The 40,486-nt window shown below is 63.9% G+C and carries 34 protein-coding genes; 9 read left to right on the top strand and 25 right to left on the bottom strand.

The window, feature by feature from the left end; all coding sequences use genetic code 11:
- Positions 1-229 precede the first annotated feature (229 nt).
- The 15 genes from NUV89_RS05055 to NUV89_RS04985 all read right to left on the bottom strand — a co-directional run bounded on the left by NUV89_RS05055 (position 230) and on the right by NUV89_RS04985 (position 20,065).
- Positions 230-1,285 carry an acyltransferase family protein gene (locus NUV89_RS05055; RefSeq protein WP_374684458.1) on the bottom strand — a complete coding sequence of 352 codons (1,056 nt, stop codon included), beginning with the start codon at positions 1,283-1,285 and terminating at the stop codon, positions 230-232.
- A 14-nt stretch (positions 1,286-1,299) separates the two neighbouring features.
- A complete protein-coding gene (locus NUV89_RS05050) occupies positions 1,300-2,709 on the bottom strand; it encodes a lipid II flippase MurJ (protein ID WP_257780521.1) in 1,410 nt (469 codons plus the stop codon).
- Positions 2,709-4,142 carry an O-antigen ligase gene (locus tag NUV89_RS05045; protein ID WP_257780520.1) on the bottom strand — a complete coding sequence of 478 codons (1,434 nt, stop codon included), beginning with the start codon at positions 4,140-4,142 and terminating at the stop codon, positions 2,709-2,711. The genes NUV89_RS05050 and NUV89_RS05045 overlap by 1 nt, the downstream gene beginning before the upstream one ends.
- Positions 4,139-5,242, bottom strand: coding sequence for a glycosyltransferase family 1 protein (locus tag NUV89_RS05040; RefSeq protein WP_257780519.1), 1,104 nt, complete (start codon positions 5,240-5,242; stop codon positions 4,139-4,141). The genes NUV89_RS05045 and NUV89_RS05040 overlap by 4 nt, the downstream gene beginning before the upstream one ends.
- Positions 5,233-6,450 (bottom strand): glycosyltransferase family 4 protein, encoded by a 1,218-nt coding sequence (locus tag NUV89_RS05035; protein WP_257780518.1) that lies wholly within the window; start codon positions 6,448-6,450, stop codon positions 5,233-5,235. The genes NUV89_RS05040 and NUV89_RS05035 overlap by 10 nt, the downstream gene beginning before the upstream one ends.
- A 7-nt stretch (positions 6,451-6,457) precedes the next feature.
- The gene (locus NUV89_RS05030; protein WP_257780517.1) at positions 6,458-7,786 is read right to left on the bottom strand and encodes a cellulase family glycosylhydrolase; all 1,329 of its coding nucleotides are present in this window, start codon (positions 7,784-7,786) and stop codon (positions 6,458-6,460) included.
- Complete coding sequence (locus tag NUV89_RS05025; protein ID WP_257780516.1) at positions 7,776-8,966, bottom strand: glycosyltransferase; 1,191 nt, start codon at positions 8,964-8,966, stop codon at positions 7,776-7,778. The genes NUV89_RS05030 and NUV89_RS05025 overlap by 11 nt, the downstream gene beginning before the upstream one ends.
- Positions 8,966-10,957: an exopolysaccharide transport family protein gene (locus tag NUV89_RS05020; RefSeq protein ID WP_257780515.1), complete on the bottom strand. Its 1,992-nt coding sequence runs from the start codon at positions 10,955-10,957 to the stop codon at positions 8,966-8,968. The genes NUV89_RS05025 and NUV89_RS05020 overlap by 1 nt, the downstream gene beginning before the upstream one ends.
- Before the next feature lie 14 nt (positions 10,958-10,971).
- Positions 10,972-11,748, bottom strand: a complete 777-nt coding sequence (locus NUV89_RS05015; RefSeq protein WP_257780514.1) for a polysaccharide biosynthesis/export family protein — start codon at positions 11,746-11,748, stop codon at positions 10,972-10,974.
- A 29-nt stretch (positions 11,749-11,777) separates the two neighbouring features.
- A complete protein-coding gene (locus NUV89_RS05010; protein WP_257780513.1) occupies positions 11,778-12,689 on the bottom strand; it encodes a glycosyltransferase family 2 protein in 912 nt (303 codons plus the stop codon).
- A 1-nt stretch (position 12,690) separates the two neighbouring features.
- Complete coding sequence (locus tag NUV89_RS05005; RefSeq protein WP_257780512.1) at positions 12,691-14,151, bottom strand: mannose-1-phosphate guanylyltransferase/mannose-6-phosphate isomerase; 1,461 nt, start codon at positions 14,149-14,151, stop codon at positions 12,691-12,693.
- Entirely contained in the window at positions 14,151-15,590 is a 1,440-nt protein-coding gene (locus tag NUV89_RS05000) for an undecaprenyl-phosphate glucose phosphotransferase (RefSeq protein ID WP_257780511.1), read from the bottom strand. Before NUV89_RS05000 ends, NUV89_RS05005 begins: the two co-directional genes overlap by 1 nt.
- Positions 15,591-16,018: 428 nt before the next feature.
- Entirely contained in the window at positions 16,019-18,505 is a 2,487-nt protein-coding gene (locus NUV89_RS04995) for a TonB-dependent receptor (RefSeq protein ID WP_257780510.1), read from the bottom strand.
- A 107-nt stretch (positions 18,506-18,612) separates the two neighbouring features.
- Entirely contained in the window at positions 18,613-19,563 is a 951-nt protein-coding gene (locus NUV89_RS04990) for a FecR domain-containing protein (RefSeq protein WP_257780509.1), read from the bottom strand.
- Positions 19,550-20,065 (bottom strand): sigma-70 family RNA polymerase sigma factor, encoded by a 516-nt coding sequence (locus NUV89_RS04985; protein WP_257780508.1) that lies wholly within the window; start codon positions 20,063-20,065, stop codon positions 19,550-19,552. The genes NUV89_RS04990 and NUV89_RS04985 overlap by 14 nt, the downstream gene beginning before the upstream one ends.
- A gap of 159 nt (positions 20,066-20,224) precedes the next feature.
- Here NUV89_RS04985 and NUV89_RS04980 point away from each other — a divergent pair, with 159 nt between their 5' ends.
- Positions 20,225-20,854 carry a LysE family translocator gene (locus NUV89_RS04980; protein WP_257780507.1) on the top strand — a complete coding sequence of 210 codons (630 nt, stop codon included), beginning with the start codon at positions 20,225-20,227 and terminating at the stop codon, positions 20,852-20,854.
- Between the two features lie 137 nt (positions 20,855-20,991).
- Here the strand turns inward: NUV89_RS04980 and inhA are convergent, their stop codons facing one another.
- On the bottom strand, positions 20,992-21,672 hold the full coding sequence (gene inhA, locus NUV89_RS04975) for an isonitrile hydratase (RefSeq protein WP_257780506.1): 681 nt from the start codon (positions 21,670-21,672) through the stop codon (positions 20,992-20,994).
- 90 nt (positions 21,673-21,762) lie between these two features.
- Here inhA and NUV89_RS04970 point away from each other — a divergent pair, with 90 nt between their 5' ends.
- On the top strand, positions 21,763-22,767 hold the full coding sequence (locus tag NUV89_RS04970) for a GlxA family transcriptional regulator (protein WP_257780505.1): 1,005 nt from the start codon (positions 21,763-21,765) through the stop codon (positions 22,765-22,767).
- On the opposite strand, the gene NUV89_RS04965 is transcribed toward NUV89_RS04970, so the two are convergent.
- The 4 genes from NUV89_RS04965 to NUV89_RS04950 all read right to left on the bottom strand — a co-directional run bounded on the left by NUV89_RS04965 (position 22,701) and on the right by NUV89_RS04950 (position 27,286).
- Entirely contained in the window at positions 22,701-23,615 is a 915-nt protein-coding gene (locus NUV89_RS04965) for an alpha/beta fold hydrolase (RefSeq protein ID WP_257780504.1), read from the bottom strand. The two genes, NUV89_RS04970 and NUV89_RS04965, sit on opposite strands and share 67 nt — an antisense overlap.
- A 71-nt stretch (positions 23,616-23,686) precedes the next feature.
- Positions 23,687-24,628, bottom strand: a complete 942-nt coding sequence (locus NUV89_RS04960) for a GNAT family N-acetyltransferase (protein WP_257780503.1) — start codon at positions 24,626-24,628, stop codon at positions 23,687-23,689.
- 38 nt (positions 24,629-24,666) lie between these two features.
- On the bottom strand, positions 24,667-26,493 hold the full coding sequence (locus NUV89_RS04955) for a glycoside hydrolase family 15 protein (RefSeq protein WP_257780502.1): 1,827 nt from the start codon (positions 26,491-26,493) through the stop codon (positions 24,667-24,669).
- Positions 26,486-27,286 (bottom strand): glucose 1-dehydrogenase, encoded by an 801-nt coding sequence (locus tag NUV89_RS04950; RefSeq protein ID WP_257780501.1) that lies wholly within the window; start codon positions 27,284-27,286, stop codon positions 26,486-26,488. The genes NUV89_RS04955 and NUV89_RS04950 overlap by 8 nt, the downstream gene beginning before the upstream one ends.
- A gap of 182 nt (positions 27,287-27,468) precedes the next feature.
- Here NUV89_RS04950 and NUV89_RS04945 point away from each other — a divergent pair, with 182 nt between their 5' ends.
- The 6 genes from NUV89_RS04945 to NUV89_RS04920 all read left to right on the top strand — a co-directional run bounded on the left by NUV89_RS04945 (position 27,469) and on the right by NUV89_RS04920 (position 34,153).
- The gene (locus NUV89_RS04945; RefSeq protein WP_257780500.1) at positions 27,469-27,969 is read left to right on the top strand and encodes a sigma-70 family RNA polymerase sigma factor; all 501 of its coding nucleotides are present in this window, start codon (positions 27,469-27,471) and stop codon (positions 27,967-27,969) included.
- A 14-nt stretch (positions 27,970-27,983) separates the two neighbouring features.
- Complete coding sequence (locus NUV89_RS04940) at positions 27,984-28,931, top strand: FecR family protein (RefSeq protein ID WP_257780499.1); 948 nt, start codon at positions 27,984-27,986, stop codon at positions 28,929-28,931.
- Positions 28,932-29,028: 97 nt separating this feature from the next.
- A complete protein-coding gene (locus NUV89_RS04935) occupies positions 29,029-31,425 on the top strand; it encodes a TonB-dependent receptor (RefSeq protein ID WP_257780498.1) in 2,397 nt (798 codons plus the stop codon).
- 197 nt (positions 31,426-31,622) lie between these two features.
- Positions 31,623-32,576, top strand: coding sequence for a type III secretion effector protein (locus tag NUV89_RS04930; protein ID WP_257780497.1), 954 nt, complete (start codon positions 31,623-31,625; stop codon positions 32,574-32,576).
- A gap of 309 nt (positions 32,577-32,885) precedes the next feature.
- Positions 32,886-33,065, top strand: coding sequence for a type III secretion effector protein (locus NUV89_RS04925; protein ID WP_257780496.1), 180 nt, complete (start codon positions 32,886-32,888; stop codon positions 33,063-33,065).
- Positions 33,066-33,202: 137 nt separating this feature from the next.
- Entirely contained in the window at positions 33,203-34,153 is a 951-nt protein-coding gene (locus tag NUV89_RS04920; protein WP_257780495.1) for a type III secretion protein, read from the top strand.
- A 22-nt stretch (positions 34,154-34,175) separates the two neighbouring features.
- On the opposite strand, the gene NUV89_RS04915 is transcribed toward NUV89_RS04920, so the two are convergent.
- The gene (locus NUV89_RS04915; RefSeq protein WP_257780494.1) at positions 34,176-35,327 is read right to left on the bottom strand and encodes an MFS transporter; all 1,152 of its coding nucleotides are present in this window, start codon (positions 35,325-35,327) and stop codon (positions 34,176-34,178) included.
- Between the two features lie 346 nt (positions 35,328-35,673).
- On the opposite strand from NUV89_RS04915, the gene NUV89_RS04910 reads away from it, so the two are divergent.
- A complete protein-coding gene (locus NUV89_RS04910) occupies positions 35,674-36,654 on the top strand; it encodes a diaminopimelate epimerase (protein ID WP_257780493.1) in 981 nt (326 codons plus the stop codon).
- Here the strand turns inward: NUV89_RS04910 and codA are convergent.
- From codA to NUV89_RS04890, 4 genes are all read right to left on the bottom strand, one after another.
- Complete coding sequence (gene codA / locus NUV89_RS04905; protein WP_257780492.1) at positions 36,641-37,882, bottom strand: cytosine deaminase; 1,242 nt, start codon at positions 37,880-37,882, stop codon at positions 36,641-36,643. The genes NUV89_RS04910 and codA overlap by 14 nt on opposite strands.
- A gap of 39 nt (positions 37,883-37,921) precedes the next feature.
- Entirely contained in the window at positions 37,922-39,190 is a 1,269-nt protein-coding gene (gene codB, locus NUV89_RS04900; protein ID WP_257780491.1) for a cytosine permease, read from the bottom strand.
- A 139-nt stretch (positions 39,191-39,329) separates the two neighbouring features.
- Complete coding sequence (locus NUV89_RS04895; protein WP_257780490.1) at positions 39,330-39,953, bottom strand: NUDIX hydrolase; 624 nt, start codon at positions 39,951-39,953, stop codon at positions 39,330-39,332.
- Positions 39,954-39,961: 8 nt separating this feature from the next.
- Positions 39,962-40,402, bottom strand: a complete 441-nt coding sequence (locus NUV89_RS04890) for a GNAT family N-acetyltransferase (RefSeq protein ID WP_257780489.1) — start codon at positions 40,400-40,402, stop codon at positions 39,962-39,964.
- Positions 40,403-40,486 lie beyond the last annotated feature (84 nt).

The following is a 40,486-nucleotide window of genomic DNA, read 5'->3' as shown; positions in this document are numbered from 1 at the left end:
GTGGGAGCGGGCTTGCCCGCGAATGCGGTGGCTCAGTTAGAACATCTTTGACTGGCCCACCGCTATCGCAGGCAAGCCAGCCCCCACATCTGGATTTGCGCCAGACTGGGAATCTGGCCACACCGCCGCCCTCCTGTGGGAGCGGGCTTGCCCGCGAATGCGGTGGCTCAGTTAGAACATCTTTGACTGGCCCACCGCTATCGCGAGCAAGCCCGCTCCCACATTTGCTTCAGTTGCGTGCTGGCGCTTGCGTTTCATTTTTCTTGCGCACCGGAAACGGAAAGTAGAAAAACCGCAAGAACGCCACCCGCTTGATCACTTCCCCAATCAGCAACGGTGCCACCACCGCCACCACCAAGCCAACGCACGCCGCCACAAACGGATGCAGTCCCAGGCGCTCCATCAAATCGAAGGTCTTGTGCTGGATCTCGCCATGGAAGATCAACAGGATCAACGTCGACTGGCCAATGTAGGTCATCGCCCGCGTCAGCAGCGCCGAGACCATCAGCACCCGCGCCAAGGCCCAGCACAGGTACACGCCAATCACCGCCAGCAGGCTGGTCCACAACCAGTGGTCATAGCGCCGTTGCGCCAAATCCATGGTGTCCCCCCGCCAGAGAAACACCGCCGCGAACAGCACCGCCGATATCACCAGCGTCAGCAGTGAACCCTCATGCCGGCGCAGCCAGTCCCGCAGCAGGTAGCCGAGGATGAACCACGCGCCGCTGATCAGCGTGACGTCCAGGCTGAACGGCAACCCGGGCAGCACCCAGGTGCGTTCGCCGACGGTCACCGGCAGTTGCCAGAACCACGGCAGGATCCAGGTGCCCACCACCAGAATCAGTGCGGTCAGCCCACAACTCAGCGCCAGCGGTAGGCGTTGGATCAAACGCAGCACGCACCAACTGAACAGGATCGCCACCCAGAAGTGCGGCAGAAACCACAGCGCCTGCCACGGGATGGTGTCCACCGAGGCATACAGCACGCCGCCGATATCCGGCAGCAGCGGTTGCCCGCGCAGCACATCGCGCACGACCACGTAGACCAGCAGGGTGAAGAAAAACGGCTTGAGCAGGCCGTCGGCCTTGCGCACGGCCATCTCGCCGAAGGGCTGTTCCGGCTTGAACAGCACGCCAGACAAAAAGAAGAACAACGGCAGAATGAACGACGCCAGGATCGGGTACATCAAGTCCAGGGACGTGGCCACAAACCAGCTGTGGGCATACACGATCACCAGGATGCCGATGCCTTTGGCGATATCCATTTGAATCCAGCGATGTTTCACTCGACCTTCCTCCTTTATGCCTTGCGCCATGGCTTGAGCCACAGCCCCATGCCCAGCAACACCACGGCGCCGGCCAGGGTGCTCAGACCCAGTTGCAGCCACACGCCGTCAATTCGAAACAGCAGCAACGCCGCCAGGCCCAGCAACAGCGTGCTCAGCAGCCATTGCCGTGCCCAGGGCAGGGCGCTGAGCAAGGACTGGCGCTGCATCAACAGCAGCGCGGTGCACAGCACGCCGGCCAGCGCCGCCAGCGGAATGCCGGCGAGGCCGAAGATAAACGGCAGCGCGCCAAGCAACAGCACATTGACCAGGCTGCCGAGCAATTCGCAGCGCAACGGCTGCCGTGTGTCGCCCGCGGCGTAGGCATAGCGCGCCAGCAATGCGTTCCAGGCGCCGAACACCAGCGGCACGGCAAACCACGCCAGCAGCAGCGGCAGCGGCGAATCCGTCGATTGCTTGGGCAGCAGCAGCGCCACCAGGCTCGGGGCCGCCGCCACCAGGCCGACACCGGCGGGCAGGGTCAGCACGCTGGCGGTTTCCAGGCCGCGCTTGAGCAGGGCCAGGCGCGCGTCGCCCTGGCGGCGGCTCATCATGCCCAACAGCACCTGGTTGAGGCTCATCAGCGCAATCAGCGGCAGGTTCATCAGCTTGCGCGCGAGGTTGACCCAGGTCACCGCGCCTTCCCCCAGCAGCGAGGCCACCAGCCGTTCGATCAGCGCCAAGCCCTGGCTGGCGCCGTTGCTCAACAGCAGCGGGCCGATGCGTTGGCCCAGCTCCCGCAGCGGCGCCAGCGACAGTTGCCAGCGCCACGGCCGCCAACCCTGGCGCCAGACCGACGGCAGCAGCGCCAGCGGCATCAACAGGCTGCCGGCGAGGCAAGCCAGGGCCAGCGTGTGCGGTTGCGTGGCAGTGCCGGCGAGGGCGAGGTACGTCACCGGCGGCAGGTTGAACAGTAACGAGCCCAGCCCCGCCAGCACAAACCGCTCGCTGGCCTGCAACGGAATACTGAACAGCGCATGCAGCATCAAGCCCGGCACGCACCACGCGACGATTTGCAGATTGCTGCCCGCCAACGCCGTGGCACTCGCCGCCAGACCGGGGCCGAGCAGTTGCACCAGCCACGGTGCCAACAGCGTCAGCAACAGGCTGGTCACCAGCGCGATCAGCAGCAACGCCGGGAACAACACCGCCAGCCAATTCAGGCGCTCGCCCTCCTGGCGTTGCAGGTACAGCGGCAGCGCGGCGGCGCTGAGCACGCCACCGGCCAGGGACATGCGCAAGGCTTCGGGCAAAAACAGTGCGATGAGGAACGCATCACTGCGCTCGCCCGCGCCCCACGCCGCCACCAGCAACCATTCGCGCGCAAAGCCCAGGCACAAGCCGAGCAAGGTCGCCACGGTCAGCCAGACGGCAGAGCCGAGCATCAGGGGTGCACGCCATCAAGCAACGGCTCAGGCGCCGCGACACGTTTGACTTGCGGCAACCGCGCCGGAAACAGCCGCCGTGCCTCCAGCACATTGATCCCCACCATCAGCCAGAACAGCGCCACCATCACCACCGCAAAGCTGAAATAGTGGTCAAACAAGCCACTGACCAACGCCGCCAGAATGCCCGCCGTGGTCCCCAGCCACAGGGCGTTGTCCTTGGTCAGGCGGATCGGGCCTTTGTCCGGCCGCGCCTCACGCCACCAGCGCACGGTCACCGCGACAAACAGCAGCATGCCGAGAATGCCGATCTTGTAGATGTAGTTCAGCCACAGGTTGGAAATCCCCAGCAAGTGCGTGCCCGGCACCGGTGGATCGACCTTGAAGCCAATGCCCAGCGGATACGCGGCCACTGCCTGCGGGAACATGCGGTATTCGTCGAAACGCACTTCGGTACTGGCGTTGCTCGACGAGAAAATCGTCGCCAGACGGTCCTGCAACGGCGGATACGCGAGCACCAGCGCCACGGTCAGCGCCGCGCCGATCATCAGCAGGCGCCCGGTGTAGGGCACGCGGCGCGTGGCCATCCACAGCAGCACCAGCGCCAGGCTGACCATCGCGCCACGGCTACTGGCCAACAGCAGCGCCGCCGCGCCCAGGCACGCCACGCCGAGGCCGAGGCCGCGCTTCCAGCCTTGCTCGGTCATGCCGTAGCAGAACGCCAACGGCAGCAGCAACGCCATGATCCCGCCGATGGCATTCGGGTGCGTCCAGGGTGAGCCCATGCGCGAGGACATGGCTTCCAGGCCGAATTTCAAAGTGTCGAAGTTGGCGTAGTTGAACAGCCCCAGGATCGGCGCAATCCCGGCCCCCGAACGGGTGCGCACAAACACCGCTATCGACAGCAGCAGCATCGCCAGCGTGCCCAGCAGCAGGGCGATCACCAGGGCTTCGCGGTGCTTGCGTTCCACCAGCAACTTGGCCGCGAGGAACACCCCCGACAGGTTCAGCAACCAGCGCAGCCAGTTGGCCAGGCCGCTGCTGTCGGCGTGGGTGATGACCTGGCCGACGATAAACGGGAACACACTGAACAGCATCAGCCACATCAGCATCTGGTCAGTGGGGCGTTGCGTGAAGCGTGGCGATTCGGGCACGCGCGACAAAAACCGCTGCCACACCACCGCGCCCCAGGTCAGGGCGAGGATCGCTTCGCTGACGGTGGTGCGGATGCCCAGATTGATCGTGGAGTACGGCATGAACGTCGCCACCAGGGCAAACAGCAGCAGGCCCCACAGCGGAAAGCGCAGGATGGTCAGCGCGCCCGCGAGGCCGATCACGGCGACAAACGCCTTGGCCGGTGACAGCAACAAGGCCAGCGCGCCGAACAGCACGCCGAAGAGGATGGGGACGAGGCTTGCCAGGTTTAGTCTCACTTGAGCTCCTCGATCAGGTCGGCCAGGCGCCGACGATAGGCGCCAGGGTTATAGCGTTCGGCCCATTGGCGGCGTTGCTCCGGCGAATCTTCGGCGGGGTGCTGCGCCAGGTCCAGCATCAGCTGCACCAGCGCCGGGCCATCGGTGGGCGAAAATCGCGGCGCCGTCGGCGGGGTGATTTCATCCAGGGAAGTGCCGCTGGCCACCGCCACCGGGGTGCCGACGCTCAGGGCTTCGATCACCGGCAAGCCGAAACCTTCGGCGTACGAGGGTTGCCACAGGCGCGAGGCCTGGCGGTACAGCGCGTGCAGTTCGGCATCCGACACACCGCTCAAGGCGCGAATCCCCGGCAGCGTGCGCTGGGCCTCGGGCAGATGGTCGAGGCTGCCCACCAGCACCAGCTCCGGCACCTCAGGGGATTGGCGCCGCGCGTGCTGCCAGGCGTCCACTAGGAACGGTACGTTCTTGCGCAATTCGCGGGTGCCCACCAGCAGCCAGTAACCCTCGGGCAACTGGCGTGCGCTGAGGTCGGCGGGCAGCCCGGCAAAGCCATCGACCTGATTGGGCAGCACGCGGATCTTGTCCTTGGCGCCGGGAAACAGCCGCGCGGTTTCATCGGCGCTGTATTGCGACGGCGTCCACACGCGGTCGGCGCTGCGCACCGCATAGGCAATCGACAGGCGATCGCTGGTCTTGTAGATCAGCGCCTTCAGGCGGTTGGCATGGTAGTTGTCCAGGGTGATCTGGAACAGGTCATGCAACAGCACCACGCTGCGCAAGCCCTTGGGTTTGGGCGGCAGCGGCAGGCCCATATTGAAGGTGCTGATGTACAGGTCGATGTGTTGCGCGCGCAACGCACGGGGCAGAAAACCGGCCTCGAAACGCAGGCGATTCTGCGGTTGGTGCATCGCGGTTTTTGCGCAGCCCCAACTCGGGCAATGCGCTTGCAAGCGGGTTTCATCGCCCAGGGGCGCCACGGTGAAGCGCTCCAGCTCAAGGTCCGGCAGCGTGCGCAGGGCGCTTTCCAGGGCGTACACCTGGCGGCTGATCCCCGATTGCGGCGAGGTGCCGACGGTGCGGTAATCCAGGCCTACACGCATGCGGGCTCCTTGTGTTTGAGCGGCGCGAGGCTGGCGTACACCTGCTCCAACTGGCTGGCGGCGACGCTCCAGTCATGGGCGCGGCGCACGTACGCGCGGCCGGCTTCGCCCATGGGCGCGGCGGCTTCGGGAAATTGCAGCAGGCGCACCACGGCATCGGCCAGGGCGGTGGCGGATTGGCCGCCGAGGTAGTCCAGGCCTTCCACCAAGTCCAGGCCCGACACGCCTTGCGCGGTGCTTGCCAGCGGCAGGCCGGCGGCCAGGGCTTCGAGGACCTTGAGCTTGGAGCCACCGCCATGGCGCAACGGGGCGAGGAACACCGCACTGCTCGATTGCAGTTGCAGCAGGTCCGGTACAAAGCCCTGCCATTCGATGCGCGGGTCTGGCCAGCGCGTGCGCCAACTGGCGGGCATGCCGAAGCCGCACACACTCATGCGCGCCTCGGGGCAGCGCGCCCAGACCTTGGGCAGGATCTCATCCAGGGCCCACTCGATGGCGTCCACATTCGGTGCGTATTCGTAGTTGCCGAGGAACAGCACGCGACGGCTCGCCGGGTCGGGACGGGCCTTGGCGAAGTGGTCGCAATCCACCCCGTTGACCACCACCGGCACCCGTTTGCCGGCAATCTTTTCCAGCACTTCGGCGTCGCTTTCGGTCACTGCCACCACCTGGGTGGCCTGGCGCATCACGCGGCGTTCCCAGCGTGCATAGCGCCATTGATCGTAGCGAATGAACGGCAGCGCCCAGCGCGGCAAACGGTCATAGGTGGCGGCGCCGAGGGCCGACTCGACGTTGTGTTCGGTCAGCACAAACGGCTGGGCGTTGCGCGCCAGGGCATCTTCGTAAGGCTGGAAGGTGTAGGTGTGCTCGATCTGCACCACGTCCCATTGTTCACCCAACAGCCACTCGAACGTGTCCTGCAATTCCCCCGACAAACCATTCACGCTGGCCAGCAGCGGGTAGGGCGCGAACAGCCCGGCCAGCAACGTCTTGACGCTGCGCAGCGGGCGGCGCGGCAGCACGATCAATTGTTCGAGAAACGCCTCCAGCACCTGGCGGTCGGCCGGCGTCACCGGGTGTTTGTCATGCAGCAGCAAGGTGATCTGATGCCCGCGCGCCGCGAGGCTGCGCAGCAAATGAAACTGGCGCGTCTTGCCGCCGCTGGTGGCGGGCCAGGGTGAGTAGGGCAGGATCCATAAAATGCGCATGGCCGCGTCAATCCCATAACAGAATTTGCAGGGTCGGCTTGACCGGCACGGTCAGGCCGCTGGTGCCGGTCAGCGGGGTTTGCGTGCCGAGCAGCGGGTCGTACAGGGTGGCGTTGGCCAGGCCTGGCAAGTGTGCGTTGCCACCCGCGGCCGACCAGAAGAACCACAGCTTGTGGCCATCGGCGCGGGCCCAGCCGATGCTGAACAGGCCATCGGGCAATTGGTCGGCGAGCGGCGGGTCGCCGGGGCTCAGGCTGGGCCCGCTGATGTCGAGAAAGTTTTTCAGCGCGGTGTACACCGGCTTGGGGTTGGCGTCGATATCGAGCAAACCGTAGAACTGGTCACGCACGCTGGCGCGTTGGTCGAGATCGCTGAGGGTGAACAGGAAGATCTTGTCGAAATCCATCGCGCTCATCAGCGCCAGGCGCCGCAGCACGTAGTCGGCCTGGCCTTGCAGGGTGATGAGGTCTTGCGCGTCCTTGGGCCCGGGGTAGGTGGACCAGCCCCATTCGGTGCTCCACAGGGTCTGCACGCCGCCGTTGCGCAGGGCCGTGTTAAGTGCGCTGGTCTTGGCGATGAAATCCAGGTTGGCCGGGTCGTTGCCTTCCGGCAGCTGGGTGTAGGGGTGATAGGAAATCACCGTGTTGAGGCTGGCGACGCCGAGGGCGCCAAGGGCGTCGAACATGGTCTGGCCGTTGGGCATTTCGCTAAAGAATGCCATCCCGGCGGCCACCACCGGCTTGCTCGGATTGACCCCGCGCAAGGCGCCCGCCGTGGCGGTCAACAGCGCGGCAAAGCCTGCGGGATCGGCCGCCGGGCGCCAGAAGCCGAGCAGGTTGGGCTCGTTCCACACCTGCCAGGCATCCACGCTGGGGTAACGCTGGGACAGCAGCGCCATGCGCGTGGCGAACACATTCGGGTCTTTGGGCGGGTACTGGTCCTGATACGGCGCACCGGCCGGCGCGGTGGTGGCGAACGGCGCCGAGCCCACCAGGTAGAACACCGATTTGAGCTGGTTGTCCTGCAGCTTGCCAACCAACTGATCGAGGGTCGCGATCTGGTACTGGTTCTCCACCGGCTCCAGCTGGTCCCAGTGCAGATCCAGGCGCACCCATTGCAGGCCCAGGGCCTTGAGACGGTCGATCTGCAGTTGATAACGCGCGGGGGCGAACCACAGGAACTGCGCGTTCACCCCGAGGAAATCCTTCCACACCACGACCTTGTTGCTCTTGAGTACATGGTTCTCGGCGTCGGCCTGGCGCCCCCACATAAAGGCCGTGAGGCCCAAGGCCGCGACCACGGCCAGGGTCGCGAGGTACGTGCGTTTACGCGCCATAGGGGGCTCCGGCAATCGCCTGTTCAAAGAGCTGCTTGAATTTTTGCGCGGTCAACGGCCACAGGCGTTCACGGCCGATTTCCCCGGCGCGTTCGGCCCAGTCCCGCGCCAGCGCCGGCGTGCGCGCCAGGCGCAGCAGTTGCGCCGCCAGCGCCGGCACATCGCCTTGGGGATAGATCGCACCGTTGCCGCTGGCGACTTCTTCGGCAAACGCCCGCGCATCCGAGGTGATCGCCCCGCGCCCGCACGCGGCGGCCCAGGACAGCGCGCCACTGGTGCCGCGTTGGCGGCCGAGCAGGCCGAGTTTTTTCGATTCGCGGTACGGCAGCACCATCACATGGTGGGCCTGGATGGTCTGGGCAATCTCGCTGGCGGGCAGGTTCAGCCGCCAGTCGATGGCTTCGGTCAGGCCGAGCGAGGCGATCTGGCTGTTCAGCTGTTCCAGGTAGTTGCCGCCCGCGCCAAACGCCATCTCGGCGGCGGTGCCACCGGCCAGGGTCAGGCGCACGCGGTCCCGCAATTCGGGGGCTTGCTTGAACACGTCGGCCAGGGCTTGCAACAGGTCTTCGATGCCTTTGCCGCGGTAGATAAAACCGAAGTACAGCAGGTGCAGGGTGTCCAGCGCCGGCAACGGCGCGGGCGCGATGGCCAGGTTGGCGTGGTTGATGACCGCGACTTTGCCGGCCGGCAGTTGCATGCGCTGGCCCAGGCAGTCAGCGCCGAGGCGGGTGAGGGTAATCAGCCGCGTCAGGCCCTGGGCGACGTGACGTTCCTCGCGCAAGGTCAAGGGGTCGGCCAGCACCACCGCCGCTTGCGGCAACGGGCTGGGCAGATGCGCCAACAGGTTCAGCGGGAAGGGCAGGTGCTCACGGCGCCAGACCATGCGCTCCGGGTCGTGCACGGTGGCGGTCAGCGCCAGGCCGGGGTGGGCCTTGCGCAATTCACCCAGGGCGAGGAACTCGCCGAGGCGCCCGCCGCCCAGCTCGGCGTGGACCAGGTCCACACCCTGCCAGTCGAACCGGGCGATGGCCTGCTGGATCGCGGCGCTGTTGCCGTCCACGCCGGTCAACGGTGTCGCCACCGTCACGCCCAGTTGCTCCAATGCCGTCTTGAAATGGTTCGCGTAGTCGGCGATGCCGTTTTTTTCCGGCGGCAAGGGCGCGAGCAGGGCGATGCGCATCAGAACGCCCCCCGGTACTTGGCGATGGTGCGCAACACCTTGGCTGGTACTTCGAATTTGCGCCGGTTGATAATGATGCCGTCCACCTTGCCGAACGCGGTGTTGAGGATCGACAGCGCATGTTCCACCACCGGCACCGTGCTTTTATGCGCTTCCACCACCAGCGCAATCAGGTCGGCGCGGCGCAGGGTGACAAACGCGTCGCGGTTGTCCAGCAGGCCCGAGGCATCCAGCAGCACCACTTCGCCAGGCTCCGCCGGGACGAGGCCGCCGACCCGCACGTTGACGCCGTTTTCCAGCAGCAGATGGCGCAGCTGTTCGACGACAAAGGTCACGCCTTCGCCGTGTCGCGCCGAGGTCAGCCCCAGGGTCAGGCCGTCCTGTGCAATGCGGTCGGGTTTGAGCTGGCTGTACAGCCGGTAGATGCTGGCGTGGAACGCGTTGGTGCTTTGCACGGTGCTGGTGTCCAGCTCCGGCAAGGTGGTCCACAGGCGCAGGCCGAACTTGCGTTCCACCAGGCCGCCGTCGTGAATGCGCTGGTCCAGCAGGTAGCACAGGTAGATCACCAGCAAGCCGACGACGATGGCGAACGGAATCGCCAGGAACAGCATCACCAGGGTTTTCGGGAAGATACGCCCAGGGTTCAGGGTGGCTTCTTCGATCACGGCGATGTTGCTGATCTGGCTGTTGTCGAGCTCGCGGTCGATGCGCGATTTTTCCAGGTTGTCCACGTACAGCGCGTAGTTGCGCTCGGTGGTGTTCAACTCGCGGGCCAGGCGCGCCAGTTCCGGTTCGATCTCCAGGGCTTGCTTGCGCTGGTCTTCGAGGTTGAGCAGTTGTTTTTGCTGTTGCACCAGCTGCGTGCGCAGGGCCTGGTTGTTGCTCGACTCATCCAGCAGCACCCGCTGCAAGTGGATTTCCAGGGTGTTCGGCGCACGGTTTTCCGAGGCTTGCACGGTGTTGCTTTCGCTGGAAACCTCGGCGCGCATCGCACGGATCGACGCGTCGAGGGCTTTCACCGGCGGCGCGTTGTCGGTGTAGGTGCGCATCATGTCGGCCTTTTCCAGCAGCTTCTGGTTGAGCAGGCGACGCAAGTCCTGTTGCTGCGGGTTCAGTGCGATCTGGCGCACTGTGGTGACTTCCTTGGGCTGGGTCTTGAGCTGGGTGCGCGTGCTGGCGATGGCGCTGTCCGACGAGGCGATCAAGCGCGTGGTATTGAAGGTTTCGCCGCGCAGCACGTTGATGCGCTCGGACAGGTCTTCGAGGCGGTCGGTGATGCTCGCCGCGCCGATCTCGTTGAGGTGCTTGAGGATCTGTTGCTTGTAGCTCTGGATCTCGGTGGCGCTGGTGGCCACCTGGCCTTCGTAGAACACGTAGAGGCTCTTGCGCCCCAAAGCCTGGGTGCGTTCGTTGATATAGGTCTCGACCCAATCCTTGACCACCGCCTGGGCGATTTCCGGGTCGCCCCAGGTAAAGCTGATGTCCATCACCGTGGAACCGGCGGCGTGGCTCACTTCAAAGCTCTTTTCCAGGCTGGCGGCGAGGCGTTCCACCGGGGTGGTTTTTTCGACGATGCCCACGGTTTCCAGGACCACGCGTACGCCGCCGAAAATCGCGCCGATGCCTTCCTTGACGTAGTGCTTGGTGCGCTTCCAGAACCCTTCGGGTGGCGGCGCATTTTCGATCACTTCCAGGTAGTGCTCGGCCACCGCCCGCACGATCGGGCGCCCGGTGAGCAGGCGTTCTTCATCGACAATCGGGTCGCGCTGGGTGCTGGGCATCACCAGCGCCTGGCGGTTGCTGATCTCGATCGGCAAGGTCGAATCGCGCCCCGGCTTGACCAGCAGGCGCGCGGTGGATTCGTACTTGGCCGGCAGCAGGAACGCGCCGAGCAGGATGATTACCAGCGCGGCAATCGCCGCCAGTTTGAACTCGCGGCGGAAGATGAAGAACAGGCGCAGAAGATCACGAAAAGAACGGATCTCGATCATGGGATGTCGCTCCTTTAGTTATTGCCGCCGCTGGTCCGGGTGTAGTTGTAGCCAACCCCAATGGACTTGGTGAACGGGATCAGTTGGTTCATGTAGGTATCCACCCCCTGGATGCGCTCGCCCACGTTGGATTTGGGCACGAACACCACGTCGCCGCGTTGCAGGTGCACCGGTTTGCGCCCGTTGGGGCCGGTCTTGAGCAACTGGCTGAAGTCGAGGAAGTACGCGCGGTAGGCACCCTGGGCGTCTTCGCGCAGCAGGGCGACCATGCTCGCGTTGCCCGCCGGGCTGACCCCGCCCGCGCCGAGAATCGCCTGTTCCAGGGTGTTGGCCGTGGCGATCTGCACCGCCGTCGGGTTGTTCACCGCGCCGCCGACGATCACCGAGTTGCCCGGCGCCTGGTTGATGTTCACCGTCACCCGTGGCTCGCGGTAGGTCTGCGCGAGCTTGCCGGTCAGCTCGGTGGCGAGTTCCGAAGGCTGGCGCCCGGCGACCTGGATCGGCCCGAGGAACGGGTAGTTGATCTTGCCGTCGGTCTGCACCGTGTACAGCGTCAGCTCATAGATGGTGCTGACGTTGAACGCCGACAGCGTCGGCATCTCGCCGGCATCCCGGACGATGCGCAACTGGTCGCCGACGCGGATGCGCTCCACGGCGGGCGGCAATTGCGCCAACTGTTCGAGGGCGCGCTTGCCGTCCTCGACGGCCTTGCCGTCTGGCGCGACGATGCGTGCGGGAGTATTGCAGGCGGCCAGGGCCAGCATGGCCAGGACGAGCACGGTGCGTTTCATCAAGGGGGACTTCCTGTGGGTCATGCTGCTCACCTCCAATAACCGGGAAACATGCTGATGCGCCGCTTGAGGGCGAGGGGGAGGCGGCGTTCCTGATGGCCCAGCCGATAGCCGAACAACTTGAACGCGCTGCGCACCAGGACTTCGGGGACGCGGTGCAACGCACCGGCTGCGCGCAGTGCCGCCAGCTCAGCCAGTACATAGCGTTTACCTTCACCGCCGGCATCGCCGAACGCTTCACGGATCCACGGCTCGCGGCCGTAGAACACGCCAATGTCGAAGTAGCGGTGAAACTCATCCATGAGCGTGTAATCGTGGGAGTGATACACCTGCGCGCTGGCGGCATACCGCACCTTGTAGCCGTCGAGCAGCAGGCGCGCAGCGACGTAGGCGTCTTCGCTGCCGATCACATCGGCGGGGAACCCCCCCACCGCGTGCAGGGCGCTGCGCCGGTACACGGAAAACGAGTCGGAGCTGAAGCAGGTCTTGATCCCCAACTCCGGCGCATCGGCCAGGCTTTTGCTGCGGCTCTGCGCCGGGTAGTTGAAGTGTCGCGACTGCGCCCCCAGCACGCCGGCGCCGGGGTGCGGCAATTGGCGGCCGTAGGCGACGCCGTTGAGCGGGTCTTGCTGCAACTCGGCGAGCAGGTTGGCAAAGGTCTCGGGGCTGGCGGGGATGGCGTCCTGGGTCATCACGATCAAGGCGTCGCCGCCCACTTGCTCGCTGGCCCAGCGCCGGGTGCCGCCGTGGTTGAAGTCGCGGGCATCGATCACCTCGACCCGTGCGCCAAACGCCCGAAAACGCGCCACGCTGTCGTCGCTGGAGGCGCTGTCGACCACCAGGGTTTCGTCCGGTTGCAGGCTTTGCATGGCCAGCGCCGGCAGCAGGCGCGCCAGGTGGCTGGAAGCGTTACGGGTCGGGATAATCAATGAAGTGCGCATGTCATTTTTTCACGTCGGCCGGGGCGCGCCCGTAGATGTCGTCGAAGCGCACGATGTCGTCTTCGCCCAGGTACTCGCCGCTCTGCACCTCGATCATCACCAGGTCGATGATGCCGGGGTTGGTCAGCCGGTGTTTGTGCCCGGCCGGGATGTAGGTGGACTCGTTGGCGTTGATGAGGAACTCGCGCTCGCCATTGGTGATCTGCGCCGCGCCGCTGACCACTACCCAGTGCTCGCTGCGGTGGTGATGCATCTGCAACGACAGTGACGCCTGGGGCTTGACCACGATGCGCTTGATCTTGAAGCGGCTGCTTTCCTCCAGCACGGTGTAGGTGCCCCATGGGCGGGTGACGGTGCGGTGCAGGCTGTACGCCGGATGGTTCTGGCGCTTGAGCTCGGCGACGATGTAGCGCACATCCTGGCTGCGGTTGGCATCGGCGATCAGCAGCGCGTCGGGCGTGTCGACGATGATTAAGTCGCGCACGCCCACGGCGCCGGTAACGCGCTTGGGCGAGTCGATGTAGCAGTTGTGCACGTCATGCAGGATCGCTTCGCCGTTGACCTGGTTGCCATGGGCGTCGCTGGGGGTGAGCTGGCGCAGCGCTTCCCACGAGCCGATGTCGCTCCAGCCGATGTCGCAGGGCACCACGGCGACTTGGCGGGACTTCTCCATCAGCGCCACGTCGATGGAAATATCTGGCGCGCTGGCGAAGCCATCCGCATCCAGTTCACGCTGGCGCGAGGTTTTGTTTTGCAGGCTCTGGCTGTGTTCCAGCGCGGCTCGGGCGGCGGTGAGCACATCCGGCGCGTGGCGGGCGAGTTCGTCCACCAGGGTGCTGGCCTTGAAGCAGAACATGCCCGCATTCCACAGGTGCTTGCCGCCGTCGAGGTAGCCCTGGGCGGTGGCCAGGTCGGGTTTTTCGACGAAGCGCTTGACCCGGTAGCCGCTGCCCAGCGCTTCGCCTTGCTCGATGTAGCCAAAGCCGGTTTCCGGGTGGTCGGGCTGGATGCCGAAGGTCACCAGGTAGCCGGCCTCGGCGAGGTCGCGGGCCTGGGTCACGGCTGCGGCGAACGCCCCTTCATTGAGGATCAGATGGTCGGCCGGCAGCACCAGCAGTTGTGCGGCATCGCCGAAGTGTTCCTGCACATGCAGCGCCGCCACCGCGATGGCCGCCGCCGTGTTGCGCCCGAACGGCTCCAGCAGCAGGTCTAGCGGCAAGTGCGCCGTGTTGACGCTGCGGTAGTCATCCAGGGTGCGAAACAGCAGGTCGCGGTTGGTCACCGTCAGCACGCTTTCCACGCCGGGCAGCTTGGCCGCGCGCTGGAAGGTTTTTTGCAAAAGGCTCTGGCCGTCACGCATGCGCATGAAGGGCTTGGGCATGTTCTGCCGCGACACCGGCCACAGCCGCGTGCCCGACCCGCCGGAGACGATGCAGGGGATCAAGCCGTTGAGGGTGTTCATCAGTAGACCTCCTTGGTGGACAGGACGGCGGGGACCGTCATGAAGACGATGTACAGGTCAAACCACACCGACCATTTGGAGATGTACTCCAGGTCGTATTCCACGCGTTTCTGGATCTTGTAGAGGGTGTCGGTTTCACCGCGAAAGCCGTTGATCTGCGCCCAACCGGTGATCCCCGGCTTGACCCGGTGACGCGAGCTGTACTCGCTCACCGCGACCTCAAATGGCACGCCGGCGGCCTTGGTTGCGGTGGCGTGGGGGCGCGGGCCGACCATCGACATGTTGCCCAGCAGCACGTTGAACAGCTGCGGCAGCTCATCGATGCTGGTCTTGCGGATGATCCGGCCGACGCGGGTGATGCGCGGGTCCTGGCGGGTGGTCTGGCGTTCGGCGGTGAAGTCGCTCTGGTCGGTGTACATCGAGCGGAACTTGAACACGCGGATTTCGTTGTCGTTGTAGCCGTAGCGGTTCTGCCGGAACAGCACCGGGCCCTTGGAGTCGAGCTTGATCGCAAGCGCCGTGAGCACCATCAGCGGTGACAACGCCACCAGCGCCAGGCTGGCCAGCAGCAGGTCTTCCAGGCGCTTGATTACCGGCGACCAACCCCGCAGCGGCAATTGCGAGGTGTTGAACATGAGGATGCCGCCGACGTCGGTGATCTTGCTGTGGCCGTAGCGCAGGGCAGCCATGTCCGGCACCAGCATCACGTTCACCGACATCTGCCGCAGGCGGTTGACCAGCCCGTGGATGCGCTGCTCGGCCGCCCACGGCAGGCAGATCATCACTTGGTTGACCTCCTCGGAGCGGATCAGTTTTTCCAGCTCGCGGGAGTTGCCCAGCAAGGGCAGGTTGCTCAGTTCCTTGGGGATGCGCTCGGTGCGGTCGTCGATAAAGCCGATCAGGCCCGAGCGGATATCGCCATTGCGTTGCAGGTGGTCGGCAACGTGCACGGCGGTGTCGGTAAAGCCCAGGATCACCGTGCGTTGCAGGTATTTGCCCTTGCGCATCAGGTTGCGATACAGGCGCAGCATCAGCAGCCGTTCCAGGCAGAACAGCGCCAGGCTGGCGAAGTACCAGGCGACCAGGTTGCGTGGGGTCAATTGGGGAAAGGATTGCAGGATCTGGTACATGAACAGCAGGATGCAAAAAGCCGCCGACCAGGACTTGACCTTGGTTTTCAGGCGCAGGCGGTTGCTGAACAGTTCTTCGGAATAGATGCCCAGGGCCTGGAACAGAATGATGGTGAGCACCGCAAAAAACAGCAGCAGCCCAAGAAAATGCGGACGCAGTTCGGGGGCCACCGGGTCAATGAAATACACCAGGACGAGCGGGGGCAGGATGGCACTCAGGCCATGAATGAACTTGACGAAAACAACAAAAAATTCAACAAAACCGGCACGCGTTAAAAACAAACTGTCAATGGACGACTTCTTTCGCATACAGCATCCCTCATTGCACTCCAGACTTTCTGTTCGGCTGTTTGGTCAATAAGGCAGCAGGCTGCTTAGAGGCCAGTCGAACTACGGCTACTCTGGGTAATACGCAACTATCCAATTCAAATGCGGCGTGTCATTTGATGGGATTTGCGGGGTGGTGACTTAAGGGAGTGTTTCCTTGACCTGCCTTGTCAATAAGTTGACTGTGGTGCGGATGTGCCGTTTAGGGCGCTTGGGGTGCAGGTCGTTCGGCATTTTCTTGACATTCCTTGTCTTAACACTCGGTCAGGGGGTGTGATTTTGAGTGTAGGAACAAATGTGAGAATTTTCCTGCCGAACGGGGAAAGCTTTTTCAAATGGAAGTAGGAAAGGGGGACAAAGAGAGGGTGGCAAGGCACGCTAAGTGCCCGGCCACCGGGACTTTCGAGGGATCAGAAGTTGCCTTTCAAACTCACCGTGAAATTGCGTGGTTCACCATAAAAGTTGCCCCACGAGGCTGTACCGACGGTGTTGTAGTAGTTTTTGTCGAATAGATTGTTGCCGTTGAGCGCCACGGTCCACGTGTCGTCGACGCGGTACGCCAGCCGTGCGTTCCACACCGCATAACCGGCCTGTTCCAGCTTGATGGTCTGCATGCGGTAGTTGCTGCTCTGGGCATTGACGCCGGTGCCCACGCTCCACTTCGACAGCGCGCCGTCGAGCTGGTAATCGCCCCAGACCCGCAGCATATGCTTGGGCACGTAGGTGTTGGATGAGCCGCCTTCGAGGGCGCTGTCGATGGTCTTCAGTGACTTGGTCTGGGTGTAGGTGTAGCCGCCTGAAACCTGCAAGCGCTCAAGCACTTCACCGCTGACTTCGGCCTCCACGCCTTGGGCGCGCACCCGGGCGGTGTCGGTGTAGCAAAAGCCATCGGCGGAGGTTGCACAGAAGCTGCGGAAGTCGGTTTCAGCACCGTTTTTCTCGAGGGCGCGGAACAGCGCCAGGGAGCTGTTGAGGCGCCCGTCGAACCATTCGCCCTTGATGCCCAGCTCATAGTTGTCGCCGATCTTCGGCTTGAGCGCGGCGCCATCGGCGGTGGCATAGGCGCTTTGCGGCTGGAAGATATCCGCGTAGCTGGCGTACACCGACAGGTGCTCGTTGAGGTCATAGATCAGCGCGGCGAACGGCGTGACTTCGCCGGTTTCCTTGGAGCGCGCATCCTGCAGCGACCACTCGCCCCAGCCCAGGCTGTAGGACTGGCGACGGTTGTCGTACCAGCTCACGCGGCTGCCCACGATGAACATCAACGGTTCGGCCAGGCGCAGGCGCAAGGTGGCGTAGGCGCCGTACTGGGTGGCGGTTTCCTTGATCGTGCTGCCACGGTACATGTTCGGCCAGAAGGTGTTGTCGGCCGGCTCCGGCAAATGGTGGTTGGGCGTGTAGATGCCCTGGCGCGTCGGCAGGTTTTGGATCGCGTACACATCGTCCTGGGTGCCACGGCTGCCGTTGGCGCCGAGGATCAGCTCGTGTTCCAGGCCGAAGGCTTCGAACTTGCCGTCGAGGTAGGCGTCGAGGCCGTAGTCGCGGTGGTCGTAGTCCATCAACGCGGCGTAGGACAGGGCGGTGGGCGCCGGGTCGCCGTACTGGATCGTGCCTTCGCTGGCGGCGTACTTGGTGTCTTGCAGGTTGCGACTATGCACGGCCGCGACCTTGATTTTCCAGTCGTCGTTGAGCGCGTGGGTGAGGTCGACGAAGTAGGTGGCGCGGCGGCTTTGCCAGTCGTTCCAGGACTGGCCCAGGCACGTGGAGCGGCTGAGGTTGGCGCTCTTGCCGTCGGCATAACGCGGCAGGCCGCCCCAGCACGGAGTGGCATCGACGTCTTCGTAGCTGGCGCCGATGCCCAGGGTGGTGTCGGGGCTCAGGTCGACGTCCAGTGCGCCATAAAATGCCTGGTCCTTGCGCTTGGCGATGTCCATGTACGAGGCGCGATCCTGCTGGCTGATCGCCACGCGGCCGCGCACGGTGCCGCTGTCATTCAGCGCGCCGCCGGTGTCGAGGTCGGCGCGGTAGTTGTCCCAGGTGCCGGCGGACAGCGACAGGCTGGTGGTGGGCTTGGCCTGGGGCCGCTTGCGCACAAAGTTCACCGCGCCGCTGGCGGTGCCGGCGCCCTTGAGCATGCCGGCGGCACCCTTGAGCACTTCCACGCGGTCATAAATCGCCATGTTGGCGCTGAAACTGTCGGCCTGGGCGTAGTCCTTGCCCATGTCCAGCGGTACGCCGTCGTACTGGTACTGGCCGAGCATCTTGAAGCCACGGGAATAGAAGTACTTGCCACCCATGGGCGATTCGTAGCTGGTGATGCCGGGCGTGCGTTCCATCACGTCGTCAATGGTGGTGACGTTCTGGTCGTCCATCAATTGGCGGGTCATCACGCTCACCGACTGCGGCGTTTCCCGCAGGCTGTGTTGGCCTTTGCCGATGGTCACCGCGCCGGTGGTGTAGGAACCGGTGCCCTCGGTGGTGGCGCCCAGGCGGTCGCCGGTGATGGTGGTTGCGCCCAGGTTCAGCGCGCCGGTTTCAGCCACCTGTGGCAGCAGCAACCAGGTGCTGTTGCCCTGACGCTGGGCTTGCAGGCCTTGGCCGCGCAACAACTGGTCGAGGGCTTGCGCGGGGTCGAAGCGGCCATTCAGGCCGGCGCTGGTCTTGCCGGCGACGCTGCCGGCGTCATACGACAGGCTGATGCCGGCCTGGCGGGCGAACTGGTCCAGGGCATTGGCCAGGGAACCGGCGGCGATGTTCCAGTCGCGGGCCTGGGTGTCACTGGCCGGGGCCTGGGCCAGCACGCTCAGGGGCAGGGCGCCGCCGCTCAGGCAGGCGCCGAGCAGGGCGGCCTGGACCGCGCGCTTGAGGGGGGAACGGGGGGAGGGGAACGCTTGCATGACCGTGGGCTGCTCCTGAAGGAAGTGGAAAAAGACTGGCCTGTTGATCGGCCTTTCCTTACAGGTCGAACGGCAATGCGAATTCACCTCATTTATTTTTCAACGGTTTATACCCGGGGGGTGACGCTCACCCAATACCGGCTGCGGTAGGTGACATCGACGTTGAGCGATTGCGCAACCAGCGTCAGCACTTGATCGGTATCGCTCAACTGATAGGTGCCCGACACCCGCAACCCGGCCACCGCTTCGCTGCAACGCACCAGCCCGTTGCGGTAACGCGCCAATTCACTGAGGAAATCATCCAGGCGCATGTTATGGGCGCTGATTACGCCGTCGCTCCAGGCCCAGGGGTCGAGGCCGTTGGCGATGGGCAGGCGGATGCTGTGGCGGTCGATCAGCACCGCCGTGCCGGGCTGGATCAACTGGCGGGCGTTGGCGTCATGGCGGTCGGCAAACACCGCCACGCTGCCCTGTTGCACCGCGACCAGCGTGCCTTGGGCTTCTTCGCGGACCAGCACGCGCGCACCTTGGGCACGCAGGTCAGCGTTGCGGGCCAGGACCCAGAAGGGGCGACTGTCGCCGCTGGGCTGCACCAGGATTTCGCCTTGGCGCAGCTGCACCTTGCGGCGTTCTGCGTTGAAGGTGGTATCGATTGCGGTGGCGCTGTTGAGTTGGACCTGGCTGCCGTCGTCCAGCGTCACGCGTCGCTGTTCGCCGGTGGCAGTGCGGTAGTCGGCCACCAGGGCGGGCAGCGGCGTGTAGTCGCGGCCGAACCAGGTCAGCCCGGCCGCACCGGCCACCAGGCCCAGCAGCTTGAGGCTTTCCCGGCGGCTGATGCGTTGCCGCGCGCCGCTGAGGGTGCGCCGCCCGAGCTGGGCCGGCAGGTGGCTGAAGTCGTCATTCATGGTCGCCACGCGCTGCCACACCTGCTGGTGTTCGGCGCTGCTGTGCAGCCAGCGTTCAAACGCGGCGGTGCTGGCGTCGTCGGCGACATTGAAACGCAGCTTGATCATCCACTGGATCGCCTGGTCCACCAGGCGCGGGTCAGCATTCCTCATAGCGCAACCGATAACAGGCGTGCAGCGCCTTGGACAGGTCGCGCTCCACGGTGGCCTTGGACACGCCGAGGCGCAGGGCGATTTGCGCGCAGGTCAGGCCGTCCAATTGGGCGAGCAAGAAGGCTTCGCGCACGCGCGGCTTGAGTTGGTCGAGCAGGCGGTCGATGCGCTCCAGGCTGTCGAGGATCAGGCGCCGGGTTTCTTCCGACGGCACCTCGGCCTGTGGGAAATGCGCGAGGCTTTCGAGGTAGGCGCGTTCCAGTTCGCGGCGTCGGTATTGGTCGATCATCAGGCTGCGGGCGATGCTGCTCAGGTACGCGCGCGGTTGCTGCAAGGTCTGCTGCCTGCGCGCGTTGAGCAAGCGCACAAACGTCTCCTGCGCCAGGTCGGCGGCATGCTCGCGGCAGCCGGTGCGCCGGTTCAACCAGCCGTGCAGCCAGGAGTGATGGGCCAGGTACAGCTGGCCGATGGCGGCGGGGTCCAGTGGGTGATCGCTCGACATGGGCTTCCTGGCACAGCAGTCATAATTGATAATGTTTCGCATTCTAGTCGTTCATTATGGCAATGAGCAATCACCGGCGCGCAATGTATCCAGCACAATTTTTTGTTGGCCCACGGTGCGCGGATTACGCTCCAGGTTTTCCCGATGGATGGCTTGAGCATGATCGACCTTGCGACGCTGGCGGTTTTTTGCGGTGCGGTGCTGTTGTTGCTGTTGTCGCCGGGGCCGAACATGGCCTTTGTCATTAGCCACGGTGTGAGCCACGGCTGGCGCGGCGGCATCGCCTGCGCCCTGGGCATCGGCGTGGCCGACCTGCTGCTGACCGTGCTGACCGCCAGCGGGGTGACGGCGCTGGTGGCCAGTTGGCCGCCGTCGTTTGACCTGATCCGCTATGCGGGGGTGGTTTATCTGCTGTGGCTGGTGTTCAAGACCTTGCAGAAAAGCCCGCGTTTGGACACGGCTCACGCCCACCGCATACCCCTTAGTCGCGTGTGTGTGCAAGCAATGCTCAACAGTTTGCTCAACCCCAAGGCGTTGTTGTTTTTTGTGGTGTTTTTGCCGCAGTTTGTGCGGCCGCAGGCGGGATCGATTGCCGTGCAGTTGATGGTGCTTGGCGGTGTTTTGACCGTGATCGCAGCAGTATTTCATGGGCTGCTGGGGGCGTTTGGTGGTGTGCTGAGCCGTTTCTTTGCCGGGCGCTCGCACAGCGCCCGGCTACAGAAATGGGGGCTGGCGACCGTGCTGACGGTGTTGGCGGTGCGGTTGGCGGTGATGTCGCGTCCCAATTGACTCACCTGCGACCTCATGACCGACCGAGATCAAATGTGGGAGCGGGCTTGCTCGCGAATGCGGTGTGTCAGTCGAAGCATCTTTAACTGAGCCACCGTATTCGCGGGCAAGCCCGCTCCCACAGGGGTTTTGTATTATCAGCCCAGTAAAGCGGCGGCCCGCGCAACAATCTCACCACGAGTCTTGCGCGACTGCGCCGTGCGCTTATGCGCTTCTTCCAGCACCGCCTTGGGCGCTGTATCCGGGCGACCCGCATCAAACGGCGGCGCCGGCGCGTATTCGATCTGCAACTGCACCAGCTGCGCCGTCGCTTCGTCGTACAGCTCCGCAGCCAGTGTCAACGCGAAATCGATACCAGCGGTGATGCCGCCCCCCGTCAACAGGTTGCCATCGCGCACCACGCGCTCTTGCACGGGGATCGCACCGAGCGGGGCGAGCATGTCGTGATACGCCCAGTGGGTGGTAGCCTTGCGCCCGCGCAGCAGGCCCGCCGCGCCCAATACCAATGAACCCGTGCACACCGACGTCACATACCGCGCGGTCTGCGCCTGTACCGTGAGGAAGTCCAGGGTCTGCGGGTCTTCCATCAACGCGCCCACGCCGGAACCGCCCGGCACACAGAGCACATCCAACGGCGGGCAGTCGGCATAGGTCATGGTCGGGGTGAACACCAGCCCGGTGCTGGAGGTGATCGGCGCCAGGTCTTTCCACACCAGGTGCAACGTCACGTCCGGCAGCGAGCCGAGGACGTCATAGGGGCCGGTCAGGTCCAGTTGCTGGATGCCGGGGAACAACACAAAGCCGATCTGCAAGGTCATGGACAGCGCTCCGAGAAAGGGGTGGACGGCTCAACTCTAGAGGCCTAGGCTTTGGCGCACACGCCATTCAGCCCACAGATCACGCCAATCATGCCGCGAATCGTCCATGTCCTCGCTTTTGCCAATGCCCAGGTGCTCGACGTGACCGGGCCGTTGCAGGTGTTCGCCTCCACCAACGACCTGGCGCGCCAGCGCGGCTTGCCGTTGCCTTACGCGGTCACGGTGATCGCCGCGCAAACGGCGCCGGTGATGACGTCCGCCGGCCTGGCGCTGGTGGCCGAGCCGTTGCCGGCCATCGACGCACCTTGCGACACCCTGGTGATCGCCGGCGGCTGGGGCGTGTACGGCGCCGCCGAAGACCCGGCCTTGGTGGAGTGGGTGCGGGAAAAAGCCCGGCACACCCGGCGCATGACCTCGGTGTGCACCGGCGCCTTCCTGCTGGCGGCCAGTGGTTTACTGGACGGCTGCCGCGTGGCCACCCACTGGACGCGCTGCGACGAACTGGCGCGCAAATTCCCCGCGCTGACGGTGGAATCCAACCCGATCTTCATCCGCCAGGGCGCAGTGTGGACCTCCGCCGGCGTCACCGCTGGCATCGACCTGTGCCTGGCGTTGGTGGAAGACGACCTGGGCAGCGAAGTGGCCCTGGAAGTGGCGCGGCACCTGGTTGTGTTCCTCAAACGCCCGGGCGGGCAATCCCAATTCAGCGTGACCTTGTCCCTGCAAAAGGCTGACAGCCGCTTCAGCGAACTCCACGCCTGGATGGCCGAAAACCTCACCCTCGACCTGAACATCCCGACCCTGGCCGCCCAGGCCGGCATGAGCGAACGCAGCTTTGTGCGCCACTACCGCAACGAAACCGGCCAGACCCCGGCGCGGGCGGTGGAACTGATCCGCGTCGAAACCGCGCGCAGGCAATTGGCGGACAGCACGGCGTCGATCAAGCGCATTGCCGTGCAGTGTGGTTTTGGCAGTGAGGAAACCTTGCGCCGCAGTTTTTTAAGGGCCTTGGCGGTGACGCCGCAGGCTTATCGTGAGCGGTTTTCGCTGAGCAATTCCAGCAGTGCATCCAGCGTGGCTAGAGGCGCTTCCTGAGGAATATTGTGGCCGACGCCGGGCAAGATCCTGCGCCGATAAAAACCGCTGAAATGCGCCGCGTCATCATCTTCCACGGGAGGCGGCCCCACCCCGTCGTCCGCACCGTATAGGGAGATGCTCGGCACCGAAATCGTCGGTTGCAGGGCCAACGCCTGTTCGATCGCTTCCAGTGCCGGGTCGCCCGACGCGTACATAAAACGGTGGCGATAGGAGTGAATCACTACCTCGACGAAGTCCGGGTTATCGAACGACGGCGCGCTCTGCTCAAACAGGCCCGCCCCCTCGTCCCAGGACGGTGACCACAGCGTCCATAGCAACTGGCACAGCTCACGGCGGTTGGCGCTCAAACCGTCCACGCCCCGTTGCGTATGAAAGTAGAACTGATACCACAACCGATGCTCCGTCTCCGGTGCACAGGGGGTGATCGACTTGGCGATGTCCTGGATGTTGTAGCCATCCCCGGTTACCAACCCACGCACCCGTTCGGGCCACAGTGCGGCGACGATACAGGCGGCGCGCCCACCCCAGTCATATCCAGCCAGGGTGGCCTGGGGGATCGACAGCGCATCCATGAAATCCAGCAAGTCCTTGGCCAACGCCGCCTGTTGCCCGGAGCGCATCACCTGCTCGTTGATAAACCGCGTCGGGCCGTACCCGCGCAAATACGGCACCAATACCCGATAGCCCCCCTCGGCCAGCACCGGTGCAATGGCGTCATAGCCGCGTGGGTCATAGGGGAAACCATGCAGCAGAATCACGGGCGTTCCGTCGAGGGGGCCGTGGGCTTCGTACGCCACATCGAGCATGGAGGTGCGCACGTAGAGCAGCGGGGCTGTGGTGGTCATGGTGGGTGATTACCGGCTGGCCAGGAGTGCTGAAACTCTAGCCGATTGTTGTGGCGGGTTGTGGGCAGGGGTTACTTGCCTGAGCCGGTTTGTCGAAGGCCTATGCAATTTCCCCACGGGTCGCGGACCTGGCAAATCCAATGACCACCCTCGATCTCCATGGGCCCGCGATACAACGTCCCGCCCAGTTCCTCAAACCGTCGCAATGCGTGCTGCAAGTCGTCTACTCCCCAGTACACCACTGACCCCGCTGCACCGGACGCGACCTTGTCATCGGCGTTGACGATCTCGAGGGCTACGCCTGCTACATCCAAATGGCCGAAGTCATCAGGGGCATGACGAATGCGTGTCGCCAACGGAAAGGCTGCGGCATACCACTCGGTTGCCGCACGCCAGTCCGGGACGTGAATAAGGATTGAGATGATGGGCATCCGCCGAACAGAACATCCGATACCTGTGTTTTTCCTGGCCAGCCAGTCTTGGCTCAACAACCCCAATACACGCAGATCGTGTCGCTGGCCATTCCAGGCCCCAGCCTCGCGCAACGTGCCTTCGGCTTTGAAGCCCAGTCGCTCCAACAACTTGAGCGACGCGGTATTTTGTGGATGTACCCAGGCCTCCACGCGATGCAATTGCATCTGTTCAAAACCCCAGTCGAGCATTGCCTGCAAAGCTTCACTCATCAATCCCTGGCCACGCGCGCCGGGCGCCAGTTCACAGGCGAGTGCGCAACTGTTCCACCCTCGGTTCCACTTGAACAGGCCACAACTGCCGATCAGTTTTCCATCGTGTTCGATCCCCCAGCGTGTGCCGGGGTTGGGTTGGCTGCGCCAGTGCGCGAAGGTTTCGATCAGGGCTTCGGCCTGGGCAATATGGGTCATCGCGTCGGCGCCGAACCAGCGCATGCTGTCGGCATCGCGGTGGATGTCGAATAGCGTCGGTGCGTCGCTTGCCACCAGCTCACGCAGGTTCAGGCGTTGGGTGTGTAGTGTTGGGAAGGGGCTCTGGCGCATGGGGTCCTGTCCGTAGCCGAGGGGCTGGTCATTGTGCCTCAGGGCTGCCAGGTCGTCTTCTCCCCACTGAGCTTGCGGTCGAGGAACGTCGCCGCGCTGATGAGCGCCAGGTGGCTCAAGGCCTGGGGCGTGTTGCCCAGGTGCCGGGCCTGGCCGTCGAACTCTTCGGCGTACAGGCCCAAGGGGTTGGCGTAGCGCAGCAGTTGTTCGAATTCGAGGTGGGCTTTTTCCACTTGGCCGGCGCGGGCGAGGCATTCGACGTACCAGAACGAGCACGCGGCAAACGCGCCTTCGGTGCCTTGCAGGCCGTCGATCTGGCTGTCGTCGTTGCGGTAGCGGTAGACCATGCCGTCGCGCACCAGGCTTTTCTGGATGGCTTCAAGGGTCGACAGCCAACGCGGGTCGGTGGCCGCGACGAAGCGCACCAGCGGCATCAACAGCATCGAACCATCGAGCGCCGTGCTGCCGATGTGCTGCACAAAATGCCCGCGCTCTGCGTCCCAGAAGTTGCTCCAGATGTCGGCGTAGATTGCCTGGCGTGCCTGGTCCCAACGGGCGAATGGCGCCGGCAGCGAGCGTTTGGACGCCAGGCGGATCGCGCGGTCCAGCGCCACCCAGCACATCAGTCGCGAATGCAGGAAGTGGTGCTGCTCGCCACGCATTTCCCAGATGCCCACGTCTTCGGTGTTCCAGATTTCACAGACCTGATCGGCGACTTCCACCGTGTGTTGCCAGCCGTCATGGGAGATGGCTTCGCCGTATTTGTTGACCAGGTACACCGCGTCCATCAGCTCGCCGTAGATATCCAGCTGGATCTGCCCGACCGCCCCGTTGCCGATGCGCACCGGCTTGGCGCCGCCGTGGCCGGCGAGGTGCGCCAGTTCGGTTTCCGGCAGTTCCTGGCGGCCGTCGATGCCGTAGAGGATATTGATCTTCATCGGCTGGCCGCAGCAATCACTGACCCGGCCCTTGAGCCAGCGCATGTAGGCGTTGGCTTCCTCGACAAAACCCAGGCGCATGAACGCGTAGACGGTAAACGAAGCGTCGCGGATCCAGGTGTAGCGGTAATCCCAGTTGCGCTCGCCGCCGGGTGTTTCCGGCAGGCCGAAGGTGGCGGCGGCGATGATTGCGCCGTGTTTGCGTGAGGTCAAAAGCTTCAACGCCAGGGCGGAACGATTGACCATTTCGCGCCAGCGTCCCCGGTAATTCGACTGCGCGATCCAGCCGCGCCAGAATTTCAAGGTGTGGGCCAGGGCGAGGTCGGTGCAGTGGCTGTCTACCCGGTCGTCATCCACACCGCCGAGGACAAAGTCGGCGCCTTCGCCCTGGTTCAGGGTGAAGCGGGCGACGGCCGCGCCGTCGTCGATCAGCAACGGCTGGCTGCTGGCCAAGCGCAGGCCGGGCTGGCCGTCGGCGTTGAAACACACCGCGCCGTTATCGAGCGCGACGTGGGTCGGCGCACGTGCGTAGTCATGGCGCACGGCGCAGCGCAGGTGGATATCGGCCGTGCCGCTGACCACCCGCACACGGCGAATCAACAGCGGCAGGTCGTCGATTTCATCGCTGATGGCCAGCAGGTCGGTGACTTCCACCACCGCTGCATCGCTGAGCCAGCGGGTTTGCAGCACGTTGGTGTCGGGCAGGTAGATCTGCTCGCGGCGGGCGTTGGGCAGGTCCGGCGTGAGTTGGAAAATGCCGGCGTCGGGGCTGTCCAGCAGGGCACAGAAGATCGACGGGCTGTCGAACTCCGGCCAGCAGAAGAAGTCGATGCTGCCTTTGTCGTTGACCAGGGCCGCACTGCGCATGTCGCCGATGATGCCGTGGGCATCGATGGCGCTCTGGGGTTCGTTGTTTAACTCAACCATTGCCGCGAAACTCCGGGTAAAGGCTCATGCCGCCGTCAATGAACAGGGTGCTGCCGACCACATAGTCGGAGGCATCGCTGGCCAGCCACACCACGGCGTTGGCCACGTCTTCCACGTCGCCGACGCGGCCGTAGGGGATCAGCTTCAGCAACTCTTTTTCCGCTGCGCCTTCAGTGGCGGCACGGTTGATCGGCGTGCGGATCGCCCCCGGCGCAATGCCGTTGATGCGGATGCGCTGCTCGCTGACTTCCTGGGCGAGGGTGCGCATCAACATCTCGACGCCGCCTTTGGAGGCGGCGTAATTCACATGCCCGGCCCAGGGGATCAGTTGGTGCACCGAACTCATGTGGATGATTTTTCCCGCTGCCCGCGACACGCCTTCACGCACGCCCTGGCGATTGAAGATACGCACGGCCGCACGGGCGCAGAGGAACTGGCCGGTGAGGTTGACGCCGATCACCGTGTTCCAGTCGTCGAGGCTCATGTCCACCAGGTTGGCGTCTTTTTGCAGGCCGGAGTTGGCGACCAGAATGTCGAGGTGGCCAAAGGCGTCGAGGGTCTGCGCGAAGAGGCGTTCCACGTCCGCCTCCTTGGACACATCGCCACCGATGGCAATCGCCCGGCCGCCGTTGGCGTTGATCTGCGCCGCGAGGGCTTCGGCGGGAGCCGCCTGGGCGTTGTAATTGAGCACCACGGCCGCGCCGGCATCGGCCAGGGCCTTGGCGGCACCCGCGCCGATGCCGGAGCTGGCGCCGGTGACCAGGGCGACTTGTTGCTGCAGCGAGAGAAGCATGGGCCAACCACCATTGCTAGAGGGTTCAGTTAGCTGACTGGTGGGGTGGGGCGTAAGTTCAGCGGCGCTTGCATCGATGGCGATGCCGCGGCGCTTCGAACTGTGCCGACACGACCGGTAGCAATTGCCCGACTTAATAGGAAGCATTACTATTCACGCCCCGCCTCCCCAGTGCCTCCGCGATGATTCCCCAGCCGCCCCGCAGAACAGGCTTTTTCGACTATTACGAAGAGTTGATCGGCACCTGGACGCGCCGCCTGAGAAACCGTCAGCAGGCCGAGGATCTGGCGCACGACACCTTTGTGCGGGTGCTGGAGGCCCGTTCCACCGAGGTTGAGCAACCGCGCGCCTACCTGCATCAGACTGCGCGCAATATCGCGGTGGACGCCCATCGCCGCGAAGACCGGCGCGAGGCATTGGGGCTGGACGCCTTTGAGCAAAGTTCGCCCCACAGCGGCGACCCGGAGCATTTCATGCATGCGATCCAGTTGGCGGATTCCATCGAGCGGGCCCTGGCGGAGTTGCCGCTCAACTGTCGCAGGATTTTCATCTGGCAGAAAATCGAAGGCCTTACCCAGCAGGAAATTGCCGAACGCCTGGGCTTGTCCAAGAACATGGTGGAAAAGTATATGATCCGCACCCTGCGGCATCTGCGTGACCGCCTGGACGCGCTGGCCCCATGAACCAAGGATCTTCCATGATGGATACCCGTGCCCGAGACGAGGCTGCGCAATGGTTTGTGCGCCTGCAAGACGCCGAACTGAGCGCCGCCGAGCGCCAGCAGTTCGAGGCGTGGCGCCGGGAGCATCCCGCCCACCAATATGAATTCGATGTGCTGCGCGGCTTGTGGAGCGCCGCCGACCTGCTGCCAGCGGCGCGCCTGCAGGCGCTGTGCGCGGCGCCGGCCGAACGGCCGAAGCGCCGCGCGGTGTTGCGTTATGCGGTGGCTGCCAGTGTGGTGGCCGTTGCCATTGGCTTGGGCGTGTTCAGCATTCAACCAAAACCCTACAGCGCCGAATTCAGCACGCGGTTGGGCGAGCATCGCCAGGTGACCTTGCCCGACGGCTCGATGATGGAGTTGAACAGTCGCAGCGTGGTCGCGGTGCATTTCGAGAAAGGCCGGCGTGGCGTGGTGCTCAAACAGGGCGAGGCGATGTTCAGCGTCGAACACGATACGAGTCGCCCGTTCGTGGTCGCCGCCGGGGCCGGGCAAGTCACCGTGACCGGCACCCGCTTTGACGTGCGCCGCGACGACGACCAGACCCGCGTGGTGGTCGAGGCCGGCACCGTCAAGGTGCAAGGGCAGGCAGCGGATGCCATTGTCACCCTCACGGCGGGACGCGGCACGCACATCGACCGCCAGGGCAACGTGGTGCCAGCCTACGCGGTCAACGCTGAGGAACTGACCGCCTGGCGCAGCGGCAAACTGGTGTTCAACAACGCCACCTTGGGCGAGGTGGCGCGGGAAGTCTCACGCTACCGCGAGCAGCCGTTGCGGGTGGGCTCGGCGGCGGTGGGCGAGCTGCGCCTGACCAGTGTGTTCAAGTCCAGCGACACCGAGGCCTTGCTCAAGGCCTTGCCCCACATCCTGCCGGTGGCCGTGCGCGCCTTGCCGGACGGCAGCCAGGAAATTATTTCACGCTGACATTCAGGTTTTTTCCGCGCTCGTCGTCTTCTCCTGCAACTGCAACTGGTTTGCATTAACGGCCGCACTTGCTTGCGATCACAGGACTCGATTCGACGTGAAAAAACTTGCTCGCCACAACAATAAAATCTCCCGCTGGGCGCCGTTGGCCCTGGCCCTGGCCGTCAGCAGCGCGGCGTACGCCGCCGACGCCATCCATATCCAGGCCCAGCCCCTGGGGGCGGCGCTGAGCCAGTTGGGCCAGCAAACGTCCCTGCAAGTGTTCTTCAGCCCAGACATGGTCGCCGGCAAGCAAGCCCCGGCAGTGGACGGCAACCTGTCGCCGGAACAGGCCCTGCGCCAACTGCTGCAAGGCAGCGGCCTGGACTACCAGATCGACGCCGGCTCTGTGACCTTGCGCCCGCTGAGCAGCGGCACCGGTGCAGCCGGCTCGCCGCTGGAACTGGGCACCACCGACATCAAGGTGGTCGGCGACTGGCTCGGTGATGCCAATGCCGAAGTGGTGCAGAACCACCCCGGCGCGCGGACGGTGATCCGCCGCGAGGCCATGGTGGAGCAGGGCGCAATGAACGTCGGCGACGTGTTGCGCCGTGTGCCGGGGGTGCAGGTGCAGGAATCCAACGGCACCGGTGGCAGCGATATTTCCCTCAACGTCGGTGTGCGTGGTCTTACGTCGCGGTTGTCGCCACGTTCCACGGTGTTGATCGACGGCGTACCGGCCGCGTTCGCTCCGTATGGCCAGCCGCAACTGTCGATGGCGCCGATTTCCGCCGGCAACCTGGACAGCATCGACGTGGTGCGCGGCGCCGGTTCCGTGCGTTATGGGCCGCAAAACGTCGGTGGCGTTATCAACTTTGTTACCCGCGCGATCCCCGAGAAGTTCTCCGGTGAAGTCGGCACCACCCTGGAAACCTCGGCCCATGGCGGCTGGAAACATCTGGAAAACGCCTTTGTCGGCGGCACCGCAGACAACGGCATCGGCGCGGCGTTGCTGTACTCCGGGGTCAAGGGCGACGGTTATCGCAACAGCAACAATTCCAATGACATCAATGATGTGATCCTCAAGACTCATTGGGCGCCGACCGATCAAGACGACTTCTCCATCAACTTCCACTACTACGACGCCACCGCCGACATGCCCGGCGGCCTGACCCAGAAGCAGTTCGACGCCAACCCCTACCAATCGGTGCGCGACTGGGACAATTTCACCGGGCGCCGCAAGGATGTGTCCTTCAAGTACATCCGGCAGATCGACGACCGCACCCAGGCCGAAGTGCTGACGTACTATTCCGACAGCTTCCGTGGCAGCAATATCGCCAACCGCGACTTGCTTACCCTCGGCTCGTACCCGCGCACCTACTACACCTTTGGCATCGAGCCGCGGGTGAGCCATGTGTTTGATGTGGGCCCGAGCACCCAGGAAGTCAGCGTCGGTTATCGCTACCTCAAGGAAGGCATGCACGAGCAGGCCACCAGCCTCAACCTGGTCAACAATGTGCCCACTCCGGGCGGGCGCAGCGACGGCCACGTGTATCAGGACCGTACCGGTGGCACCGAAGCCAATGCCTTCTACGTCGATAACAAGATCGACATCGGCAAGTGGACCATCACCCCGGGCATCCGCTTCGAAGACATCCGCACCGAATGGCACGACCGCCCGGTGGTCCCGCTGACCGGCCCGCGCACCCTGGAAAAACGCCGCGAGGTGCACAACAACGAACCGCTGCCGGCCTTGAGCGTGATGTACCACGTCTCCGACGCGTGGAAACTGTTCGCCAACTACGAAACGTCCTTCGGCAGCTTGCAGTATTTCCAGCTAGGGCAGGGCGGTACGGGCGACCAGACCGCCAACGGCCTGAACCCGGAAAAAGCCAAGACCTACGAAGTGGGCACGCGCTACAACGACAACGTGTGGGGCGGCGAAGTGACGCTGTTCTACATCGACTTCGCCGATGAGCTGCAATACGTCAGCAACGCCGTGGGCTGGACCAACCTCGGCGCCACCAAGCACACCGGTCTCGAAGCCTCGGCCCACTACGACCTGTCGAACCTCGACCCGCGCCTGGACGGCCTGACCGCCAACGCCGGCTTCACCTACACCAAGGCCACCTCCGAAGGCGATGTGCCCTTCAAGGGCCGTGACCTGCCGCTGTACTCCCGTGAAGTGGCGACGCTGGGCCTGCGGTATGACGTCAACCACTGGACCCACAACCTGGATGTCTACGCCCAGTCCGGCCAGCGCGCGCCAGGCACCGGTACCACTTACATCACCCAAGGCACGGCCGATGGTCAATACGGTGATATTCCGGGCTATGTCTCGGTCAACGTGCGCAGTGGCTATGACTTTGGCGCGCAGCTGTCGAACCTGAAGCTGGGCGTGGGGGTGAAAAACGTCTTCGACCAGCAGCACTACACCCGCTCCAGCGACAACAATGCCGGGTTGTACCTGGGTGAGCCACGTACGTTCTTTGTACAGGCCAGCGTCGGGTTCTGATCCGTACCGGGGTGGAATAATCGCAGCTCAAGGGCTGCGATTTTTTTTGCTGTTTTCCTACGCTTTCACGCGAATATCGGGAGGCTCGACCGGAACCGTTTCCGACAAATGCGCCACACAGAGGGATGCCTGATCGGCCTGGACGCGACGTTGGGCTGGCAGGTTCACGATCCAACCTTCTTGCACTGGAGACATTTATGTCGGTATCGACCCTCGAGTCATCCGTACCCGCCTCATCCGCCCTTGATCCGTCGTTGTCCGCGCCACAGGGCAAGGCCAATCGCCCGGCGCCGGCTGCGCCTTCCTCTGGCGGCCAGAATACGGCGAATGTGAATTTCCGTTCGCAGGAGACCACGACCGGGCCGGTGTTTGGCGATCATCAACCGCCATCTGACCGTGCGGGTCATCAGCATCACGGCAATCACCCCCACAACCCCTTTGCAAGTAATCAGGCGATGCGGTACCCAGGGGTCGCGGAGCAGTTCAAAAACTGGATGAACCAATGGTTTGGCGGCTGCTGGCCGTTCAAGCCAAAACCCTGCAATGGTGCGCCGCCAAGGCCGCATCCTGGTTCGGGTGCTCCCTCCAGGCCGTACCCAGAAAAGGACTACACGAAGCAGAACCATGAACAGTTGACACAGGCGCTGCTGGATAACTTCAGAGCGTTTACAGCGCCCCGTTATAAGAATTCGATGACCATCGACGATATCAGGAAAATGGCCAACAGAGATCCGGGCGCCGACCCGGTGATGAACAATAATATTCTTCTGGCCAAAGAGATCCTCAACCGTCCCGACCTGATGCGTGCCCTGGATCGCAACAATGGAACGGGGGCCACGGATGGCAAGTTCAGCAGGCAGGATCTGCGTGATGCTCTCAACGACACGAACTTTTTCCGCTACAAGAGTGACAAGGAGGTCGCCAGGGAATTGCTTGACCATTTCAGCGAGTTGGAACGGCGTTGGGGCGGAAAAATCAGTATTGCCGATCTGAAAGCACTGGCTGCCCAACGCCCGACGGGCGACTCTGCCAAGGATCACCTTATCCAGTTGGCCCAGGTGCTCCTCCGTCGCGGTCACTTGTTGGGGAAGCTGGATGACAATGGCGATGGGTATCTCAGTCGAAGGGAGCTCTACAGGTTGGCTCACTGACGGCGAAGCCGTGCGGTCATGAGGCGCCGTGAGCTTTTTTGCGGTGCCTCATGCCGGCAGACATATGTGTCAGGAACTATTTCCACAGGGACGCCACTCAGGCTATACCACCCCATCGGCGCGGTGGGACGGGTCGCTTTTCAGCCACCGAGAGAGGGTCCAGATATGCCTACAACTTCGCTTCAATCTCGCCAGGGTGGTTTTTCACAAGCCGTTCGCTGTGGGCATGACGCGGAGCCGCTCGGGGTGGCGGCCGGCGCTGAAGCAGCCGAAGGGCTTGCGGCCAGTTGCTGTGCCCAAACGCGGCGAATGAAAGCGTTTACCGGTCAACGGCAATTCCAGGCGCCGGTCCCGGATGATTTTGCCAGGGGCATGCTGGCGCCAGGGCTGGCGGAAGGGACGGTGGCGTCGCCCTTGAAACCTATCGCCAGTGGCCTGGCCACATTGGTCATGGGGCTGTTGGCCTGGCGTCGGCAAAAGCCTGGCTGAGCACAGGTCCGGCCGCCTTTTTACATACTGTCATTGGTATTTTGCGCCAGTCTGGAACTGTCGTACTCCGCTCACCACAGAGGTTTGCTTGTGTTCATGGAACCAGGCACAGATCTGAGAAAAGTTGGAGAAGTCGCATGACAATCGATGCTGCACTACCTCACGCGCGGCTAGCGGCCACGGGCGCATCGGCGCCGGCAGAACAGGGCTCACGATCGGCGGCGTGTTTACCGGCCACCCACCACGATGCCTGGAACGACGCCCCCCATGTTGTGCGGCCTCGTGACATTTCATCGCCTGAGTTGCCTCGGCGGCCAGCGCTGTTGCGGGGCGGCGTGCCCGGCCTGCATCACCGTGCCTTGCAGAACCCACTGGCGCCGCGTGCGAGCCTGTTGCCGCCGGGCGCTGACTCAAAAGACAGCCAACTGGCCGATACCCTGAGGGAAAGCTTCGATTTGCTGCACCCCTTCCTGAAGGAAGGGCGACTGACGCTGTCATCCTTGCGGCAGGTGGCTGAAGCCAAGCCCGGCGACAGCGACAGACTGGACTGCGCCATCCTGGCGGCCCGCGAGATCCTCAACCGCCCGCCTCTGCAGGACGCAATCCTGAGCAGCGACGGTGAAATCACCCGCGACAGCTTGGCGGCCGCCGTGACCGCCGTGCAGGGCAACAGCTCCCCAGGTGCGTTCAGCCAGGACCCGTTCCATGGCCAGGAGAATGCGCAGGTGGTCAAAGCCTTGCAGGGGCTGTTCGAGCCGTTGCGCGATCAGACAAAGGACAGAACGTTCTTTTTTGACAAGCACCAGTATGTGGAAATTGCCGCGCTCAGGGCCCTGATGGGCGATCCCGATGTCGTCGGCCCACAGGGCCAGCCTGTACTGGACCCGGCCACCGGGTTGCCCGCCAAGCAGTACAGCGAACTCAGCGTGTACATGGCCAAGAACATCGTTGAGCGCCCGGGGTTACTGCGTTCGCTGGAGCGCGCCAGCGGCACGCGGATGTTCGGCCCGGCCCACCATGAAGGCTGGATCAGCAATAAAGGCCTGGAGCGCTGGCTTGAGCAGGACAAGGCCCACAAAGCCCTGTGAGACCAAGGCTTTGCGCGGGGGGTTACACCTTGAGAATCTTGCCGCTGATGGCCACGCCCGCGAGCAACAGGGCAATCAGTACAAAGGCGGTGCTCAGGCTGCTGCCATGAGCAATAAAGCCGATGACCGCCGGCCCGGCAAGAATGCCGGCGTAGCCCAGGGTGGTGATGGCCGGCACGGCGATATGTTCGGGCATCACCGTTTGCTTGCCGACGGCGCTGTACAGCACCGGCACAATGTTCGAGCAACCGGCGCCCACCAGTGCATAGCCGAGCAACGCGGTTTGCCACGCCGGGAACAGGGTGGCCAACAACATGCCTGCCGTGGCCAGCGCGCCGCCGATCACGATCACGCGGGTGGCGCCCAGGCGGCGCACAATGGCGTCACCGGTCAGGCGCCCGGCGGTCATGGTCAGGGCGAATGCAGCGTAGCCAAGGCCGGCGTAGGCTTCGTCGAGGCCACGTTCGGCGCTGAGGAACACGGCGCTCCAGTCGAGCACGGCGCCTTCGGCCAGAAATACGATGAAGCACAGGCAGCCGATAAACAGCACCACACCATGGGGTACGGCAAACGCAGGTCCTGAACTTTCACTGCCATAAGGCAACAGGTGTGGCCCGGCCTTGAGCAACGCCACGGCCATGATGACGATCACCACCAGGGTCGCCTGCAACGGTGTAAAGCCCAGCCCCAGCAACCCGGCGACGCCGGCCGCACCGACAATCCCCCCCAGGCTGAACAGGCCATGAAAACCCGACATCATGGTTTTGCCGCTGGCCCGCTCGACGATCACGGCTTGCAGGTTGACCGTTGAGTCCACCGTGCCCAGGCCTGCGCCAAACAGGAACAACCCGAGGATCAGCCACGGGATCGAACTGACGGTGGCCAGCATCGGCAGGGCCAGGCAGATCAGGATCGTGCCGGCGCTCAACACGCGCCGGCAGCCGTAGCGTGACGCCAACGCGCCAGCCACCGGCATGGCGATGATCGAGCCCACGCCCAGGCACAGCAGCAACAGGCCCAGGGTGCCTTCGTTCAACTGCGCCCGCGCCTTGGCATAGGGCACCAGCGGCGCCCACGCCGCGATGCCGAAACCGGCGATGAAAAAGGCGATGCGGGTGGACATTTGCTCCAGCCGCCCGGGAATCACGGGCGCAGGGGTGGGGATGGCGGTCATGGAAAATCCTTGGTTTTGCGTTCAACGAACGGTGTCCGGCGCGACATCCTTACATATCAGGCCGGGGGGAGCGAGCCGGGCGCCGGTGGCGGCGGCGGTGAATTTTATTTTTACAAAGGGGGAACGCTTCAAGTGTTACTCGCCACGTAAGGGGTATTGGATCTACCGGAGACGGTCTGGAAGGTGCGTAATCCCTGTGGGAACTGGTGAACCCCAGGCTTCTTGCAGTGGATCACGCACCTTCCAGACCGCCTCCCACAGCCACGGCATTCTGTAATACGCTGCTGTTCCAATCTGTAGGCAAGCGAGCGGATGAACCGATGAAATATTCCTGGCAGGCGCTGCCATGACCCAGTTCTACGATGCCCGGGGCAATCTCTACGGGGTGGTCAGCCCGGCCTTTTTACGCCGCCAGGGCATCGACCTGGCCGACACTGCCGCCCAGGCCGCGCGTGAGCGCCAGGGTTGGGCGCCGGCGGCGATCGCGTCCGAATGCAGCTGGGGTGGGGTGCCGCGCCCGGCCGGGGCCAAGGCCCACCGGTGTGATGGTTTGTTGGTCGGGCCGTTCCAGGACGAACCGCCATTTGACCTGTTGATCGTCAACACAGACGGCACCCTCGCCGAACGCAGCGGCAATGGCCTGACGATCTTTGCCCAGGCTCTCACGGACCATGGCTTGATGACGGCGGCCAGTGAGTTGCGCGTGCATCACGACCAACCCGGCGGCGCCTCGCCGGTGACCACTTGGGTGGAACCCGCGGTGTATGAGCAGGTAGGGGGATTTTGGCTTACATTGGGCCAGCCCACATTTGGGCCCCTGGCCGTTGGCGCATCGGACGTGGGCGACGCCGGACTCAGCCACCTCAGCGCACTGGCGGCGATCAACCCGCACTGGACGCAGAGTCAATTTGTGCGGGTGGGCAACCCCCACTGCGTCACGTTGGTGGAGCACGCGTCGGCGTTGCCGGACAACGCACAGATGCAGCAGCCCGCGCTATTCGAACCCTTGCAAGCGATTGCCTTTGCGCCGCCGGTTGGCCGTGGCCAGCCCTGTGCCGCCGGCGTCAACCTGCAATGGGCCGCGCGGGAAACCGACCACCGCGTGATCGCCCGCGTCTTTGAGCGCGGCGAAGGGCCCACGGCGTCGTCCGGCACCAGTGCCAGCGCGGTGGCGTGTGCAGCATGGCGCGCCGGCTGGGTGGCGGCGGGTGAGGTCGCGGTGGTGATGCCGGGCGGTACGGCGCCGGTGCGCTTGCAGGCCACGGCTGACACGTTGCTCGGTGTCAGCCTGTTCGGCACAGCGCGTCGGCACACTAGCGAATCATGAACTCCACCTGCGCAGGCTGGCGCTTCATCAGCACCTTGCCGTTGCGGATCGAATACAGCGGCAGGCCCTGGCTGCGAATCACTTCGTAGTCGCTGTCCGCCGAGAGGATCAACAAGTTGGCCGGCCGCCCCGGCTCCAGGCCGTAGCGGTCGCCGAGGGCCATGGCCTTGGCGCTGTTGTCGGTGACCAGGTCGAGGGCACTTTGCAGGGTGCGGTAGCCGAGCATATGGCAGATATGCAAGCCGGCTTCGAGCACCCGCAGGATGTTGCCGTTACCCAGCGGGTACCAGGGATCGACGATGGAATCCTGGCCGAAGCACACGTTCATGCCGGCTTCGAGCAGCTCGTTGACGCGGGTCACGCCGCGGCGTTTCGGGAAGCTGTCAAAGCGGCCTTGCAGGTGGATGCTCTCGGTCGGGCAGGAGACAAAGCTGATGCCGGAATGCCCCAGCAAGCGAAACAGCTTGGCGCAGTAGGCATTGTCGTAGGAGCCCATGGCCGTCGTGTGGCTGGCGGTGACGCGCGCGCCCATGCCACGGCTGCGGGCTTCTTCGGCGAGGACTTCGAGAAAGCGCGAGTGCGGGTCGTCGGTTTCGTCGCAATGCACATCCACCAGGCAACCGGTGCGCTCGGCCAGGTCCATCAGGAACTTCACCGAACTGACGCCCTGGTCGCGGGTGTATTCAAAGTGCGGGATGCCGCCGACCACATCGGCGCCCAGGCGGATGGCTTCCTCCATCAGCTCGCGGCCGTTGCGGTAGGACTCGATGCCTTCCTGTGGGAAGGCGACGATTTGCAGGTCGATCAGGTGCGTGCTTTCCTCGCGCACTTCCAGCATGGCCTTCAGCGCCGTGAGGTTGGGGTCGGTGACATCGACGTGGGTGCGCACATGCTGGATGCCGTGGGCGGCGAGGGCCTGGATGGTGTGTTTGGCGCGGGTCTTGGTGTCGGCAAAGGTGATGGTGGCTTTGCGCTCGCCCCAGCACTCGATGCCTTCGAACAAGGTGCCGCTCATGTTCCAGCGCGGCTCGCCGGCAGTGAGCGTGGCGTCGAGGTGGATATGCGGTTCGACGAAGGGCGGGGTCACCAGGTTGCCGGCGGCGTCCAGGTCATCAGGGCCGGGCGTCGGCACGCTGGTTTGGGGAGTGATGCTGGCAATCCTGCCGTGTTCCAGGTGCAGATCATGCAGGCCTTCACGGTTGCGCAGGCGGGCATTGATGATGTGCATGGGCAAGTTCCTCTTGGGCAAAAAGCAATCAGGTGAGCATTATGCCTCGGCGCTGGCCAATGGCGATCTCGCCCGTAGGACGGTGGTCAGCAGTATGTAGGTTATGCTCGCGGCGGCAATGCCCACCAGCGGCGCGACCCAGGGCGAATGAAATGCCAGCAGCGTGCCTACAGCATACGCCGCCAGTCCGGGCCAGTTGAACGCAGGCAAATGCGCATCCGCCAATCGTGGGTAGTGGCCGCGATAACGGTAGAAGAAGTCCGCCATGATCACCCCGCCAATCGGTGGAATCACCGTGCCCAGCAGGATCAGGTACGGCACCAGCAGGTCGTACATGCCCAGCATCGCCAGCAGGGTGCCGATCACCGCACCGACCAGGGTCACGGTTTTGCGCCGCCGAGTGCGCAACAAGTTGCAGCCCGCCACGGCGAAGTTGTAGATCGTGTTGTCCTGGGTGCTCCAGATGTTGAGCAGCAACATGGCCATGGCGGCCATGGCAAACCCTTGCAGCAGCAACACCTCCACCACGTCGGGCTGCTGATAGACGATGGCGCCATACGCGCCAATCAATACCATCAGGCCATTGCCGATAAAGAAGCCGATCAGGCTGGCGAACACTGCGACTTTGGCCGAGCGCGAAAACCGCGTCCAGTTGGTCGCTTGGGTCGCACCGCTGACAAAGGTGCCGAATACCAAGGTGATCGCCGTGGACAAGTCCAGCTCGCCCGTCGGCACTACCGCCAGCAGGCCATCGAGTCCGCCGACTTTTACCGTGGCCACCCACATCGATAAAAACAGCAGGATGCCCATGGCGGGTACCGCGATATAAGACAAAATCTCCAATCCGCGATAGCCCACGTACGCCGTGGCGCAAAACACCAGGCCGAACAGCATCATCAACCCCAGCACGCTGCCCTCGCTCAGCTCGAAGTATTTGCCCAGCACTACGGCGGCCGTGGCGGTGCCCCAGGCATACCAGCCAATCTGGGTGAAACCGAGGATCAAATCGCTGAGCTTGCTGCCCACTTCGCCAAAGCAGAAGCGGCCCATCAGCACTGAATTCAACCCGCTCTTGAAGGCGATGTAACCCAGGCCTGCGGCATAGATACCCAACAACAGGTTACCCAGGGCCACGACGCCAAGCATCTCGCTGAAACTGAACGCCACGCCCAGCTTGCCGCCGGCAAACATGGTCGCGGTAAAAAACGTGAAGCCCAGCAGCACCATGGCGGTTGACGCCAGGCCCTTGCGCGCATGCAGGGGAACTTCGCTGAGGGGGTAATCGTTGCCCGGTTCGTGCTGCGTCATGTGCCTTGCTCCCTGAGTCGTGACACAGAGGCAGTTGCACCGGACGTGCCAATACGCGCGGTGCTGCGGCGATACAGCTGTCGACGGGGTCAAAGCACTTCATCAGGCACGAAAGCGGTGCGCGGTGATGCAAATTGGATCAGTCGAACAGCGTCTGCGTCGTCTCGCCGCGATGGAACGCAAAGGCGGCTTCCAGATCACTTTCGATGGTGCGTCCACGGGACAGCGGCGGCAGTTCATCCAGGCGGAAAAAGCCCACCTCGGTGGTCTCGAACCCCGCCATCGGCGCCAACTGGTCCACACGGTCACACAGGAAATACAGTTTGTAGAAATCCCGCACGTCCGGCCGATACAGGCCCTTGGCCTTGTGGGTGACGCTATACAGCGCCCGCGCGGTAACGGTCAGCCCGGCTTCTTCGCGAATTTCCTTGATGATGTTTTCTGCGGCGGACAAACCGATGTCGGCGTAACCGCCTGGTAACGCCCAGCAGCCATCGGTCAATTCGCGCACCAGCAGGATCCGATCGCCCTCGATCACCGCACCGCGCACGTCGAGCATCGGCGTTGAATAGCGCTGGGCAAAGTCCGACACCAGCCCCGTGATGCGTTCCAGCGGTACGTTGCCCAACTGCGCCAGCATGCTGTGGGCAATCTCGGCGATTTCTTCCAGGCGCTCGCGTTCGAAATCGTCGGTGCAAAAGTGCAGGCCTGTAGACGCTAGCGCTTGCAGGCGCTTGGCTTGGGCCAGCCAGGTGTTTTCCATGGGGGCTCCTAAAGGGATTTACTCATGTACACACGGTGCAGGCCATGTTCTTCGGCCCGATGGGTCTCGACATAGCCGCGACGGCTATAGAGCTTGATGTTCTCAGTCATGGCTTCGTTGGTGTACAGGCAGATGGCCGCGTAGCCCGCATCGATTGCCTGGCGCTCGGCAAAATCCATCAACTGGCGCCCGAAACCAAGACCCTGGGCATCCGGGGCGACAGCCAGGTTATCCAGCAGCAGGGCGGTGCCGGCATCGGCGAGGATGATAAAACCTTGCACGCGCCCGGCGTTGTCCAGCACGTGAACCCCGCCGGCCTCGATCAACTGGCGATAGTCTTCCAGCATCGGGCCGGGTTGGCGCCCGATCCGTTCGATATAGGGCGAGTAGGCAGCCTGGACGATAGCCTCAATGGCTGCAACATCCTCAACAGTGGCGGGGCGCATCATTACAGCGTGCTCCTGGTTAAGGGCGCTGTACTTGTGGCGAGGGAGCTTGCTCCCGCTGGACTGCGTAGCAGTCCCACGCTTTTC

The sequence above is a fragment of the Pseudomonas sp. 18.1.10 genome (assembly GCF_024655625.1).
GTDB lineage: Bacteria > Pseudomonadota > Gammaproteobacteria > Pseudomonadales > Pseudomonadaceae > Aquipseudomonas.
Note: the sequence above shows the minus strand (reverse complement) of the source record. Positions and strands in the feature narration are given on the sequence as shown.

Excerpts from the sequence above, each read along its gene's own strand:
- NUV89_RS05030 (WP_257780517.1), bottom strand. The coding sequence starts at position 7,786 with ATGGCGCGTAAACGCACGTACCTCGCGACCCTGGCCGTGGTCGCGGCC.
- NUV89_RS05035 (WP_257780518.1), bottom strand. The coding sequence starts at position 6,450 with ATGCGCATTTTATGGATCCTGCCCTACTCACCCTGGCCCGCCACCAGC.
- NUV89_RS05000 (WP_257780511.1), bottom strand. The coding sequence starts at position 15,590 with ATGCGAAAGAAGTCGTCCATTGACAGTTTGTTTTTAACGCGTGCCGGT.
- NUV89_RS04970 (WP_257780505.1), top strand. The coding sequence starts at position 21,763 with ATGCCGCGAATCGTCCATGTCCTCGCTTTTGCCAATGCCCAGGTGCTC.
- NUV89_RS05020 (WP_257780515.1), bottom strand. The coding sequence starts at position 10,957 with ATGATCGAGATCCGTTCTTTTCGTGATCTTCTGCGCCTGTTCTTCATC.
- NUV89_RS04950 (WP_257780501.1), bottom strand. The coding sequence starts at position 27,286 with ATGCTTCTCTCGCTGCAGCAACAAGTCGCCCTGGTCACCGGCGCCAGC.
- NUV89_RS04915 (WP_257780494.1), bottom strand. The coding sequence starts at position 35,327 with ATGACCGCCATCCCCACCCCTGCGCCCGTGATTCCCGGGCGGCTGGAG.
- codB (WP_257780491.1), bottom strand. The coding sequence starts at position 39,190 with ATGACGCAGCACGAACCGGGCAACGATTACCCCCTCAGCGAAGTTCCC.
- NUV89_RS04940 (WP_257780499.1), top strand. The coding sequence starts at position 27,984 with ATGATGGATACCCGTGCCCGAGACGAGGCTGCGCAATGGTTTGTGCGC.
- NUV89_RS04960 (WP_257780503.1), bottom strand. The coding sequence starts at position 24,628 with ATGCGCCAGAGCCCCTTCCCAACACTACACACCCAACGCCTGAACCTG.
- NUV89_RS05040 (WP_257780519.1), bottom strand. The coding sequence starts at position 5,242 with ATGCGTGTAGGCCTGGATTACCGCACCGTCGGCACCTCGCCGCAATCG.
- NUV89_RS04985 (WP_257780508.1), bottom strand. The coding sequence starts at position 20,065 with ATGTCGAGCGATCACCCACTGGACCCCGCCGCCATCGGCCAGCTGTAC.
- NUV89_RS05010 (WP_257780513.1), bottom strand. The coding sequence starts at position 12,689 with ATGCGCACTTCATTGATTATCCCGACCCGTAACGCTTCCAGCCACCTG.
- NUV89_RS04980 (WP_257780507.1), top strand. The coding sequence starts at position 20,225 with ATGATCGACCTTGCGACGCTGGCGGTTTTTTGCGGTGCGGTGCTGTTG.
- NUV89_RS04955 (WP_257780502.1), bottom strand. The coding sequence starts at position 26,493 with ATGGTTGAGTTAAACAACGAACCCCAGAGCGCCATCGATGCCCACGGC.
- NUV89_RS05005 (WP_257780512.1), bottom strand. The coding sequence starts at position 14,151 with ATGAACACCCTCAACGGCTTGATCCCCTGCATCGTCTCCGGCGGGTCG.
- NUV89_RS04930 (WP_257780497.1), top strand. The coding sequence starts at position 31,623 with ATGTCGGTATCGACCCTCGAGTCATCCGTACCCGCCTCATCCGCCCTT.
- NUV89_RS04990 (WP_257780509.1), bottom strand. The coding sequence starts at position 19,563 with ATGAGGAATGCTGACCCGCGCCTGGTGGACCAGGCGATCCAGTGGATG.
- inhA (WP_257780506.1), bottom strand. The coding sequence starts at position 21,672 with ATGACCTTGCAGATCGGCTTTGTGTTGTTCCCCGGCATCCAGCAACTG.
- NUV89_RS04920 (WP_257780495.1), top strand. The coding sequence starts at position 33,203 with ATGACAATCGATGCTGCACTACCTCACGCGCGGCTAGCGGCCACGGGC.
- NUV89_RS04925 (WP_257780496.1), top strand. The coding sequence starts at position 32,886 with ATGAAAGCGTTTACCGGTCAACGGCAATTCCAGGCGCCGGTCCCGGAT.
- NUV89_RS04895 (WP_257780490.1), bottom strand. The coding sequence starts at position 39,953 with ATGGAAAACACCTGGCTGGCCCAAGCCAAGCGCCTGCAAGCGCTAGCG.
- codA (WP_257780492.1), bottom strand. The coding sequence starts at position 37,882 with ATGCACATCATCAATGCCCGCCTGCGCAACCGTGAAGGCCTGCATGAT.
- NUV89_RS04965 (WP_257780504.1), bottom strand. The coding sequence starts at position 23,615 with ATGACCACCACAGCCCCGCTGCTCTACGTGCGCACCTCCATGCTCGAT.
- NUV89_RS05025 (WP_257780516.1), bottom strand. The coding sequence starts at position 8,966 with ATGCGCATCGCCCTGCTCGCGCCCTTGCCGCCGGAAAAAAACGGCATC.
- NUV89_RS04995 (WP_257780510.1), bottom strand. The coding sequence starts at position 18,505 with ATGCAAGCGTTCCCCTCCCCCCGTTCCCCCCTCAAGCGCGCGGTCCAG.
- NUV89_RS04890 (WP_257780489.1), bottom strand. The coding sequence starts at position 40,402 with ATGATGCGCCCCGCCACTGTTGAGGATGTTGCAGCCATTGAGGCTATC.
- NUV89_RS04910 (WP_257780493.1), top strand. The coding sequence starts at position 35,674 with ATGACCCAGTTCTACGATGCCCGGGGCAATCTCTACGGGGTGGTCAGC.
- NUV89_RS05015 (WP_257780514.1), bottom strand. The coding sequence starts at position 11,748 with ATGAAACGCACCGTGCTCGTCCTGGCCATGCTGGCCCTGGCCGCCTGC.
- NUV89_RS05050 (WP_257780521.1), bottom strand. The coding sequence starts at position 2,709 with ATGCTCGGCTCTGCCGTCTGGCTGACCGTGGCGACCTTGCTCGGCTTG.
- NUV89_RS04945 (WP_257780500.1), top strand. The coding sequence starts at position 27,469 with ATGATTCCCCAGCCGCCCCGCAGAACAGGCTTTTTCGACTATTACGAA.